The sequence below is a fragment of the Selenomonas ruminantium AC2024 genome (assembly GCF_000687995.1).
Taxonomy (GTDB): domain Bacteria; phylum Bacillota; class Negativicutes; order Selenomonadales; family Selenomonadaceae; genus Selenomonas_A; species Selenomonas_A ruminantium_B.
Map to the genome: position 1 here is coordinate 1,038,085 of NZ_JIAC01000001.1, position 57,671 is coordinate 1,095,755.

A 57,671-nucleotide genomic window follows, 5' to 3' on the forward strand; every position below is an offset into this window, starting at 1 on the left:
CGGTGGAGTGGCTGCTGAGCCTCCATAAGCAGGACTTTATCGGTACAGAGTCTCGCCTGCGTACGGTGTTCAACCTACTGCACGAAATCTCCCAGGAAACGGATACTAATGCCGAGCACCGGCTGGCGTATCTCACGAGTCAGCAGGAAAAAATTGCCGCTGAAATCAAAGCCATCGAGGAAACCGGCGAGGTGAAGCCGCAGCTGGATGATGTGCAGGTCAAGGAGCGCTTCTTGCAGGCCGAGGCCACGGCGACGGCTATCCTCGCGGATTTCCGCGAAGTGGAGGAAAACTTCCGGGAATTGACGCGTCAGGTGCAGGCTGATGTGGTGAAGTGGACCCGCGGCAAGGGCGAACTCTTGGAAAAGATTTTCAGCGAAAGCGACATCATCCGCAAGTCGGAGCAGGGCCGCAGTTTTATGGCCTTTTGGCGTTTTTTGATGCTGTCCCAGCAGCAGGACGATTTGCGTGAGACGCTGCAGCAGGTGGAAAGTGCCGAAGTAGTCCAGGGAATTGTTCAGGAGCACAGTCTGCGGGATATTCACCGGGAATGGGTGCAGGCCGCAGCCGCCGTGCAAAAGACATTGGGGCAGCTTTCTGCCCAGCTTCGCCGCTATGTGGATGAGGATTATCTGCGGGAGGAGCGCAGCATCTATCAGCTCATTCAGAGCATCGAAAGCAAGGCTGTAGACAGGCGGGGAGCGGGGACTTCCGGCCTGGTCATGGAAATGGATACCCTGCCCAAAGTCCAACTGCCCATGGAGCGGCGCCTTTATGCTCCGCCGAAAAAGACACGGCTCGAAAGTCCGGAACTTACCGAGGGGGATGGCAGCAGTGGCAGCATTGCCGCCATCTTCGAGCAGGTCGTGGTGGACAAGGAAAAACTAAAGGCCCATGTGGCGGATTTACTGGCCGAGCGGGATGAAGTGACGCTCGCTGAGGTTTTGGCGGTTCATCCGCTGGAACTGGGGCTGTCGGAACTCTTGGGCTATCTGGTGCTGGCCAGCCGGGATGCGGCAGGCTTTACCGAGGACAGGCTGGAACGTCTGGTCTTTGAGCGGGACGGCCGCAAATTACTGGCGGTCTGCGAGCAGATTACCTTTCGGAAAGGAGCAGGGGCGTTTTGAGTACAGTAGAAGAAATGACGGAACGCAATGAAGAGAATTTTTCCCGGGCTGCGATAACCCTTTTGAAGGGGATTGTGAGCCGCGGCAGGGACGAAGTCCTGTGGCAGTTTATCGTAAATGACAGGAGTGCGCTCAGTGATTATTTCCGGCGCATTGGCCTGATTCTAATAATAGATGAAGTGGATGAGTATGCTTACCTTAAGCAGGAGGATGCGGCAGGGCTGCCCCGGTTGGTACAGCGCTATCAGTTGAGTTACCCCGTGTCCATGCTGTTGGTGCAGCTTAGAAAGGCGTTAGGCGAGCAGGATACTGCCAGCGGTGATACCCGTCTGGTCATATCCTTTGCTGATATCATGCGGCGCATGGAACCCTTCCTGCCTGTGCCCGGTAACGAAATGAAATTCCGCCAGTCTTTGGAACATACCATTGGACAGGTGATGCAGCTGGGCTTTTTGCAGAAGCTCAAGGGCTCGGAGGATGAGTATGAGGTACGCCCTGTGCTGCGCAGTTTCGTGGATGCCCAGTGGCTCAGCGATTTCAATGAGAAGCTTGCGGAATACGAAGCCCATGGACAGATGCTTCATCAGGGCGCAGCCGAAGATAAGAGCGATGAAAATGAGGGAGAGGAGGGGCTGTTAGATGAATTTGTTCGCAACGAATGAGGAAAATGAAAATATCCCCTTGGGCTTCCGTCTGGAACGTCTGGAGGTTTATAACTGGGGCACTTTTGATAGCCGGATTTGGTCGTTGGAGTTAAGCGGGGAAATGTCGCTTTTGACCGGTGATGTGGGCTCGGGCAAGTCCACCCTGGTGGATGCCCTGCTGACCCTGCTCGTGCCCCCGCGGAAAGTCACCTACAACAAGGCAGCCGATGCCAGCGCCAAGGAGCGCAGTCTGACGTCCTATGTGCGGGGCTACTATGGTCAAAAGCGCACGGATAACGGCGGTGGCCGTCCCGAAGCCCTGCGCGATAAGAATAAATACAGCGTGATTTTGGGCGTCTTTGCGGATAAAAACTTTGGCCGCACGGTGACTTTGGCGCAGGTGTTCTGGTTCCCAGAGGAAACGGCCAGCTATCCCAAGCGCTTCTATGTGCTCGCGCAGAAGACCCTTTCCATCAAGGACAGGTTCTCCCAGATTGGCGGGGATATGCGAGCTTTCCGCAAGGCCTTGGAAAAAGATGCCTTCATCAAGACCTTTGACGATTATCCGCAGTATGGTCACGAGTTTCGTAAGATTTTCGGCATCCGTCAGGTACAGGCCATGGATTTGTTCCAACAGACCGTGTCCATGAAGAAGGTGGACAGCCTCACGAGCTTCGTACGCCAGAATATGCTCGAAGTGCCGGAGACGGAGCAGGAAGTGGAACTGATGCTGCGGCAGTACCATGATTTGGAAGCTGCCCATCAGGCTGTGCAGAAGGCCAAGAAACAGCAGAAGATGCTCCAGCCCATCGAAGTGCTTGGGGAAAGCTATGCCCGGGACAACCGTCAGCAGGACGAGTTTCAGGCCATGCAGAAGGTGCTCGAAAGCTGGTATGCCCAGCAGGACTACAAGGCCAGAGAAGAACAGTTAGCAGCCATGGAGCCGCAGCTTAGGCGCCTGGAAGAGAAAATTACGCAGCAGGGCAAGAGCATGCAGGAAAAGCAGGGAGAGCTAACGGTACTGCAGGGCAATATCGCCCGCAACGGCGGTGCGCAGCTCGACGAAGTGCGCCATCAGCTCGACAAGGTTACGGAGCGCAAGGCGCAGTGCGAAGCCAGCCGGGAAAAATTCCAGCAGGAACTTTCCGCATTAGAAATGACTTTGCCCGCGGACGAGGAAGACTTCGCCCTGCTGCAGGAAAAACTGGCCAGCCGCAAGGCAGAGTGCGAGGCACAGCAGGAAGAATTGACGGCGGAAGCCAGCACCATGAAGGCCAACCGTCAGGAAGCGGAGCAGGAGGAGCGCCGCATTCAGGCAGAAATCGATTCGCTGGCCAGACGCAAGTCCAATATTCCCCAGAAATTCATCGCTGTGCGCGAGGAAATCTGCAAGGCCCTGAATCTTGCCGAAAGTGAAATGCCCTTTGCCGGGGAACTTATCGCCGTGAAAGAGGAGGAGGCTGAGTGGGAAGGTGCCATTGAGCGCTTGCTGCGCAGTTTCGGCATATCCCTGCTGGTGCCAGAGGTTCACTATGGGGAAGTGGCTGACTGGATGGAACGCCATGACCTCAAGATGCGCATGGTTTACTTCCGTGTGCCGGCCTACCCTGAACAGGTCAATGCCAATGTGCACGAGGACGCCGTGTGTCAGAAACTCCATATCAAGGAGGACAGTCCACTGGCTCCCTGGCTCGAAGCGGAACTTCTGACCCGCTTCAACCATATCTGCTGTGAGAACATCAAGGAATTCCGGCAGGCAAAATTTGCCCTGACCAAAGCTGGTCAGGTCAAGACTGGCGGTAAGCGCCACGAAAAGGACGACCGCCACGATATCCACGACCAGCGCTATTATGTATTGGGCTTTTCCAATCTCAAAAAGATTCAGGCCCTGCAGATGGAAATGGAAGACCGGCGCGAGGAGCAGAAGTTCTTCTTGCAGAAGGAAAATCAGGCGAAACGGGCCGTGAAAAAACTCCGGGAGCAGAGCGAGGCCATCGTCCGGGCCGGAGTGGTAACCTCCTTTGCGGAAATCCATATAGAGCCGCTGCTGGAGCGTATGGCACAGCTCAAGGCACAGGTGGAAAAACTGCGGGCGGAAAATGATGTACTCAAACAGCTGCAGGCCGAAGAACAGCGCCTCAAGCAGGAAATCGGCGCAGATTATGCGGCGCTGGATGACTATAAGAATCAGCGCAGCCAGCTGGCTGAACGCATTCGCCTGCACAAGGCGGAAATGGTCATGGATGAGGAACTCTTTGCCGGGGCAGAAAGTGACGACCGGGAGAAGGGCTATCCCCTGTTGCAGCATTACGCCGCCCTGGCCTTGGAGAAATTGGGCAGTCCGCAGTTTGATATGCAGAAGCGCAGCCTGCAGCAGAAGGAGTATAACCAGTGGCTGAACACCCGCACCCATCAGTTGGGGGAAAAACTGCAAAAGACCAGCGAAGAACTGGTCAAGGCCATGACGGAGTTCCGGCAGGAATATCCGGAGTCGGCCAGTGAACTGCTGGCTGCTCCGGAGGGCTATCAGGATTATACGGCACTGCTGCACCGTCTGCAGGAAGATGATTTGCCGAAGTTTGAAAGCCGGTTCAGCCATCTGCTGCGGGAAAACACCATCAATCAGATTGCCCTGTTCCAGACTCATCTGGAGGAGGCCTGCCATGAGATTCACGACAGGATTGCGCTGATTAATGACTCACTGGCGGAAATCGACTACAATGAGGGCCGCTACATTCAGATTGAGTGCAACCCTGCCGTCAGCGATACCATTCAGCAGTTCCGCCGTGATTTGCGGGCCTGCACCGATGATGCCCTGACAGGGAATATGGACAACAGCTACAGCGAGGAAAAATTCCAGCAGGTGGCCAGAATTTTGGAACGCCTGCAGGGCCGTCCTGGCATGACAGATGTGGATGCCCGCTGGCGCAGTGAGATTATCGATGTGCGCAACTGGTTTGTCTTTGCGGCTTCGGAATTGTGGCGCAATCCTGCTCCGGATATGGACAAGGAGTACGAGCACTACACCGACTCCGGCGGTAAGTCCGGCGGTCAGAAGGAAAAGCTGGCCTATACGATACTGGCCGCCAGCATTGTCTACAACTTCGGACTGCGGGGCAGACGCGCCGGTGAGCAGTCCTTCCGCTTTGTTGTCATTGACGAAGCCTTCCTCAAGAGCTCGGATGAAAGTGCCCGCTTCGGCTTGGAACTGTTCAAGAAACTCGATTTGCAGCTGCTCGTGGTGACGCCGCTCCTAAAAATCGCCACGATTGAGCCCTTCGTCAGCCATGTAGGGTTCGTGTATCAGAGAGATGAGGAGCATAAGTCCTACTTGCGGAATCTTACGATTGAGGAACTGCAGGCAGAGAGAAATGCATACAATGCCAAATGATTACGCTGCTCTGGTTCGAGGCAAAAGGCGCAACAGGCGGGGATTGGCTGGCATGCGCTGAGGCGCGGAACTAAAAATATTTTTTATCTTCAATAAAGGGGCTGGAAAAGTCAAAACTCGCTGTCGCTCAGACAGTTGACTTTTCCAGCCCCTTTTTGATAAAAAATATTTTCTTAACGTTCCGCGCCAAACGCTCCTGTCAGCCAGCCCCCGCCTGTCGCTTGCTTTGTACTGCTGGTTGATTCATTCGGATTGACATGTCAATTTAGGGGAGGGGCCATCTTTATCTATAAACTCATATGATGAATACAAAAAATATACATGAGTATATTAGCGTGAGTTATACGATATGTATCACAAATAAAGTATAATAATGAAAAAACACCTATATAAACTAGAATGATATGGTTATATATCTTAATTAGTGTGAAAATAATCATCAATTTACCGATTATGAATAAACTTTTCTAGTGCAAAAGTCCCAAATTCATGTTATGATTCTAAAGTGATTTTCACAGAATCATAAAGATGTAAACAGAACCGAGCGGCCGAGGGATACGGCCAACGTAGAAAGGCGTGTGAGGAAATGAGATTAAAAGACATTCGTATTGGAGTTAAAATCTTGGTGTTGGTGGTAATAGGTATTATCGGCATGGCGATTCTGAGTTTTTCAGGCTATAGTGCCATGAGCAAGGCCGGGGATGACCTGGATAATATGTACCACCGCAAATTAAAGGCAACCCGCCTGCTGGGAAATGAAATCAACTATACCCGCAAAGTTCAGCTGGGGGTTACCAAGCATATCATTGATCCTAAGGATGAGCAGATTGTTACCTATGTGAAAGAATCTTTGGAAAGCTATGAAAAGACCTGGCCACAGTACCGGGAACTGGCTATGCGGGCTGATAATGTTGCCCCGCATATTCCTGAAGTGGAGAAACAATGGGTTGAATATCGTCAAGGAATTATGGAAGTAAAGCGGCTTACGGATGCAGGTAAAAAACAGGAAGCTTGGGAACATTACAAAAAGATGGAAAATGGCATTACCAAGGATTTGGTGGCCAGTCTGCATAATCTGGAGAAACTGGCCAATGACAATGCGGATGCGATGAATGAGGAAGTCACAGCGACCAATGCACATGAGATGTTCATGATGATTGTGACGACGGTATTGTGTTTCCTGGCTTTGATGGCGGTGGCCTTCTTCATCATCCGCGACATTATGACCACTTTGGACAAGATGGTGGCAGAGTGTAATGAGATGAAGACAGGGGACTTCCGTCTTAATGATCATTACGAACCGCGTGGAGACGAGTTGGGACAGATGGAAGCTGCTATGCAGGAAATGCGCAAGGAACTCAACGATTTGATGCGCAAGGTCAGCGAATCTGCCGAACAGATGGCGGCTTCGTCTGAAGAACTTTCTGCCAGTGCCGGGCAGGCTGCTCAGGCTGCAACACAGGTGGCGCAGTCGTCTACGGATGTGGTGGAGTCGGTGGAACACCAGCAGAAAGCTGTTATGGAAAGCAATGTGTCCGTACAAAATGCGGAAAGCTCCGTGGAGGAAATTCGTCAGCAATCCGCCAAGGTGGAGGAAAATTCCGCAGCTGTTGCTCAGCGGGCAGATGAAGGCAATCAATCCATTGATGTGTCTGTGCGTCAGATCAAGGATGTAGAGGTAACAGTAACTTCCTCTGCCATGATGGTAGAACGTTTGGGTGAACGCTCCAAGGAAATTGGGGAAATCGTGGACACCATGACAGGAATTGCCGAACAGACCAATCTGTTGGCGTTGAATGCTTCTATCGAAGCGGCCCGCGCCGGTGATCATGGTCGTGGCTTCAAAGTGGTGGCAGAAGAAGTGGGCAAGCTGGCGCATGAATCCAAAGAATCTGCAGAAAAGATTGCGAGCCTTATCAAGGAAATTCAGAGTGATACAGAAGATGCGGTTATCGCCATGCGTTCTGGCAAGGCTGCTGTTATTGAAGGCGCACAAAGTGTTGGGGGACTGCGCACCATGTTTGAGGAAATCAATCAGTTGGTAGTGGGAGTGTCCGAGGAAATCAGCCAAGTTACGGAAGCTATTCATTCGGTTGCTGATGCCACCAACGAAATAGTTGGTGAGATGAATGATATCAACACCTACAGCGGCAAAGTGGCCAGTGAAATGCAGTCGGTATCTGCCGCCACGGAAGAACAGTCTGCTTCGGCAGAGGAAATCGCTGCAGCCAGTGAAGCACTGGCAACGTTGGCGCAGAGTCAGCAGGAAGCGTTGTCTCACTTCCGTTTTTAGGAAATATGCTGATAATGATTTTAGTTTCAACCATAAGAAAAAAATATAGATGGTATTTATTAAAGGAAAATGTCGCTTATAGGTAACTAAAATATAAATATATCCTAAGAATGACCGCTAATCACAAATAGATTAGCGGTCATTCTTTAATTTGTATAAAAATAATAATCAATTCGTTAATTATGAATAAACTTTCCTAGTGCGAAAGTCCTAAACATGTGATAAAGTTAGCACATATTTTTGGCAAAAATATAGCGAGAATGGAAAAAAGACGTAAGTAAAATCGAGAGGCCGCAGGGATACGGCCGACGTAGAAAGGCATGTGTGGAAATGAGACTAAAGGACGTTCGTATTGGAGCCAAGATATTGGTGCTGGTTGTTATCGGCATCATGGGCATGGCAATTTTGAGTTTTTCTGGTTATCGGGCTATGAGTCAGGCAAGTGACGATATTGACAACATGTATTCCCGTAAACTGAAAGCAACCCGTATGTTGGGCGATGAAATCAATTACATGCGTATGATTCAGGTGCGCATTGTAAAGCATATTCTCGACCCGAAGGATGCACAGATTAATGCTTCTATCGACGAAGCGATGAAAAGCTATGAAACGAAATGGCCGGAATATAAGGCTTTGGGCATGAGAGCAGATAAAGCAGCTGCCGAAATTCCCAATACGGAAAAGAAGTGGGCGGAATATAAAAATGGGATTCAGGAAGCCCGCAAGCTGGCAGATGCCGGCAAAACCCAGGAAGCTTGGGTGTATTACAAAGGCGTGGAAGCCGGTGTAACACAGGAACTCTTAAAGAGTCTTGTAGCTTTGCAGAAGGTAGCAGATGACAATGCGGATGCACTCAATGAGGAAATCGTTGAACGCAATGCCAGCACCATGACTGCGATGATTGTTACGACTCTGTTGTGCTTTGCGGTGCTGATGGGCATTGCCTTCTTCATCGTTCGCGATATTATGACCAATCTGGACAGAATGGTTATGGAATGCAACCGCATGAAGGATGGGGACTTCCGTCTCAATAGCAATTATGAACCCCGTGGGGACGAACTGGGTCAGATGGATGCCGCTATGCAGGATATGCGTAAGACCCTGAACAAGCTGATGCGTCATGTCAGCGAATCTGCTGAACAGCTGGCAGCTTCCTCCGAGGAACTCACGGCCAGCGCTGGTCAGGCTGCTCAGGCTGCTACGCAGGTAGCGCAGTCTGCCACGGAGGTTGTGGAATCTGTTGAGCATCAGCAGAAATCTGTCATGGACAGCAATGAAGCCGTTCAGAGCGCCGAGGCTTCTGTAGAAGAAATCCGTCAGAAGTCCGACCAGGTAGAGGCAAATTCCAACGCCGCTGCTACGCGCGCTGAAAAGGGCAATCAGGCCATTGATGATTCCGTCCGTCAGATTAAGGATGTTGAGGAAACCGTTACGGCTTCTGCCAAGATGGTTGACCGTCTGGGTGAACGCTCCAAGGAAATCGGTGAAATCGTAGATACCATGACGGGCATCGCCGAACAGACCAATCTGCTGGCCCTTAACGCTTCTATCGAAGCGGCCCGCGCTGGTGAACATGGCCGTGGCTTTACGGTGGTAGCCGGTGAAGTCGGCAAGCTCGCGCAGGAATCCAAGGAATCTGCTGAAAAAATTGCCAAAATCATCAAGGAGATTCAGGGCGATACGGAAGAAGCTGTGCTTTCTATGCGTACCGGCCGTGAAGCAGTGGTGGAAGGCGCACAGAGCGTGGAATCCCTGCGTACCATGTTTGAGGAAATCAATCAGCTGGTAGTCGGTGTATCCGGCGAAATCAGCCATGTGACGGAGTCTATCAACGCCATGGCAGATGCCACCAATGACATCGCCAGCGAGATGAACGATATCAACAGCTACAGCGGCAAGGTGGCCAGCGAAATGCAGGCTGTATCCGCTGCCACGGAAGAACAGTCCGCCTCTGCTGAGGAAATTGCCGCAGCCAGTGAAGCACTGGCCAAACTGGCACAGGACCAGCAGGCTGCTCTGTCCAGCTTCCGCTTCTAATTTCATAATATAGGCAAGGATATTTGCCGGTTAAAAGGGTTGGCCAAATGTTGGCACAACCCTTTTTCCGTGATATGATAGTAATATCTAATTTAAGTTGCTTTCAGGAGGTTTGCCAGTTGTTGAAATCAGGAAAAGTCCGTCTGTTGACGGGAATGCTGGCCCTGGCTGCCGGCATGTTGCTGAACATGGGCGGTGCCAGCGCGGAAACCCAGACCGACAATGTGCGGATAAATTTTGGCCATACGGTGGTCAATACGGAGAAGACGGCCCCGCCAAGTGAGGGTCAGACAGCTATGCAGATAAAAAATGTGCAATTAGTATGGAAGGAAATTCCCAGTGCGGTACGCTATCAGGTGGTTATCCTGAAATCGGCGGAAGATACCCGGGAAAATATTGCCCTTACCTATAATCAGGTGTATACCAACGGTCTCACGGTGGATTTATCATCCTTTGGCGCCGAGGCCGCAGGCTTTTACTGGAAAGTCTGCCCGCTGGATTACAACGGCAGGCCAGTGGGGAATATGCACTTTTCCAAGCCCAAACCCATCACGGCGGGTGGCAAGCTGAATGTGAATGCGCCTAAGCCGACTACTCAGTTTGAGCACATGGACTATATGCCCCTTTACCCGGTATTTTCCTGGATTCCTTATGGCAAGGCTAAGCAGCATGAGGTGCAGGTCTATCGGGTGACAGAGGCTGGAGAAAAACTTATCCGTACCCTGAACGGGGGCGAATATGATGTTTACGAGGATGGCGGCTACACCCTGCCGGGGAAATATTACTGGCGGGTGCGCTCCTTAAACAGCGACGGCAGTCCGTTAAGCGGCTGGTCGGAAAAAAGCTATTTCACGGTAGAAGGGGAAAAGCCTCCCTTTGCGGCACTTGGGGACAGCATTACCCACGGGGGCGGCGCCATGTCGGTATCCCCGGGCTATCTGCTCTATGACTGGGAATCCTACAGTCAGGTTCCAGTGAAGAACCTGGGCTTTAGCGGCAATACCACCGAGGCCATGCTGGAACGCTTCGAGCGGGATGTACTGCCGGCTTCGCCCAGAGTTTTGGTCGTAATGGGTGGCGTCAATGACTATCGCCTGGGCACCTTTGGCTCACAGACTGTAGCCAATCTGCAGGCCATCAAGGAAAAATGCGATGCCTATGGCATTATCGTGGTATTTTTGACGCCCACGCCTATCAATCCGACTATGATGGTGAGCCGGGCACATATTGACCAGCCGCCTTATGACTGGAAAAAACATCAGCAGTATGTCAATGACTGGGTAATGCGCCAGCAGTATCATGTGGATGTGGCCACGGCTCTGACGGACAGCATGGGCAATCTGCGGTCAACTTATACCACCGACGGGCTGCACCCTGACTACTATGGCAAAAAATATATTGGAGAACAGGTGGGACGCTACTTGGCAATGAATTTTGGCTGGCTGACCAGTAAACTGACCAAAAAAGCTATTCCTACCTATAATAATTGACAACAAGGCGCTTGGGCGCCTTTTGTCGTATTTGGCATAATTTTTAATTGAATTTTAATGACTTTGTCAACAATTTTGCTTAAATTATGTAGTATAATATACGATATAAAAGTAGAAGCTTAATTCTGGGGAGGGTGGATATGATGAGAAGGATGTTGATGGGGGCCCTGCTTTGGGCTGTGTGCTGTCTGGTGGGGCTTCCGGCTATTGGTGCGGCTGCCCCGCAGATTATAACGGCCAGCGGCGTGTACATCATGGGGGAAAATGATTCGCCGAAAATTGCCAAGGATGCAGCCCGACAGGAGGCTATGCGCTCCGCTACGGAAAAAGCAGGGGTATATGTGGAAAGCTACTCCCGCAGTCAAAATATGGAGCTTAGTGCGGATGATGTGAAGATTATATCCGGTGCCGTGCTGAAGGTCATGCAGGAAAAGGCAGAACCGACACTTACGGCAGGTGTATGGAAATACACCGTCACCCTTACCTGTGAAGTGGATACGGATAAGATTGACTTGAAAAATCTGCTGGAAAACCGCAACAAGCTGGAAAAGTTGCAGCAGGAGCGGGATGCACTCAAAAAGCAGAATGAGGAACTCTTAGAGAAATACAAGCAAGCCAAGGGTCAGGAAAAGAAGAAAATCGGCACGGAACTGGAAAACCAGTATTCGCTGCAGGATGTCTTTGACCGCTGTGCCCGTTACATTCAGCAGGGCGAACAGCGCCGGGCTATCGCAGAACTTGATAAGGTCATCGCCGACAGCAAGGTGACGGACAGTCCGCTAGCCTATGCTTATTACCTGCGGGGCCGCGCTTACTATGAGCGCAATCTGGACAATCAGGCGCTGAATGATTTTTCCGCTGCAGAATCCACTCCTCACAATGATAAGATATATCCAGTCTGGCGGACTTACTACTATCAGGGACTTATCTATTCCGACCGGGAACAGTGGGAAATGGCTTATGGGAAACTGGCCCGGGCTTGGGATGCTTCGGGACATCAGGACCGTGATATCGAGGCGGCTATGCTGCGCGCTAAGCGCCATGCTTATCCACCTGCCGCTGAGGAACCGCGGAAAAAGCAGACACCGCAGCGGAACAGCCGCGAATTTGACTGGGAAAAGGTGGTTTCGGATGTGTTAATCAGCATTCTCAAGGACCAGGCGGCAAAACAGAGCATATATAGCTAAAATTTTCATGTCGGATGCTTGATTTTTTCTGCAAAATAGGGCAAAATGAATTGCAGAGTTTTTTTCTAGTCAAGCAAGGACGATCGAATACATGCAAATTTCCCAAATGATGCAGACTTCCGTGCTGGTGGTTGACGGTATTGACAGCGACCGCATGAGACTTCAGCAGATGCTTGAACCCCGTGTGCAGTTTGACGGGGTTAAGACCGGTGGCGAAGCTTTAACGTACATTAAAAGGAATAACGTTGATTTGCTGCTGTTGTCGGTCAAGCTCCCCGATATGGACGGTTTTGAGCTTCTGCGTACGTTGCGTGCGGATTCTCGGTTTGAAGACCTGCCCGTCATTATGCTGAGCAGTGACCAGACACAGAAGGCAGAGGCTGCGGTGGTTATGGCAGGCGGTACTGATATTATCCGCAAGCCGTTTATCCCCATCATCGTAGTCAAAAAGGTGGAACAGGTACTGGAGATGGAGTACCTGCACCGCAAATTAAAAGAAGAGGTTCATCGTCAGACCAAGCTGGCAGAAGACCGGCTGGCGGCCAGTGAACGGCTCTTTGAAGAGACGGTTATGGCACTGGCAAAGACCATCGATGCCAAGGACGCCTATACCCGCGGTCATTCCCAGCGTGTGGCCCGCTATGCTCGTCATATTGCTCATAAATTGGGTTGGCTCGAGGAAGAGCAGCGCAAGATATACTTTATGGGGCTGCTCCATGATATTGGCAAAATCGGTGTGCCGGAAGCCATCATCAACAAGACCACACGTCTTACGGATTATGAATATGGACAGATTAAGCAGCATACGGTTATCGGCTCCGAGATTCTGGATTTGGTAGCCGAGTTCCCGGAGCTTTCCGTGGGCGCCCGTTCCCATCATGAGCGTTATGATGGCAAGGGTTATCCGGACGGTTTTGCCGGTAGTCAGATTCCGGTTTATGCCCGGGTGATTGCTGTGGCGGATGCTTATGATGCCATGACATCCCGGCGCAGTTACCGCGATGTGCTGCCTCAGAATGTGGTGCGCAGTGAAATTGCCAAGGGCCGTGGTACTCAGTTTGACCCGCAGTTTGCGGATGTCATGCTGCAGATTATCGACAGCGATACGGACTATCAGCTGTGTGAGCATTGATTGCTGTATATAAAATCCTCGCAGGAACTTATACCTGTGGGGATTTTTATATTTTTAGAAGGAATCTGGGCGGAAGTGTGGAATAATAACTAAGAGTCAAATTTAGAAGGGGTGTTTCTTTTATGAATCGATTGGCAAAGTTTTTGGCATGTGCATTGTTGGCATCTTCCGTAGTAGCTGGTTCTGCAGCTTCTGCCAGTGCTATGAATATTACCGGTGTAAGCCAGGCAATGACCATTGCCAATAAAACGGTTACGGCCAGTGATGAGAATGGGCAAAAGATTAAGTTCGTGTCGGATGGCAAGGTTCTGCGCCTGATGAGTGCAGATGGCACGAAGGATTTCCTGTCCTTCAGCAGCTTCGATGGCATTTACAGCGGTGTGGACTACAGCGTAAGAGCCGTGGAAACTGCAGATCCGGCTATGCGTATTTTTGAAATCGCTGCTACCCGTGAGGGTAAGAACTGCGGCTACTGGCTCGTGGGAAATCATATTGGCGGTGCCTGGACCACGTATGTGTCCTGGAACAGCTTTGCCAATCTGGGATTCCGTACCGATAGATGGCATGAACTGAAGGCGACCATTGAGAACCAGCAGCTCATTATTACGAGCTATACTGCCCGTGGAAATATGGACTGGCGGGCACAGGTTTTCTGGAATGCACAGGACGGCTGGTTCGGTCTGAAAAGATTTTGAAAAAAAGATATTGACATAAGTGGCCACTTTCGCTTATAATATAGTCTGTCAGTCACGGAAAGTGGCAGATGTTGCTGATTTAGCTCAGTTGGTAGAGCAGCTCATTCGTAATGAGCAGGTCGTAGGTTCGAATCCTATAATCAGCTCCATAAATATTGCTGATTTAGCTCAGTTGGTAGAGCAGCTCATTCGTAATGAGCAGGTCGTAGGTTCAAGTCCTATAATCAGCTCCATTGAGGATTACGGCTCCGCATTTGCGGAGCCTTTTTGTTGTGCAAATTGCAGTTTGTCAATGCGTTATTAAATACAACCTGTTACAACTCAGTGGGGCGGAGGTGGGAATACTTTTGCGCCGCTCGCTAAAATGACCCGCCAGCATAAATAGCGCTTTCTAGTTACCAGCGCCGGGCAGGCCGGCGGCGCGTATGTTCAACTCAATATCCAGTAACTAATGTTTGCGGGCCATCCCTCACTGCGTTCGGGCAGTCGCTCGTTTGCGCAAAAGCATCCCCACCTCCGCCCTAAGTGATGTTCGTATAAGATGGCATTTTCACGGTGACAAGCAGCAAGCACATCAATGTTCTTGTAACGGGAGCAACGAGTTCTTGCCGATTGCATAATCCGCAGTTTGGGGCGGGCGGGGAGTGATTTTTCTGTCAGGAGCGACTGCCTGAACGCAGTGAAGGCCGGCCCCTGTAGGAAGCAACTAAGCAAATACGCTGAAAGCAGCGCCGTTGGCCTGCCCGGCGCGGGTAACTGGACATTGCTATTTTCCGAGGGGGTCGTTTAGCGGAAAACAGAAAAATCACTTCTCGTTCGTCCCAGATAACGTATGAACGGGATAACTTTAGCACGAGTTAACTGGTAATCTGGAATAAAAAGGAGCTGCGGCAAATGCTTTTGCATTTGTTGCAGCTCCGTATTTTCTAGTGGCGGAGTGGAGAGGATTCGAACCTCCGCACCGGTTACCCAGCCTAACGATTTAGCAAACCGTCCTCTTCAGCCTCTTGAGTACCACTCCATTATTTATATGGCGGAGAGGGTGGGATTCGAACCCACGCACCCTTTCGAGCCTACCGGTTTTCAAGACCGGACTCTTCAACCACTTGAGTACCTCTCCATTAGTCAACAGAATTATTATAGCAGGTGGCCCCTAAACTTGTCAAATGACGGTGATTGCGCTATACTATCATACGTTGCTACTTTGTTTCGTTACATATTAAAGATAGAATTTGCAAGTTCAGGAGTTGAGGGCGTTGAAAATTGCCTTTTTTGATTCCGGCATGGGAGGCCTTTCGGTACTGCATCATGCTATGAAGGTTCTGCCCCATGAGGAGTTTATATTCTATGCCGATGAGGATAATGTTCCTTACGGCACCAAGAGCACGGAGGATGTGCAAAGATTTGTGGGCGAGGCCTTTGACTTCTTATTGAAACAGGATGTAAAGGCCATTGTGGTGGCCTGCAATACGGCAACCTCGGTGGCGGTGGCGGAGATGCGCCGCCGTTATGATTTGCCCATTATCGGCATGGAGCCGGCGGCCAAGAAGGCGCTGGATATGGACGGCACGAAACGCGTGCTGGTGACGGCTACGCCCATTACCGTAAAGGGGCGCAAGATGGAACTTTTGATTGAAAAAGTGGATAAGGACCATCTGGTGGATAGACTGGCTTTGCCGGAGCTGGTGACATTTGCAGAACGCCAGGAGTTCAACTCGCCGGCGGTGACGGATTACCTGCGGGGGGAGCTTGCGCAATTTGACTTGTCAAAATACTCCTCGCTGGTATTGGGCTGCACGCACTTCAACTATTTTAAGGACACCTTACGGGAACTTTTGCCGGACAATGTGCAGTTTGTGGACGGCAATGAGGGCACGGTGCGGGAACTTATCCGCCGCCTCAAGGAGCGCAATCAGCTGGAGCACAATCCCCAGACGGTCACGTACTTTTACTCCGGCCGTCAGGTCACGGATGTCGTGGAATTGGAACGGCTGGAAAACTGCCTTTCCCGGCTGGAGAAGATGTATCGGATTTAAGGCATTCATAACTTGACTTTACGGTGTTTTTGTTCTAGTCTATACATTGTGCGTAAAGTGTTAAGGAGGAATTCTTGTGCCAGTAAATATCGAACATCATGTAAACTTCTACGACACGGACGCCATGGCGGTGGTTCATCACGCCAACTACATCCGTTGGTTTGAAATCGGCCGGGTGGCGTACCTGCGCGAGATTGGCATTACGTTGACGGAAATGATGGATGACGGCTATGTGTTCCCCATTACGGACATCAGCGCCAAATACGTTTCTCCGGGTAAGTTTGATGATAACCTCATCATTGAAACCACGGCTACGGCTCTTACCAAGGTCAAGATGTGTTTCAAATACCGCATCTTGCGGAAGGAGACCGGGGAAGTGCTGGTGACGGGCAAATCCCAGAACGTCTACACCAGCAAGGAGACGGGCCATATCACCCGTCTGCCGGAAAAGTATCTTACGCGTCTGCAGGCTGCTATGGAAAAAGAAAAGGCAGTGGCAGAGGCGCAAAATAAAGAATAAGCAGGGAATTCTAGGGAGGAATTATCGTGAGTTTTTTGACCATAGTGTTACTCGTCATCCTGATTGTTATCTGCGTGACGAAACTCGTTTTGGCCTATCTGGGCTGGGAGGACATCCGCGTGGATACGAGCAGCCCGGTAGAACTTTTGAGCAAGGACGAAAACAGTCTTGTTCTGTCCAAGAAGCTGCACTTCTATAATGAAGGCAAGCAGTGCGCAACCATCATGGATGCTATCTGCCGCAGCCAGTTGCCCTACGAGCAGTATGACGGCATTGAAGTGCGTGCCAAGGCGGAGCGCGAGGGCGAAGTTCGTGAGGACGATTACTTCGAGGCCGTTATCATCCAGAAGAAGGGCGACAAGGCTGGCGAAGACAGCCTGAACGTCTTTGCCAAAATCAAGCTGACCCCGCGCAAGGGCATGAGCCTTGATGAAGCACTGTCTCATATGGTTGACCTGCCTGTGGACTTCATCTGGCAGGAAACGGGCCGCGCTGTTCAGCATTACAACAAGCTGCGCATCGAAATCACGGCGGAAGAAATTGCAAAACTGGCTGGCGTACAGCTGGTGAAGGACTAAGGAGGCACTGAAATGGCTGACGAAATGAAACTTATCCCGGTGCCTACGCGCATCCTGACGGAAAAAGATGATATTGTGGATGCCATCGAGCATTACACGAAAGATAAAATCGGTGAAAATGACCTGCTCTGCTGCGCTGAATCTGTAGTAGCCATCACCCAGGGCCGCTTCGTGCGTCCTGAGGACCTCAAAATCTCCGGTCTGGCTAAATTCTGCTGCCGCTTCATTCCGGACTACGGTTCTCTTGCTTCGCCGCATGGCATGCAGTCCCTGATGGATGTAGAAGGCAAATGGCGGGTAGCCTTTGCTCTGTTCGCTGGCTTTGTGGCCAAAATCTTTGGCAAGAGCGGTATGTTCTACGTTTGGGGCGGCAAGGAAACGGCCATGATTGACGATGTTACGGGCACCATGCCTCCGTTTGATAAGTGCATCGTTTACGGGCCGGGCGAACCGTATGAAGTCGTAAAGCGCATCAAGGAACGCCTGGGCTGCTTTGGTGCTATGATTGCTGACGTTAATGACCTCAAGCGCAGCCGCGTGGTGGGCATTACCGAAGGTACGGACGGCGAGATTGCCCGCAATCTGCTCATTGATAATCCGTTCGGCAACGCTTCCCAGAAGACGCCAATCTGCATTATTAAGAATTACAAGCAGTATCAGGAAAGCAAATAAAGTGATTGTAAGGAGAGCTGTGCTAGTTCACGGCTCTTTTTTAGGAGTGATGATATGGAGCGTTTTAGGCACCGTGCCGCAGACGAACTGCGCCCCTGTAAAATTCACCGCAAATTTCAAAAGTATCCCGCAGGTTCCGTGCTTATCGAGATGGGCAACACCAAGGTAATCTGTGCGGCAACCGTGGAGGAGAGAGTGCCCTTCTTTCTGAAAGGCACTGGCGAAGGCTGGATTACGGCGGAGTATTCCCTGCTGCCCAGCGCCACAGGAACCCGCACGCAGAGGGAAGCGGTGAAGGGCAAACAGTCCGGCCGCACCCAGGAAATCGAGCGGCTTATCGGCCGTTCTCTGCGCTCTGTGGTGGATACCAAGGCTTTGGGCGAGCGTACCATCATGATTGACTGTGATGTGATTCAGGCCGATGGCGGTACGCGCACGGCTTCCATCACTGGTGCTTTTGTGGCTTTGGTGGAGGCCTGTGCGACCTTCTATCAGAAGGGGGGAATCTTTCCCGTCAAGGACTTTCTCGCAGCTATCAGTGTGGGCATAAGCGCCGACAATGAGCCTCTGCTGGACTTGTGCTATGAGGAAGATTCCACGGCTATGGTGGATATGAATGTCGTGATGACGGGCTTTGGCAAGTTCGTGGAGGTACAGGGGACAGGAGAGGGCCGTCCCTTTGACCATCAGGAACTTAATAGCCTGCTTTCTCTGGGGGAGAAAGGCTGCCGTGAGCTGATTTCCTACGAGAAAGATATATTGGGGAGCCAACTGGTCTGGCTGGTTGGCCGAGAAGGATAATTTTAGGGGAGTTTTACATGAAGAAGATTGTCATTGCCACGAAAAATGCAGGCAAAGTTCGGGAAATGAAGGATGCTTTTGCACATCTGCCTGTGGAAGTGGTGGCTTTGTCGGAATTTGGGCAGCTGCCCAATGCCATTGAAGACGGGGAAACCTTTGCAGAAAATGCGGCCATCAAGGCGAAGTTTTATATGGAAAAAACAGGCTGTGCCTGCCTCGCGGATGATTCCGGGCTGGAAGTAGCTGTATTGGGCGGCCGTCCTGGCGTGTATTCCTCCCGCTATGCCGGTTATAATGCCGAGGATTGGGCCAACAATCAGAAGATGCTGGAAGAACTCTGCATTGCCGATGTGGAAGAATCTCCGGCGAACTATCGCTGCAGTCTTTGCTTTGCGGATACGGATGGTACGCTTCTGACGGCAGATGGCCGCTGCGATGGCGTCGTAAGGAAAATTCCCCATGGCAAGAATGGGTTTGGCTATGACCCGTATTTCTACACCAATGAATATGCTGGCCGTACCATGGCAGAACTGACCATGGAGGAAAAGAACCGCATCAGCCATCGGGGACGGGCTCTGCGCAAGCTGACGCAGAAATTAGAGGAGCATCTGGCATGAAGATAGGCATTGTCAGCGACAGCCACGGCGGCTACCAGTATCTTGATACGATGCTGGCCTGTAAAGAAGCCAGGAATGTGAAACTGTGGCTCTTTGCCGGGGATATTGCCATGGACGCGGACTATCTGGCTATGGTGACGGATAAGGAAGTCATCCGTGTAGCAGGCAATAACGACTGGCCCGGAGGCCGTCTGCCTGACTATGAAACCGTCGATATTGCAGGCCATACCATCCTTTTGACACATGGCCATTTGTTCGGCGTGAATTTTGGCCTGAACAATTTGCAGCAGGCAGCCTTGGATGTCGGCGCGGATATTGCAGTCTACGGTCATACGCATGTGGCAGTAGAGGAGATGAAAGGTGATGTGCTGATATTAAATCCTGGCAGCATATCACGTCCACGGGATGCAAGCAATGGTTCTTTCATGGTGATGGATTTGCAGCCCGATAAATCTCCTTGTGTAAAACTGATAAGAATATAAATTTTATTAATCGTATAATCGTTATCAAATAGAAAAATTTTATATTTTTTTATAAAAAAGTCCTGCTTTTAGCAGGATTTTTTTTGCGAATATCTAATATTAATATTGATGTGATAATAGTCACGCTAAGAGGTAACAAAGAATACAAAAAGTGAACGCGATTCACTATTTATGCGGTTAGATGGCATTTTCAGAATGCTTGAAAACTAATAGAAAATGTGTTATTATGTGCCTGCTGATGTGTGATAAAGTGTATTTATGGGAGGGATTACTTTGCGAGAAATTGACGCAAAACAAATCACGGAAACCGTGGCACAGATGTGCAAAGAAGCGGCCTATTACCTTCCGGATGACGTGTATAACGCCATGAAGAAGGCAAGAGAAACGGAGACTTCTCCGGTTGGCCAGAATGTTCTCGACCAGATTATCCGCAATGCGGAAATCGCCAAGGCAGAAGACCGTCCTTACTGCCAGGATACGGGCATGACCATCGTATTCCTGGAAGTTGGTCAGGATCTGCACATTACGGGCGGCCTGCTGGAAGATGCCGTAAATGCCGGTATTTCCAAAGGCTACACCGAAGGTTATCTGCGTAAATCCGTGGTCGGCGAACCGCTCTTCAACCGTGTAAACACCAAGGACAACACGCCGGGTGTTATCTACACGAAGATTGTAGCCGGTGACAAGCTCAAAATCACCGTAGCTCCGAAGGGCTTTGGTTCCGAGAACAAGTCCGGCGTTAAGATGCTGGTGCCCGCTGATGGCGTGGAAGGCGTTAAGAAAGCCGTTATGGACATCATCCTCCATGCCAGCATGAATCCGTGCCCGCCGATGGTTGTCGGCGTTGGTATCGGTGGTACCATGGACAGAGCAGCCCTCCTTTCCAAACTGGCTCTGACGCGTTCTGTTGACGAACGCAACCCGATGCCGGAATACGCCAAACTGGAAGGCGAACTCCTTGAACTCATCAATCAGACGGGTATTGGCCCCCAGCTGGGCGGCAACACCTCGGCACTGGCTGTAAACGTAGAGTGGGGCCCCACGCATATTGCAGGCCTGCCGGTAGCTGTAACGATTTGCTGCCACGCTATGCGTCATAAACAGCGTGTACTTTGATGGAAGACGGGAGGAAATATAAATGGCTGAACAGATTCGGATTCAGACTCCGTTTACGGAAGAAATGAGCCGCAAGCTTAAAGCAGGCGATGCGGTACTGATCTCGGGCGAAATCATCGCTGCCCGTGACGCTGCCCACAAGGCAATGACGGAAGCGCTTGCCCGTGGCGAAAAACTGCCGGTTGACTGGCAGAATCAGATGGTTTATTATCTTGGCCCGACGCCGGCAAAACCGGGTGACCCCATCGGTTCCTGCGGCCCGACGACCTCCGGCCGTATGGATGCCTACACCCCGACAATGCTCGAACAGGGCATCAAGGGCATGATTGGCAAAGGCTCCCGTTCCAAGGAAGTCGTTGAGTCCATGAAGAAAAACGGCGTGACTTACTTTGCTGCCGTGGGTGGTGCTGCTGCCCTGATTGCTAAGTCCGTCAAGAAGTATGAAGTTCTCGCTTATCCTGAGCTTGGCCCTGAAGCTGTGGCCCGCCTCACCGTTGAGGACTTCCCCGCTATCGTCGTAATCGACTGTGAAGGCAACAACCTTTACGAGACGAATCAGGCTAAGTATCGTACGCTGAAAGGCTACTGATAAAGGTAAAAGAGTGGAACAAGGCGGGCACGAGATTTTGCCCACTATTCCAGGAATTATTTTAGGAGGTATAGAATGTTTCACACAACTTTTTACGTGCGTCGTCTGCATTCACTAGTGGGCCTCTTGGCGCTGGGCATGGTGCTCTTTGAGCATATCTTCACCAACTCCATGGCTCTTGGCGGCGCTCCTGCACTTAACGGAGCCCTGGCAATGATGGAGCTCATTCCGCATCCGATTTTCCTCGGACTGGAAATTGGTGCAATCGCAGCACCGCTGCTCTTCCATGCCATCTATGGCATCTACATCTGCCTGCAGGCTAAGAACAATCCGGAACGCTATGGCTATGTCCGCAACTGGCAGTTCGCTCTCCAGCGCTGGACGGCTTGGTTCCTGGTAGTGTTCCTCGTATGGCACATCTTCTACCTGCGTATCTTCACCAAAGGTATCGCTGGCGTGCCCATTTCCTATGAACTTCTGCAGAACTACTTCGTAGCAAATCCTGTTTATGCCGTTCTCTACATCCTCGGTATGTTTGCTGCCATCTTCCATTTCTGCAATGGTATCACCACCTTCTGCATGACCTGGGGTATTGCGAAAGGTCCCCGCGTCCAGAATGTGATTAGTGCACTGAGCATGGGCCTCTGCGCTGTGCTGTGCCTTGTGACCCTGGCATTTATGGGCAGCTACTTTGTGATGTAATTGCCTTTGTGTATGGCAAAGTAAAGGAGAATTTCAATGGCTAATAAACCTGAAAAAAAGATTATTGTCGTAGGCGGCGGCCTCTCCGGCCTCATGGCTACGCTGAAAATCTGCGAAGACGGCGGTAAGGTTGACCTCTTCTCTTATTGCCCGGTAAAACGCTCCCACTCTCTGTGCGCACAGGGCGGTATGAACGCCTGCATGGATACCAAGGGCGAGCATGACTCCATCTATGAGCACTTCGATGATACGGTATACGGCGGTGACTTCCTGGCTGACCAGCTGGCTGTTAAAGGCATGGTTGAAGCAGCTCCGAAGCTCGTGCACATGTTTGACCGCATGGGCGTGCCTTTCACCCGTACGCCGGAAGGTGTTCTTGACCTCCGTAACTTCGGTGGCCAGAAGAACAAACGTACCGTATTTGCCGGTTCTACGACGGGCCAGCAGCTCCTCTATGCTCTCGACGAGCAGGTTCGCCGTTGGGAAGTTAAGGGCGGCGTAAAGAAATATGAATTCTGGGAATTCATCAAGATCATCAAGAACAAAGACGGTGTTTGCCGTGGTATCGTTGCTCAGAACATGAACTCCAACGAAATCCAGGCTTTCCCCGCTGATGTGGTAATCCTTGCTACTGGTGGCCCTGGCCAGGTATATGGCCGCTGCACGGCTTCCACCATCTGCAATGGTTCCGCCGTATCTGCTGTTTACCAGCAGGGCGCAGAAATCGGCAACCCCGAATTCCTGCAGATTCATCCGACGGCTATTCCGGGTTCTGATAAGAACCGTCTGATGTCCGAAGCCTGCCGTGGTGAAGGCGGCCGCGTTTGGGTATATCGCAAGAACCCCCAGACGGGCGAAAAAGAACGCTGGTACTTCCTCGAAGATATGTATCCGGCATACGGCAACCTCGTACCGCGTGACGTTGCTTCCCGTGCAATCTACAAGGTCGTTGTTCACATGGGCCTCGGCATGACCAACCCGAACCGCGTATACCTCGACCTCTCCCATATCCCGGCTGATTACCTCGAACGCAAGCTCGGCGGTATCCTCGAAATGTACGATGATTTCGTAGGTCAGGATCCGCGTAAGGTGCCGATGGAAATCTTCCCGTCCATCCATTACTCCATGGGTGGTATCTGGGTAGACAGAGAACACCACACCAACATCCCGGGCCTCATGGCTTCCGGCGAATGCGACTACCAGTACCATGGTGCAAACCGTCTGGGTGCAAACTCCCTGCTGTCTGCTACCTATTCCGGCACGATTTCCGGTCCGGAAGCTCTGCGCCTCGCTCGCAGCGGCAAGCTCGGTGACGCTCTCACCGCAGAAGAACTCGAAGCAGCCCGTCAGGAATGCGTTGCTGAATTCGATAAGATTCGCAACATGAACGGTGCTGAAAATGCACATCAGATGCACCATGAACTCGGTGACATCATGTACAAGTACGTGTCCATCGAACGCGATAACAACGGCCTCAAACAGTGCATGAAAGAACTCCATGCCCTGCTCAAACGTTGGGACAACATCGGTGTTACGGACCATGGCAACTGGGCAAACCAGGAAGCTATGTTCGTTCGTCAGCTCCGCAACATGATCATCTATGCTATGGCCATCACCAAGTCCGCTCTGCAGCGTGACGAAAGCCGTGGCGCTCATGCCAAGATTGTGCTCAAATCCGACTACGATTCCTGGGATGCAGCTAAGAAGCAGGCCTTCGATGAAAAGAATGGCAAATACCATTTCGATGCTGAGACTGGCCGTGCCATGACTGACGATGGCAATGATGATTTGCTGTTCTTTGGCCGTGATGATGAGAAATTCATGCGTACCACGGTGGTATCTTTTGACGCTGCCAACAGTGAACCGGAAGTTTCCTATCGTGAATTTGAACACTCTCTCATTAAGCCGCGTCTGCGTAACTACGCTGTAGCTAAGAAAGAGTAAGAGGGAGGACAATAACAATGGCAGAACAGAAAAAAGTCAGATTCGTAATCGAGCGTCAGGATGGCCCGGATTCGGCCCCCTATACGCAAGAATTCGATGTAGATTACCGTCCGGGCCTCAACGTTGTTGCCGCCCTGATGGAAATTCAGAAGAACCCGGTCACCGTTGACGGCAAGAAAGTTGCTCCTGTTGTTTGGGAATGCAACTGCCTGGAAAAAGTTTGCGGTGCCTGCATGATGGTTATCAACGGCAAAGCTCGTCAGGCTTGCTGCTCCCTGATTGACAATCTGGAACAGCCCATCCGCCTGCAGCCGGCTCGTACGTTCCCGGTTATCCGTGACCTCTTAATCGACCGCTCTGTTATGTTTGAAAGCCTCAAACGCATTCAGGGCTGGGTTGAAGTTGACGGCACCTGGGAAGTTAAGGATGCTCCGATTCAGAACCCGTACACCGCACAGACGGCTTACGAGATTTCTCACTGCATGACCTGCGGCTGCTGCATGGAAGCATGCCCGAACGTAGGTCCGCAGTCCGACTTCATCGGCCCGTCCCCGACGGTTCAGGCATATCTCTTCAACCTGCATCCGCTGGGAAAATTCGACGCTCCGAAGCGCCTGAATGCCCTGATGGAAAAAGGCGGCATCACCAGCTGCGGCAACAGCCAGAACTGCGTACAGGCCTGCCCGAAGAACATCAAGCTCACGACTTATCTCGCACAGCTTAACCGCGATGTGAATAAGCAGGCTCTGAAGAATATCTTCAACCACTAATTGCATAAGCAATAGCAATAATGCCCCCGCCGTTGGCGGGGGCATTTTGTCACTCTTGAGAGTGTGTATAGCGGAGCTTGTATAAATAATTTTTCGTCCTGCTGTCAACTAGCAATAGTTCAGCAGGAATTTTTTTTAGGTGGGCATAGATAGTGTTTTCGCTTTTGTCCAGATATTTTTGTAAGTCCTTCATACTAAGACCATGGGGAGAGAAGATTGTGCCTTGCAGGAGCAGGTCGCAGAGGTGATTGGTGGTTTTATTGGGGAGGTCGAGTTTTGTCAGCTTAGGCAGGCAGCTTTCATAGTTGGCAAGTTTTTCCTGTAAAGCATAACTGGTGTTTTGCAGGGCTTCTACGGAAAATTCCAGCATGCCGGTGATAAAGGGGGTCAGGTCGCCGCGATTGCAGTCGGCATCGGTGATGGTAAAGAGCTTATAATATTTGCTGCGTTGGTTCTTAATTAGCACAGATAGGCCCAAAGCAACAGCTGGATGGAGTCTCTGTGTCAGATAATAGGCGGTAATAAAGCGGGACAGGCGGCCGTTACCATCATAGAAGGGATGGATATAGCCGAAGAGGTAATGGAAAATCGCCACGCGGATGAAGATAGGGAGGGTGTCATCATTGAGGATGGCAAGAGCGTTATCCATATATGCGATGATTTTGGCTTCGGGGTAGAGTCCGCGATGGACGGTTTTCTGGGAGGCGGACACGATATCTACACTGTCACGGCGGAAAATTTTGCCATCGGGCAAATTATGTGGTTCTTCGCGCTTTATCTCGTCATAGATAAAATCGTCAAATAAGCGACGGATATCCTGGCTGCTATTGAGGTTAAGTTTTGCACCGTCTATAATTTTTTCGTATTGGCTGACAAGGTTCCCTAGCCGTAGGGAGGAACGTTCCTGTACAGGACGGTTAAGGGCATCTATAATTTCCTTGCGGGTACTGCGTACCCCTTCGATATCATTACTGGACTTAATTTCGTCAATCAGGCAGGTGTGAAGGTAGAGGGGCATTGCCATAGGCGGCAGTCTGCCTGCAGTTTGTGTGAATTGATGAAATCCATTCATGATTTTGTCCTGCAGCAATGCAATCTCTTCCGTGTAGCAAAAAAAAGCAGGATGCTCCTGTTGGCGGCCATATTGGCTGATACTGACAGGCAAATGACGTGCTGCTGCGCTGTGGAAGCGTTGGCTGTATTCCTTTTCCCAGTCAGCTGGGCTTTTATAGTAGATATGATAAAGAGATTCGTAAAGCATAGTAATAACCTCATGATAAAAATTGCGGTGATTTACATACAAGACCTCAAAAATGATAGATTTTGAGGTCTTGTATGTATTATAGCTCAAAAAAGGGAATTTATCCATAGAAAAGAGTTGGCGGATATTGTTAAACTACAAAGGAGAATTTGTAGTTTCGAGTATTGTTATTTTCTTGTTTTCACTTGCTTATAACCCCTGTTTAGGTATATCATATAGATAAGTGGGTATGTTGCCCAAATAATGATAATCGGCAATGTAGGATGATAATTATGAGAAAGAATAATCGTATTCCCCTAAGCCCTTGTTTGCGCCGTTTCCGCTTCTATTTTGATTTGCTGGGTAAGACGGCCAAAGACTATCTGTTTTTTACGGATTTACAGGAAAATTTGGTAATGGTGTCGCCGAATCTGGCCAATGAGTTTGACCTGCCCGGCGAAATCATGTATGACTTTGACCAGTATTGGATGCCACTAGTTCATCCCGAGGAGCGGGGGAGCTATCAGGCCTCAATCGCCAAGGTCATGGCTTCTAAGGTGCCTTGTGAACATAATATGGAGTACCGGGTTAAGACCCGCAAAGGCGAGTATGTCTGGATAAGCTGCCGTGGCCGGGTCGGACTTGACCGTGACGGTAATCCCTATATGTTTGTGGGAACCATGTCCCGCATGGCTCAGCGTAATCAAGCGGATGAGGTGACTGGTCTCCTGAACAAGTATCAGTTTGAGCATGCGGTCAAGATGGCGCTGGCGCAGTACCGGACAACTGGTGAAGGCGGGGCCATTATGGTGATGGGCCTGGATAATTTCAAGATTGTCAACGAAACGTATAATCGCATGACCGGGGATTTGGTTCTGAAGCGGGTGTCGGATATCATTGGCAATGTTATCCCTTCAGAACTCACGCTGTTCAAGCTGGATGGGGATGAGTTCGCCCTGATTTATCCCGGTGCCAAGGAGCAGGAAGTGGCGGAAATCTTTGCCAGCGTGCAGAGTGCCCTGTCACGCCCTCAGGACATTGAAGGTCACCAGTATTTTTGCACGGCTTCCTGTGGCACTGTATTCTATCCCGAGGCTGGGAAGGATTATCTGGTGCTGCATAAGCATGCAGAAGCGGCTATGGATATTGCCAAGCGGGAAGGCAAAAACCGCAATACGATTTTCAGCAAAGAGCAGTACAACCGCTGGGTGCGCTCGATTTCCATGCGGGACAGCATTTGGGAGAGCGTGGAAAATGGCTGCGTAGGGTTCAGTCTGTTCTTCCAGCCTCAGGTCAGCGCCGGTGACCAGAAACTTATCGGTGCGGAAGCTCTGCTGCGCTGGAAAAATCCCAAGGGCCGCATGGTGGCACCGATGGAATTTATTCCCATTTTGGAGGAAACCAAGCTCATCATACCCGTGGGCAAATGGGTGGCAGAGCAGGCCATCAAGACCTGTAAGAAGTGGCGGCGTTATGTGCCGAATTTCCGGGTCAGCGTCAATATGAGCTACGAGCAAATAAAGGATTTATCCTTTAAGAAATTCGTAGAGGAGTGTCTGGAGCGTTATGACATGCCGTCGGATTCCATTGTGCTGGAACTTACGGAGAGTAAGATTGTAGCGGACTGGACGTTTATCAACAAGCAGTTTGATTCCTTCCGTCAGATGGGGATTGCCGTGGCTATGGATGACTTTGGCACGGGCTATTCTTCGTTGGCCTCTTTGAAGAATCTTTCCTGCGATATCGTCAAGATTGACCGGGAATTCGTGAAGAAGATTCTGGAAAATGAGTTTGACCGCCGTCTGGTGCAGTATGTGGTAGACCTTTGCCACAGCATTGGCATTTACTGCTGCATTGAAGGGGTGGAAGAAGAAGCTGAATATGAGCTTTTGACCAAGGAATGCAAGGCAGATGCCATTCAGGGATATTTGTTCGGCCATCCGGAAAGCGTGGCCGACTTTGAAGAGAAATTTCTTAAGTTGGAGAAAGAGGCATAATGCGAAACAAGGAACAAGAAGATATCACATTATTGGGCAAGAAGAAAGTCAAGTATCACTATGACTATTGTCCGGAGATTCTGGAGACTTTCCAGAACCGTCATCCGGAAAATGATTACTGGGTGAAGTTTAACTGCCCGGAATTTACAGCGCTGTGCCCCATTACGGGACAGCCGGATTACGCGACAATCTACATCAGTTATGTGCCCAAAGAGAAGATGGTGGAGAGTAAATCCCTGAAACTGTATTTAGTGAGTTTCCGCAATCATGGGGATTTCCATGAGGATGTTGTCAATGTCATCATGAAGGACCTCGTGAAGTTAATGGAGCCCAAGTATATCGAAGTTTGGGGCAAATTCCTGCCGCGTGGGGGTATTTCCATTGACCCCTATGCCAATTATGGACAGCCCGGTACCAAGTTCGAGGAACTGGCCTGGCGCCGTTTTGCCGAGCACGATATGGTGGCCATGGATAAGGTGGACAACCGCTAACCACTAGATTCTGGGAGGAGATTCCTTGCGAAGACGTCAAAAACGCATTGCCCTGATAAACGATATAACCGGTTTTGGCCGCTGTTCCGTGGCGGTGGAGCTGCCCCTGATTTCCGCGATGAAGATTCAGGCCTGCCCGCTGCCCACAGCCATCCTGTCGGTGCACACAGGCTTTGAGCACCACTATTTGGACGACTATACAGCGAGGATGAAGCCCTATATGGACAGCTGGGAGAAAAACCAGCTGTCCTTTGATGGTATTTGCACAGGCTTTTTGGGCTCGGTGAAGCAGATTGCCATTGTGGAGGAGTTTATCCGCCGCTTCAAGCAGCCCTATACCCGGGTGATGGTTGACCCCGTGATGGGGGATAATGGCAAGCTCTACAGCTCCTACAATATGGAGATGTGTGCGGAGATGCGCCGCCTGCTGGCCTATGCGGATTTGGTGACGCCAAACCTTACGGAAGCCTGCATCCTGCTGGATATTTCTTATCCTAAGAATGGTCATGTGACCAACGAGGAATTGGAGTATATGGCCAGTGAACTGGCTTCGCAGGGGCCGTCTCAGGTGATTATTACAGGACTGCATGGTGAGGATTCCCTGCGGAACTTTATCTACGAAGCTGGCCGGGGCAAGGTGCTCACGGTGGAAAAAGTCGGGGGGGACCGCTCCGGTACTGGAGATGCCTTTGCTGCCATCGTGGCCGGCAGTCTTATCAACGGGGAATCCTTAGAGGAAGCCGCTGTCAAGGCTGCGGAGTTTATCAAGAAATGTTTGGGCTATGCGGTGAAACTGGATTTGCCCTGGAATTATGGTTTGCCATTTGAAGAATATCTTAGGGAGCTGAAGTAAATTGTTAGTCTATGCAACCCACAAGGGGGGCAGGTACTTGCCTCTGGAGGAAAGCCTGAAAGAACAGCCGGAAGGCAAGCGGAATCTCTATGTCAACATTACCAATGAATGCAACTGCGCCTGCACTTTCTGCCTGCGCAATATGAAAAAGATGGCGGAAGAATCCAGCCTGTGGCTGAAAAAGCGGCCCACAGTCGATGAGCTAAAAGCAGCCTTGGATGATGTCCCCTGGGAATATATCCGGGAAGTGGTGTTCTGTGGTTTCGGTGAGCCGACCATGCAGCTGGCAACACTTACGGAACTTCTGCACTATGTGAAGGAGCAGCATCCGGAGCTGCCTACCCGCCTCAATACCAATGGGCTCGGGGAACTGGAATATAGCAGGGAAATCGCCGCAGATTTTCAGGGTGTTCTCGATACCATTTCCATCAGTCTCAATGCTTCCAATGCGGAACGCTATTACGAGCTGACCAGAGCCAAGTATGGCCTGAAGTCCTATGAGGCCATGCTGGACTTTGCAGAGCACTGCAAGAAGTATGTGCCGAACGTGGTGCTGACCATCGTGGACAAGGTGGAAGGTCCGGAAGAAATCGCCAAATGCCAGGCCATCTGTGATGCGCGGGGGCTGACCCTGCGGGTGCGTCCTTACGAGGACAGCTGATTTTAGACAAAAATAAAAGCTTGTGGACAGATTTTTATCATCCACAAGCTTTTTTATTGCGTGATTTAGTCATCACCCATATTGCTGATGGTCAGCAGGAGGTCAATGCAGCGCACATAGAGCCAGACCAGCGTAATCAGCAGGGAGAACGCACAGTACCATTCGTAGTCCTTGGGCAGGCCCTGGGCTACTGCTTCCTGAATCTGCTGGTAATCAATGAACAGGCAGGCGGTGGCAATGGCGATAATCAAAAGGCTGATGCCAACGCCAATCAGACCGCCTTCCATGAAGCCAAAATCCACAGCAAAGAAATGGGCCAGGACAAAGCGCAGCAGATAGCTGAGCAACAGGCCGATTAAAGCAATGGTAACGCCCTTGATGAACTTGCCATCTACTGTAATCCATCCCTGGCTGAATACCAAAGCAGCGGCGATGGCGATGGTGAAGGTAAGCATTACTGCCTGGATGATTACACCGGGCAAGAAGGCTTCTGCAACCATGGACAGCATAGCAATGGAAGCACCTTCAAAGATAGCGAACAGCGGGGAGATAAAACCTGCCGTCCCCGGCTTGAAGCTCACGATAAAGGTCATAATCAGGCAGCCCACACAGGCGACTACCGTTGTAACCATGGTGGCATAGCCGCTGATCATGGTGGCAAAAGCCGAAGCTGCTACGAGCAGCACCATGAGGATTTCCTTCATGGCAATACCGGAATAGCTGGCTGCTTCGGTCATGAAAGCCCCACGGCTAAGGTCTTGTACTTTACCGAGCATAGGATTTTCCATAAGTAACATCTCCAATCTTATAATAGATTATTACGCTTTTATTTTATCATATAATGCCGAAAGATAACAGGTAAAACAAGTGCAAATAAGGCAAGCCGGCACGCATCGCGTACCGGCTTTATTTATGGATATTCATAGATATTAACGTATCCTTCTCATATTCATTTGTCGGCAAAGATTTCCTCTCGAGCAGAAACCTTGCGCAGTGTTCCATAATATATGGATGTTCAGCTGAAACATTTTTGAATACACAGATTCACTTGTTGCGCGCGCGTCATCTCTCATTCGATAACAATAGGGTTACTACAGTTTCGATGCTCATAGATGAACGTAAAGACTTACCCGGGGTAGCAGTATGTGCTTCCTCAATCCTAGCGTTGTGCTCCAAACTTCCAACTGCTTTTGAGTACGTCTGGCGGCATAGCCATCATCACGTCTCTTTTTCGACTGTTGGATATTCTTGTACTTCACCAATGCACTTGCTAGCTAGGTTTCAAAAGAGCTCCTGCCAAGTGATTTCTTCAATAAACACTCACATCCTTTCGTAAAACAAGTATGTAAGGTTTTGAAGAGAGCCTGTTTCGGCTAGATACCCACCTGCTAAAATTTCAAACGACAGAATTACTTTTCTAGTGGTTTGCGTATCCATCTCCTCTTTACGATTCCATAATAACATACTTATCTGATAATTGCAATACTTATGAATAATAAAATTAACGTTTTGAGAGAAATTATCGTAAACCATGGAGGAAAATATATAGTATAATAGTAAAGATAACATTTGTAACGGAGAAGGAGCAGAGGCAATGAAACATTTGGTTGTTGTGCGTGGCGGTGGCGAATTGGCCAGCGGGACGATTCATGCTTTATACCGGGCGGGGTTCCGGGTGCTGGTACTGGAGAAAAAAGAACCATCGGCCACCAGACGGCGTGTGGCTTTTTCGGAGGCCATGTACCGCGGTCAGGCCAAAGTGGAGCGCATAACCTGTTATAAGGCCAAGAATCTCATCGAGGCCAAGGACCGCTTGAAGAAGGGTGAGCTCGTGATGCTCGAAGATCCGACTGCCCGCAGCGTGAAGGAATTGAAGCCACAGGTGCTGGTGGATGCCATCCTTTCCCATAGCACCAATGGCACGACCAAGGATATGGCAGAGCATACCATTGCCTTAGGCCCCGGCTTCTGCGCCGGCCGTGATGTCGATGTGGTGGTGGAAACCATGCGCGGCCACAATCTAGGCCGTTTGATTTACGAGGGATTTTCTGCCCGCAGTCAGGATATTCAGAGCAGCACGGTGGGAGAAAGCGCCAACATGGAGCATTTGATTTTCGCCCCCGAAGCCGGCACGGTGGATGTGCTGAGCACCATTTCCCTGATGGTCAAAAAAGGAGAACCTTTGGCGGTGCTCCATACGGAAGATGGCCGTGACATTGAGATAAAGGCCACGATTGACGGCGTTCTGCGCGGTGCCCTGCATCGGGGCAGCAAGGTGAAGAAGGAGCAGAAGATTGCCGATATCCATCCGACCATGGGGCAGGAAGAATGCTTCACGATTTCCGACAAGGCCCGCTGTGTGGCCGGTTCCGTATTGGAGGCCGTGATGGTTTGGGAAAACAAGCGGCCGAAACGGAGGTTCTTTGGCCGTGGTTAATTTATGGGAGATGCTGCTGGATTTTTTATTTCCGCCTCATTGTCCGCTGTGCCATGCTTATGTGGAGAAAAAGGGCGGCTGGTGCCCTGCGTGCCTCACCCAGGCTTTGCAGCCTCATCGCTTGCCTCTTTCCGTGCCTATGCGTGCTTTTTTAGCCGACGCATGGGCACTTGGTTTATATAAGGACAGTTTGCGGGATTTAATCCGTCATCTGAAATACCAAAAGCAGCGCAGCAATCTGCCTTATATCGCAAGCTTTCTGCAGGCGGCAGCGGGAGAAGCGCAGGTGAAAGAACTGCTGAGCGGAATGGATATGGCCATAGCGGTGCCCCTGTATCCGGCCAAGGAAAAACAGCGGGGCTTTAATCAGGCGGAGCTGATATTCGGTGAATTTTTGACAAGTCAGCACATCCCCATGAGGCGCCTGCTGAAACGCACACGAGCCACCCGCCCCATGTATGAGCTCAGCGAGCAAGAGCGGACAGAGAACCTCAAAAACGCCTTTGCCGTAACAGAGGCAAAGGCGCTGGAAGGTAAAAATATTTTGCTCGTGGACGATATTCTGACCACCGGTGCTACCATGGCGGAATGTGCCAGAGTGTTAAAGGCGGCCGGAGCCAAATCCGTTTGCGCCCTGGTATTGGCCAGTGACCACCGTTAGAAATATTATGAGATTTTTATAACGGTATGCAAAAGCCCGGAATAACTGTTTTCGTAGCGTTTGACAAGCTTGTCTAAGCGGAGAAAATAGTTATTCCGGGCTTTGATTATATAGCGATGTTATACGAATCGGTGGTGGAAATTTAACCGACTAAGCTCTGGCCGAAGTAAACGATAAGGCCCATCACAATGATGAAGGGAACGTAAACCTTGGCAGCAAATGCCAGCAGCTTGCCATCAGCACCAGCGGTTTTGATGGCGGCAACGGCAATGGCGATGCTCTGGATGGAAATCATCTTGCCGGCGCAGGCGCCCGTAGCGTTAGCAGCAGCAATCCATGCCTGTGCGGCAGGCGTAGCGCCGATAGCCTGGGCAGCTTCGGTCTGGAGTTTACCGAACAGCACGCAGCTCGACGTTGCCGAACCGGTGATAAAGGTACCAATGGAACCGATAAAGGCGGCAATGCAGGGGTAAGCTGTACCCGTAGCAGCCACAGCAGCCTCAGCGATTTCGTGGGTCATGCCGGCATAGCCCATGACTTTAGCCGTAGCGATAACGGAGATAATCGTCAGAATGGTGAAGCGCAGGCCATATACCGTGTTTTTGAGAACGCCCAGCATTTCGCCGAAACCAGCGCCCTGTTTGGAACCGCCAATGAAGGCAGCCAGGAAAATCAGCACGCCCGGAGTAGCAACCCAAGTAAAGGTATAGGGAGCGCCGCCCTCGCCATCATAAATCAGTACGGAGGACTTGATGAGATTGAGCGGGTCATGAATAGCCGGAATCAGCTTGGAGGTAGCCAGCAGGAAGACGAAAATCAGAATGAACGGGAGCCAGGCCGTGATGGCTTTGCCAACCGTCAGCTTTTCTTCGTCATCTTCATGGGCAGGCATAGCATAAGCCGGGTCGTTGACCGGGAACATCTTGGCGCAGGCAATAATCGCACCCATAGCACCGATGGAACCAGCGACAACGGCAAGTTCCGGGCCCATAGTAAGAGCTACGGCCAGTTCCGGAATCAAAAAGCCCAGTGCTGCACCCAGGCAGATGATGGTCATGCCTTTGAGGGCTTTCAGGGAGCCGCCGGCAACGAGCGTCATGATGAAGGGGCAGAGAATGGTCAGCGGAGCCAGCTGCAGGCAGGTGTAAGTAGCCAGCGTCGTGGCATCTGTGCCCGTGACATTGCCCAGCGTTACCAGAGGAATACCAATGGAACCATAAGCCGTGGGGACGGAGTTAGCAACCAGGCAGACGCTGGCAGCTAAGATTGGGTTCACACCGATACCAACCAGCATGCTGGCGGGGATGGCGATAGCCGTACCAAAACCGGCCATGCCTTCCATGAAGCCGCCGAAGCCCCAGCCAATCAGAAGAATCAGCACGCGGCGGTCGTTGCTGACGGAAGTCAGCATCTTTTTGATGCCTTCCATGCCCTTGGTGTGTTCTGACAGGTTGTAAGTGAAGATAGCGGCAATGATGACCAGCAAAATCGGCCAGCAGGCAAGAGCTACACCTTCCAGGAAAGCCTGGAACGCATGAATAGTGGTCATGTCATAGAGACCAATACCCACTACAGCAGAGATGAGCAGAGCCAAGAGGCAGGCTTTGTGCGGCTGCATGTGCAGTACGCACAGCGCTATAGCCAGCCAAAGGATTGGTGAAAGCGCTAATAAAAACAAAAAATCAAGTCCTTTCCAATTAATTAGAGCATGAAAATAATATGAATAAGATAATTCATTATATAAGCAGGTACTAAAAAAAGTCAATGGGGAATCACAGAAAAATGCAATACTTATATATAAGAAAAGCCCATGAAGACTTATTTCTGGGGATTTACACGGGTGACGCATAAATCTTATAGAAACAAGTTTTCATGGGCTTGCGGATTTTTTTATGATATTCTTCTACTTTTTCATATGATGAATTTCTTGGATGCTATCAGCTTTCTAAAGCAACTTCAAGTTCTTCCAGCGTTTTCTTCTTGCTTTCCTTACCTAAGAGGATAACGACAGCAGAGATGATGACAAATACCGACGCGAACATCAGGAAAATGGTGTTCATGCCAAAGGCGTTGCCGAGCATTACCCCCACGAGCATCGGGGCGAGCATGCCACCGATACGGCCGAAGCCGGCAGCCCAGCCACTGCCCAGTGCGCGGATGGCGGTCGGGTACTGTTCCGGCGTGTAGGTGTAGATAACACCCCAGGCACCCAGGTTGAAGAAGCTCATGGCCGAACCCCAGGCGAGCAATGCGGTGGAAGTTTCGGCGTTGCCGAAGAAGAAGGAGCAGACACCGGAGAGCAACAGGAACAGAGACAGGGTGTACTTGCGGCCAATCACATCCACGAGCCAGGCGGCGGCATAATAACCGGGCAGTTGCGCCAATGTCATGATGAGCACGTATTCAAAGGTCTTGACCACGGCAAAGCCCTGCGCATAAACGATGGAGGGCAGCCACATGAAGATGCCGTAATAGCTGAAGACGATGCCGAACCAGGCCAGCCAGAGCATGGCCGTGCGGGTGCGGAAGGGAGCGCTCCAGAGAGCGGAGAACTTGGGTTTGGTTTCCGTGCCTTGACTGGAAAGTTTTGACATGTCAACTTCTCCGGTGAAGGGCTTGCTTTCCACGCCTAATTTTCTTTCGAGCATCAGGATGACATCCTGCGCTTCCTTAATGCGGTTTTTCGTCAGCAGGTAGCGGATGGATTCCGGCATGTGCAGGCGAATCAGGAATACATAGAGAGCGGGCAGGGTACCGATGACGAAAGCAATCTGCCAGCCAAAGGCAGGAATCAGAAGATAGGAGATGCAGGCGGCCACCAGCCAGCCCACGCCCCAGAAACTTTCCAAGAGGACGATGAAACGGCCGCGCAGATGTGCCGGAGCGTACTCACTCATGAGGGTGGCGGCAACCGGCAGTTCGCCGCCGAGGCCGAAGCCTACCAGAAAGCGGAATACGAGCAGAGATTCATAGCTCCAGGACAGGGCACACATCCCCGTGGACAAACTGTAGAGGAGCACCGTCAGGGAAAATACCCGCTTGCGGCCAATGCGGTCAGCCAAAGTGCCGGCCAGCACAGCACCCAAGGCCATGCCGATAAGGCCGATGGAACCAATCCAGCCCACCTGCGCAGGCGTAAGCGCCCATTCCTTGGCCAGTACCGGCAGTACGAAGGCGATAAGGCCTGTATCCATGGAGTCAAAAAGCCAGCCCAGACCTGTCAGCAATAAGAGCTTGTAGTGGAAATTCCCCACAGGCAGGGATTCCAGCCGCTGTAAAATCATAATCATACCTCTTTCCTAAAAATAACACGACAACTGTCATGACAATGAAAAATAACAAGTTGCATTATACACTGTCTTGACAGCTGTTGCAAGGGTGTTTTGCGATATGTTTACGAATTTACGTGTTTTTTTTCAAAAAATGTAAACTTTTTTTCCGAAAGTTGTTGCAGTAATTTTTTAGGCTTGTTAAAATGTAAGGTACGAAACTTATTGACCGGAAGAAATTGCGGAAGGATATTCTGCTTGAAAAGGTAGATAAAATAACGGTTCTTAGGGAGGATAAATTATGATTAGAGAGCATCGGAGCCGTGCCAAGCTCGAAGCTTATTATGAAAAATTTGCCCAGGAGGGTGTACTGGACCCTAACGTCCATCCTTGGGTGGCGGATTCCTGGCAGCAGAGCAAGAAGTTCGGCGTGGGTCTGGAGAAGATGGCCATTAAGCATCTGCTTACCAAAGAGGAATTTCACGAGCTGCAGTTAAAGCATGCGGATGCCATTGAGTATTTAAGCGACCTTTCCGATGGCATCAAGGAATTTTTTCAGGAATACAACCTGAGTCTGTTGCTCATTGACGCAGACTGCACGGTACTCAAGAGCTATTCCCTGCCCTTTTATCAGATGACCCCGGGCGAAATCGAAGGGGCAAATGTGGGTATTGACCAGGTGGGCACCTCGTCCATCAGCGTGGCTTTGGAACATAAGGCACCGTTCTGGATGTTCGGCCCTGAGATGTGGGTTAAGGAATGCCAGCTCGGGGATGCCTGCTCGGCACCGGTTATGGTCAGCGGTGAACTGAACTATATCATTACCTTGGTGTCCATGGAGCAGGTGGCCATGCCGCAGGATGCTGTAATTTCCTTGCTCTTTACCATGCGCAAGGCTTTGGAGCGCCATTTGAACGAAGCCATCCGCATTAAGGCGGATGAAGCTATCTTAGATGCTACGCCCTTTGCGGTCTATCATGTACTGCCCGGCGGGGAAGTGGCCTATGCCAACCGGCTGGGACATACCCGTCTGGAAGGTATTGGCGCCAAACGCGACCCCGGCGCCCGCCGCAGCGCGTCCAATCTCAATGATGTGATTATGAACTATCAGCATACGCCTATCTATAAGGGCTTCCGCGGGATACCTTCTTATAACAAAGAAGTGACCTGGATTACCCCGGCCAAGACCTACGAGGACATCACCACGGTGGTTCCGTTGGAACGTGATGAAGACCAGGCCGTGCAGAGTGTGGTCGTAGTTTCCATGCCCATTGAAGATTTGCGTACGTTGGTTGCACATGCGGCAGGGTATACGGCGAAATACAGCCTGGGGTCCATGGTCGGAGAAGGTACGACTTTTGCCAGCGTGCGCAACAAGGCGGCCCGCGTGGCGAAGAACAAACACCATGTACTGATTCAGGGCGAAGCTGGTACGGGCAAGCAGCGTATGGCCCATGGCATCCATCAGGCCAGCAATCGTGCGGTAGGCCCGCTGATTACTCTGCGCTGCGGCGATACCACCCCCGAACTTCTGGAACAGGAACTCTTCGGCGTGGTGCTGAACAGTGAGGTCAGCCATCAAGGCCGTCTGGAACTGGCTTCCGGTGGTACCCTGTTCTTAGATGAAATTGAAAAGATGCCGAAAAATATCGCCAAGGCTCTGGCAGATGCCCTGAACAAGGGCAAGGCCTGCCGTGTGGGCGAACAGGTGGAGCGCAGCATTGATGTGCGCATCATCGCCGCTTGCGACAGCGACTTGAAGCGCCTCACGGAACGCGGCCTCTTTGACCGTGACCTTTACGAAGCGCTGTCCAAGAGCATCGTGCGGGTACCGGCGCTGCGCAGCCGCCGTGAGGATATTCCCAAGCTGGCTTCCCATATCATCAGCGAGCTTGCGGAGCAGCATCAGATGCAGCCCAAGAAAATCCTGCCGGAAACGGAGCGTGTGCTGCGGGAATATGACTGGCCGGGCAATATCAAGCAGTTGCAGAGTGTGTTGGAGTATGCCTTCTTCAACACCAGTGACACGGAAATCAACCCCAATGACATCAGTCTTATGGGAGATGTGAAGCCGGACAACAAGTGGAAGGAAGACAAGGAAGTCTTTGTGAAGGCATGGCAGGCTGCCGGCGGCAATGTGAGCCGTCTGGCTAACCTCCTGAATGTGAGCCGTGTAACCCTGTACCGGTATTTGAAGAAGTATGGATTGGAAAAGAAGTAAGGAGAAAGATTGTGCGTTTACGGAGAAAGCCTTGGGTAGATGAAGCTATCCATGAATTCGATGACTTTGTGTTCAGCAAGGACCAGGAAATTGGCGAGGAGAAAAAGGGCCAGTGGGGAGAAATCTTCGGCCGCCAGGCACCTCTGCATGTGGAACTGGGCACTGGCAAGGGCGATTTTATCACCCAGCTGGCAGAACGCAATCCCGACATTAACTATATCGGCATTGAAGCCCAGCAGGATGTGCTCTACTCTGCGGCCAAGAAGGTGGCAGAAAAGGGCCTGACCAATGTGCGGTTGCTGGTTTTTGATATTAACAACATTGAAAATATCTTCGCGGAAGGCGAAGTGGACCGTTTCTATGTGAACTTCTGCGACCCCTGGCCGAAGAAGCGCCATGCCAAGCGCCGCCTGACCCATGTGGGCTTTTTGGAAAAATACCGCAAGCTGCTGAAAAAGCCCGGCGAACTTCACTTTAAGACGGACAACCGTCCGCTGTTCGATTTCTCTCTGGAGCAGTTCGAGGAAGCGGGCCTCAAGGTGCAGGATGTTTCCTTTGACCTCCATGCGGAGAATCGTCCGGACAATATCATGACGGAGTATGAACGCAAGTTCAGCGGCTTTGGCGAGAAAATCAACCGTTGTGAGGTAATATTCGCATAAGGCACAAGGAGGCTTTTTCGTGCGGATTCGGAAAAAGATTTGGAATAACGATGCGGAGCCCATTATTGCCATTATGGTGGTGCTGATGGTGCTGGGAACCATCAATGTCTTTAGTTCCAGTTTTGTGCTGGGCACTACGGATTACGAAAATCCCTATCACTTTTTGCGCCGCCATGTATTGGTTATGCTGGCCGGGTTGGTACTGTTCTTTGTCTTCCGCAAGATTAACTACCGGCGCTGGCGGCCCTTGCAGGGGCCGTTGATGCTGGCGGTCATTGGTGCGACATTCCTGTCGTTGGTCGGGGTACTGGTTATCGGTACGGAGGTTAACGGCGCCAAAAGGTGGCTCTTCGGTGCCCAGCCGGCGGAATTGGCTAAGCTGGTGTCGTTAATGCTTGCAGCCTCAACTTTGTCGGCGAGGATAAAGCGGGGCAAGGCCAACTCATTGTTCAACGTATGCAATCTGAAATACGGCATCATCGTGGTGATGGCTGTGCTTATCGAGCTGGAGCCGGATATGGGAACCGCGGCCATTGTGCTGGGCGTGCCCGTCATCATGGCGGTGGTGGCCGGCATGTCCTTTAAGTATGTGTTGGGGCTGGGAGGATTTCTCGCCCTGCTCATTCTCATTTTGGTCAATGTTCAGCCCTATCGTATGGCCCGACTTAAGGTTTGGTTTGACCCTTGGGCGGATGCGCAGGGGATGGGCTATCAGACGGTGCAGTCTTTGTCCACCATCGGCTCCGGCGGCTTCTGGGGCATGGGCCTGGGCGAAGGCGTCAGCAAGTACGAGTACCTGCCGGAAGCCCATACGGACTTTGCCTTTGCCATCTTCAGTCAGGAGCACGGCTATATGGGAGCCTTTCTTGTATTCCTGCTCTTGGCTTTGTTGGTGCTCTTCTGCGTGCGCATTGCCAACCGGGCTCCGGATGAGTTCGGCCAGATGCTGGCTACGGGCATTATGGTGCTCATAGCCGGACAGGCCATTGCCAACATTATGATGGTTGGCGGACTGCTGCCTGTAGTCGGTGTACCTTTGCCCTTTATCAGTTACGGCGGCTCGTCGCTGATGGTCTCCATGGTGGCCATGGGGATGCTCTTAAATATCTGCGACCATGGGGGCAAAACATCGGAAGATAGAGATGCGCCTGGGGTGAAAGAAGATAAGGGGCCGAGGCTGCGGCTGGTCAAATAAGTTTAAGTTTACATCGATAAAAAAGACGCCCGGTGGCTGATAATACTTTCCCTCTGCTTATGCAGGCTTGCCTAACGCGACGGGAAAGCATCATCAGCCACCGGGCTTGTTTTGTACATTACATTTATATGCTAAGACGCCCGTGGGGCTGGTAATATTTTCCTTCGCCATAGACAAGCTTGCCTAAAGCTACGGAAAACATCACCAGCCCCACGGGCTTATTGCGTACATCACATTTATGTGCTAAGGCGCGCAGGAGCTGGGAATATTTTTTCTTCGCTGAGACAAGCTTGTCAAACGCTACGAAAAATTATTCCCAGCTCCTGCGCTTGGTGTGCTTGATTTTGCTGGTTATATGCTGCTTTCAATTTGTGCCAAAACTAAGGAGGGCGGGGGAGGTGGTTGCTTTCGGCAGCGTTAGACAAGCCTGTATAAGCAGCCGAAAGTAATTACCTCTCCCGCCCTCCGGCGGATTGTATCGAACTAAAATCGAACTCTAAGCGAGTAAAATCTTATTTCTTTTCTTTGCGTTCCTTGGCGCGCTTCTTAGCAGCCTCTGCTTTGGCCTTGACTTTATCGTCAATCTTCTTGGCCTGCTGGAACTTGGCGTAATCCACGCCCATGCTGGCCAGTTTGTGCTTGATGGTCATCATGGGGTGGGACAGGAACATGCGCTTCTGGCTGCCGTTCATGATAGCCATGAATTCCTGAGACTGTTTGGCACCCAGGCATTCAGCAGCTCTATCGCAGCGGTCGCAGATGGGCTTGGTGATGCCGTAGGGGCAGCGGCTCATCTTGGTCAGCACGGTGGCCAGGAGTGCCGTGCACTTGGGGCAGAGTTTATCGCCCTTGGTATCGTGGTGGCTGTGGCAGTAAACGCCGAAGGTCTTTTTGATGTTGGCCTTTTCCTTCGGAATATTGTTTTTGATTTCTACCGGCTTGCGCTTGGGCAGAAAACGCGAAAAAATGCTCATTCTCGTATCACCTTTCGATTATGGATATATAATACACCCTTCTATTTTAATGGCATTTTAAGATAAAAGCAAGGGTACAGGACGAATGAACTCTTGACCTGTGGTTGTTTTTTAGTATAATTTAAGATGTAGGATTGTATATTACACAGAATTGAGGGTGGAGAAAATAGGATTCATAAAAACACATGGAAAATTGATTACCAATATATTAGTGGTACTTTTAGTGGTGGCAGCAGTATATACCAAGCTGCAGGAAAACGGTATGGATTCCCTGTTCAAACTGACAGATTTGTACATTCTGGCAGGGGGCATTTTAGGCTTATTGCTGCTTCGTTTTATCGGTCAGCGTCGGAAATAACAGCCGCTAGAGGTACGGCGGTGTCAAGGAGGCCAACATGGCAGACCAGCAGAGTGGGAGCCTCCCCCCGGATATGGGGGGGCTGCAGGCACAGTCCCTGAAGAAAATTTTAAGCAACACAATCAGTACCATTGAGGACAACAAGTCACAGATTTTTGAAATCTATGAGACTGCCCGCTCGGAAGTGGAAAGCAGCCGCAAGCTGTTGGAGGATTTGCGGGAGCAGACCCGGCAGACCATTGAGCGGGTGGACGGACTCTCCAAACAGGAACAGCAGGAAAAGCAGAAGCTGGTCAAGGTCAGCAGCAATTTCCAGGATTATTCCGAGGAAAAGGTGCGCGAATGCTATGAGTCTGTAAAGAATGTGCAGGTGTCTCTGGGCGTAGAGCGGGAGAAGGAAGCAAATCTTCGCGCTCAACGTGATAAATTGGAGCTGCGCCTGCGGAATCTGCAGACCATGCTGGCCCAGGCTGAGCATCTGGCATTGGCTGTGGGTTCGGTACTGTCCTATCTAAGCACTCAGGTAAACGGCGTTATTTGGAAAATTGAGGCGGTACAGAAGGAAAAATTTGTGGGCGCACGCATCATCAAGGCCCAGGAGGAGGAGCGTTACCGCATCTCCCGGGAAATGCATGATGGCCCGGCACAGGATTTGGCCAATATCATTTTCCAGACCTCCATTGCCGAAAAATTGGTGGATTATGACCCGGATGAGGCCAAGCGTACCTTGCAGGAAATGCGTCAGCAGATGCGGGATTGCTTGGGCAGTGTGCGGGAAGTCATCTTTGATATGCGTCCCATGGCTTTGGATGATTTGGGGCTGGTGGCGGCACTCAATCAGCTGATTGGCCGTCTGGCTTCACGAGGAACTTTGGCCATTGATTTTTCCATGGATGGCAAGGTTTACGAACTTCCTAAGCATGTAGAAATTGCCATCTTCCGCATTGTGCAGGAGGCATTGAATAATATCTACCACCATGCAGATGTCAAACAGGCCAAAGTGCGGCTGCTCTATTCACCGGCGGCAATTTCGGCGCTGATTGAAGACAACGGCAAGGGCTTTGACCCGGATGCCAAGGAAGAAGCACAGAATGCGGATGAGGACACGGAGGACGTGGTAGAGACCAACCACCATTTCGGCCTTATGGGCATGCGGGAGCGGGCCAAAATCATCGGGGCAGAACTTAACATTACCTCGGCGATAGGAGAAGGCACGCGGGTGCATCTGCGGGTGCCCTTGCATGAACCTGTGCAGGAAGCCAAGGATGTAAAGGTGGTCAAGACGCCAGCAAAGAAAAAAGGCAAAGGCAGATGACAGATACGAAGAACGAATTTCGAGCGCCGGTGGCGGAGGCTATGAAGGCCTACGCGGGAGACGGCGCTCTCGCATTTCATACACCGGGGCATAAGCAGGGGCTGGGCGCACATCCGCTCCTGCAGGAACTCATTACCCCGCAGGGGCTGCGTGAAGAAGTTTCTCTGATGGAGGAACTCGATGACCTTCACGAGCCCACCATGTGCATAAAAGAAGCCCAGGAACTTGCGGCAGCGCTCTATGGAGCCGATGCCGCTTATTTCATGATTAACGGTACCAGCGGGGCCATTCATGCCATGATTATGGGCACACTGAAGCCCGGCGACAAGGTACTGGTGCCCCGCAATGCGCACCGCTCCATGATTGGGGGGCTGATTCTGGCAGGGGTGAGCCCTGTCTTTATCCAGCCCCGTATTGACAAAAAGCTGGGCATTCCCATGGGCCTGCAGCTGGCAGATATCGTGGCGGCGGCAGACGAACATCCCGAGGCCAAGGCCTTGCTACTGGTCTATCCCACTTATTATGGGGTGACCATTGACTTGTCAAAAGTGGCCGATTTCGTCCATAGCCGCAGGATGCTTCTGCTGGTGGACGAGGCCCATGGTCCCCATCTGAAGTTCAGCGACAAGCTGCCTCTGCAGGCCTTGGATGCCGGAGCGGATATGGCGGCCCAGAGCACCCATAAAATTTTAGGCTCCATGACGCAGACTTCCATCCTGCTGGCCAGAAAAGACCGCATTGATTTGGAACGGGTGCGCTGTGCGGCAAGCCTGCTGCAGTCCACAAGCCCCAATCAGCTGCTGCTGGCCTCGCTGGACATTGCGCGGCTGCAGATGGCAGAGCAGGGCGAGGAACTGGTGAACCGGGCCGTAAAGCTCGCGGAAAAACTGCGGCAGGCGGTCAATGCGATTCCGGGGCTCTGGAGCTTCGGGGCAGATTATTTGCCTGCTGGCGAATCGCTCGACCTGACCAAGGTCACCGTGAGCGTCCGCGGCTTGGGCATTACCGGCGTGCAGGCAGAGTCCATCCTGCGCCATACGTATAAGATACAGTGCGAGCTTTCCGATGCCTACAACCTGCTCTTTATCATTTCCTATGCGGATACGGAAGCGCAGGTGAAGATTCTGGTGGAAGCCCTGCAGGGATTGGCAGCGCAGTTCGCAGATGCTGATGAATTGACCCTGCCGGTGGAAATCCCACCGGTGCCTGCTGTGGGCATCCGTCCCCGCGAGGCCTTTTTCGGCGGGCGGGAGACGGTGGACTTTGAAGAGGCGGCGGGGTTAATTGCCGCCGAGCAGATTATGTTCTATCCGCCGGGGATTCCTATTCTGGCACCGGGGGATGAGATTGAGCCCGAGGCCCTTTACTATATTCGCACCATGCAGCGGCTGGGGTTGAAAGTTGTGGGCCCCGCAGACAGTACACTGCAAACCATTCAAGTTGTGAGGGATAACCGATGAAAGGTAAACTGATTATTATAGAAGCAGGGGACGGCAGCGGCAAGGCCACCCAGACCAAGGCGCTCTACGACCATTTGCAGGCAGATGGGCATAGGGTGCACCGCATTGAGTTCCCCGATTATAAAGATGATTCTTCGGCGCTCGTGCGCATGTACTTAGGTGGAGCATTTGGGGAAAAGGCGGCAGATGTAAATGCTTATGCCGCATCCACCTTCTTTGCGGTAGACCGGTTCGCTTCCTACCAGCGCAAATGGCGGGATTACTACGAAGCCGGGGACATCATTCTGGCTGACCGCTATACCACGAGCAACATGGTGCATCAGGCGGTCAAACTCACGGATAAGACCGAGCGGGAAAATTTTTTGGACTGGCTTTGGGATTTTGAGTTCACCAAGATGGGCCTGCCTGTGCCGGATAAGGTAATCTTCCTCGATATGGCTCCGGAAGTGGCGGATAAACTCATTGCCGCCCGGGCAGAGGAAACGGCGACTAAGAAGGATATTCACGAGCGGGATACGGATTATCTGCACCGCTGTCACAATGCTTATCTGGAACTGGCAGATAAGTATAAATGGGATAAGGTTATCTGCAACGAAGGAAATAATCCACGGAAAATCGAAGATATCCACAGAGATGTGTATAAACTTGTGGATAAGTTACTAAAAGAGTAAGGAGTTTTCAATGATAAAGGAAGTTTTGGTGGTGGAAGGCAAGATGGACGTGGTGGCCATCGACAAGGCTGTGGAAGCTGACTGCATCATCACCGAAGGATTCAATCTGAAAAAACAGGCCCTCAAGAATATTGAGCAGGCCTATAAGAAACGCGGCATCATCATTTTGACGGACCCGGATTCGGCTGGCGAGCGGATTCGCTCGTATCTGACCAAGCGGTTCCCAAATGCCAAGCACGCCTTTGTGCCTGTGGAGGATGCCACGGATAATGACGATATCGGCATTGAACAGGCCAAGCCCGATGCCATTCGCAAGGCGTTGGAAAAAGTTCGCACCATGGACTGGGAGCCTACCAACAATTTCAGCGGTGCGGATTTGATTGTCAATGACCTGTCCGGCGCCAATGCTGCCGCCAGCCGCCGGGCAAAACTCGGAGCCAAGTTAGGTTTGGGCTTTGCCAATGCCAAGACCTTTTTGAAGCGGCTCAATCATTACGGCGTGACCCGGGAAGAATTTGACAAAGCCGTAGCGGAACTGAATGCAGAAGAAGCGGAGGAAAATAAATGAGTGATAAAGCCATACAGCCGAAGATTGCCAGCCGGGAGGTAACCACCCATATCCTCAAGGCTTTCGGACTGCGCATGAGCAAGAAGCTGGGCCAGAACTTTTTGATTGATGGCAGCATCGTGCAGGGTATTGTGGATGCGGCGCAGATTGAAGAAGGCGACCGGGTGCTGGAAATCGGCCCCGGCATTGGCACGCTGACTCAGGGGCTGGCTGAAGCTGGTGCTGATGTCACGGCAGTGGAACTCGATAAGAAGCTGCCGGCGGTTCTTGCCGAAACCCTCAAGGGTTATGACAATGTACGCATTGTGCCCGGGGATATCCTAAAGGTCAACATTCCGGAAATCATGGGCGATAAGCCTTTCAAGGTAGCGGCTAACCTGCCTTACTATATCACGACGCCGATTCTGATGGCGTTGTTGGAGCGCCATCTGCCCATCACCCATATGGTGACCATGGTGCAGAAGGAAGTGGCCTTGCGCATGGTGGCCAAACCCGGCGGCAAGGACTACGGCGCCTTGTCGGTAGCCGTGCAGTATTACACCGACCCGGAAATCGTGCTGGACGTGCCGCCCCGTTCCTTCATCCCTGCTCCGGAAGTGGACAGCGTGGTCATCGCCTGCAAGGTGCGGGAAACGCCTGCGGTACAGGTGCAGGATGAAAAGATGTTCTTCCGCGTGGTGAAGGCCGCCTTCGGCCAGCGCCGCAAGACTCTGGCCAACGCGCTCAAAGGTGGCGGACTGCCCAAAGAACAGGTGCGCGATGCCATGGAACGCGCGGGCATTGACCCGACGCGGCGGGGAGAAACGCTTTCCCTGAATGAATTTGCACAGCTTGCAGATGCGTTTAGTGCGTTAGCTTAACATCTATATGCTAAGACGCCCGTTGGGGCTGGTAATATTTTCCTTCGCCATAGACAGGCTTGTCAAAAGCTGCGGAAAACATCACCAGCCCCAACGGGCTGTTTTCGGCGTTAATTTGGCATAATGGCCTTAGTATACGAGATAAACGAATAAACTTGCAAAAAATGCCTAACTGCTCTTGCTACTATGCAAAAAATGTTATACAATTAAGTTCGTGTATTGTATTAGGAAAAAATAAGCTAATTATAGCAGAAAGCAGGTAGGTTATGGCTGAATCGATTTGGTCCATCCTGCCGCCAGTTATCACCATTTTACTGGCTTTGTGGACAAAGGAAGTCTACATGTCCCTGATTATCGGTATCTTCTCGGGTGCCATGCTCTTTACGGGGGGCAACTTCTTGGAATCCACGCTGACCATGTTTAAGGTTATGGCGGACAAGGTGGGCGGCAATGTCAACATCTTGGTATTTTTGGTAATCTTAGGTATTTTAGTGGCGGCAATTACCCGCAGCGGTGCTACCAGCGCCTATGGTGACTGGGCAGCCCGCACGATTAAGGGCAAGCGTCAGGCATCTCTCATTACGGCGCTTTTGGGGCTGGTCATTTTTATTGATGATTACTTCAACTGCCTGACTGTAGGTACGGTTATGCGCCCGGTGACGGATAAATTCAAGATTTCCCGCGCAAAGCTGGCCTACATCATCGATGCTATGGCAGCACCTATCTGCATTATTGCGCCGGTGTCGAGCTGGGCGGCGGCTGTTGGTTCTTCTCTGCCGGAAGGCTCGGAGATTGATGGGTTCTCCCTCTTTATCCAGACGATTCCCTTCAATCTCTATGCCTGGCTGACGCTTATCTTCCTGTTCTTCATCATTTGGACGGGCAAGGACTTCGGCGCGATGGCGCATGACGTTAAGCGCAGCAATGAAAATTTTGAGATTCCCAAGGAATATCAGGGAAATGGCGAAGTACACAAAGACCAGCAGGGTAATGGCAAGATTATCGACCTGATTCTGCCGCTCCTGGTGCTGATTGTTGCCTGCGTTTATGGCATGCTCTACACCGGCGGAATTCACGAGGGCAAGAGCATCGCTGATGCTTTTGCAGATTGCGATTCTTCCAAGTCTTTGGTGTTGGGCTCCTTTATCGCTTTCGTCTTTACGGGCCTGCTCTACCTGCCTCGCAAGGTCATTTCCTTCAATGCCTTCTGTGACAGTTTCGGCTGGGGCTTCAAGGCCATGACGCCGGCCATCTTTATTCTCTGCCTTGCCTGGACGCTTTCGGGTATTTGCAGTGACAAGTATCTGAACTTGGGCGGCTTTGTCGGTGGCATCGTCAGCGCGAATGCGACACTTATCATGCTGCTGCCGCCGATTTTCTTCCTTGTGGCCATTGGTCTGGCCTTTGCGACCGGCACGAGCTGGGGAACTTTCGGTATTCTGATTCCCATTGCGGTTGCTGTTGTAGGTAGTGACCCGCAGATGCTGACCATCTGTGTGGCGGCTATCCTCTCCGGTGCTGTGGGCGGCGACCATGCTTCACCGATTTCCGATACCACGATATTGGCGTCGGCCGGTGCCCAGTGTGACCATTTAGACCATGTGAGCACTCAGCTGCCTTACGTGATGACGGTAGCCGCCTGCTCGCTTATCGGCTATGTGGTGGACGGTTTTACCGGCAATGGCTGGATGGGCTTAGGTGCGGCGCTGGCATGCCTGCTCGCAGCTATGACGGTTATTTCCAGTAAAGTAAAATCATTAGATAAATAATGTGCCAGATAGCAGTGAAGCTTGTCGTTCACTGCTATTTTTTGTGGGCAGAAAAATGGAGTCATTGACAGAGTTTCTTGACAAATTTAATAATTTGTATTAATATTGGCATTAGATTTGAATATATTTGGGAACAGGTGTCCTACGGACTTAATAGGGAATCCGGTATAAGCCGGAGCGGTCCCGCCACTGTAAGGTGGAGTCCTGCATCATTTTGTCACTGGGGTAGATAAGCGTACCTTGGGAAGGCGATGCAGGATGATGAAACCGAGCCAGGAGAACTGCCTGTTCTGACATCACCGTGACTCTGATTTCAGAGTTGTGCCTGCGAGCGATGGGTAGGGGATTGAATCTAGCGTGGGGTATTCAGATACCGGCGGTTTTTTACTGTGGGTCTGTTTGGCACGATTATTAGACGGCAATCTTTTTGCATTCGCGAAAAGGTTGCCGTTTTTTGTGTGTTTACCCCGAAAAAGAGGAGGCTGTGCTATGAGTAACGAAACCGGTGGCGAGCTGGACCTGCAGGCCATTTTGAAAAAGGCCGAACAGCAGACAGACTTTCCCGATGTTCCCTTGGACGAGTTTACCCCGCCCACTTATGAGGAGTGGAAGGAAGCCTGTATCGCCCTCTTGAAGGGAGCCCCCTTCGAGAAGAAAATGTACACCAAAACTTATGAGGGCATCACCTTCGACCCTATGTATTTCCGTAGGGATACCGAAGACATCCTGCCCAAAGATTCTTTCCCCGGCATGGATGATTTCCTGCGCGGGGCCCAGCCCAGCGGTTATTTGGGTAAGCCTTGGGGCATAGCGCAGGTCTGTGATGAAACCATGCCTGCTGAGAACAATGAACTCCTGCGCCATGAACAGGAGAAAGGTTCCACCATCTATCATATCAAGCTGGACAGTGCGAGCTTGAAGGCACAGGATGTGCGCACGGCAGCAGCCCCCGGGGATGAGGGCGTGTCAGTGACCACGCTGGATGATATGCACACCCTGCTGAATGGCTTGAAGCTGGATAAATATCCTCTGTATCTCTATGCCGGTGAGTCGGCACTTCCCATGTTGTCGCTGTTTGCCGGGGCCCTCAAAGCCTCCGGCCAGGATTTGGCGAAAGTGCGGGGCATCGTTGGCGCTGACCCCTTGGGGGAATTGACGGCTGTTGGCAAAAACAGCAAGGCCGTTTCGAGTCTCTATGATGAAATGGCCAAATGTGCGCAGTGGGCCGTGAAGAATGCACCGGGTCTGAAGACTGTCTTTGTGCGCAGTGATGTGTACAGCCGGGGCGGGGCAAATGATGTGCAGGAGTCGGCCTATACGCTGGCCACGGCGGTAGCCTATCTCAGAGCGATGTTGGAACGAGGCCTGACCATTGAGGAGGCTGCGGGTCAGATTATGTTCGGCTTCTCCATGGGCGCCAACTTCTTCCTGCAGATTGCCAAACTGCGTGCTCTGCGGCCGCTTTGGGCACAGATTGTGGAAGCCTTCGGCGGTAGCAAGGAAGCGCAGCGCATGCATATCCATGCAAGACCGGCACTGTTCTTCAAGACTGTCTATGACCCGTATGTCAATATGCTCCGCAATACCACGGAGATTTTCTCCGGTGTCGTGGGCGGTGTAGATTCCTTTGAAAGTTCGCCTTTTGATGAACCCATCCGCAAGGGGGATGAATTCTCCCGCCGTATTGCGCGGAACGTGCAGATTATTCTGCAGGAGGAATTCGGCCTGTTGCAGCCCATTGACCCCGCAGGCGGTTCCTGGGCAGTAGAAACGCTCACGAAGCAGATGAAGGAAAAAATTTGGGCAGAGTTCCAGGTTATCGAGGGCAAGGGCGGCATGCTCGCCGCTTTGCAGGAAGGTTATCCGCAGAGCGAGATTGCAGCCATCCTCGCCTCCCGCTTCAAGGCTTCGGAAACCCGCAAGGACCGCATTGTAGGCAACAATATGTATCCGAATATGACGGAAACTTTGCTCGACCCGCGGCCTGAAGATATGGCAGAGAACAAGAAACAGCGCACGGCGCAGGTAGAGGAATACCTGGCGGATATGGATGAAGCCTTTAAGGCGGAAAAACTTGCCGCGCTGAAAACTGCTATGAGTGTTGAAACGGCTATAGAAGCGGCACAAGCCGGGGCAACCACGGCAGAAATTGCTGCTGCCTTTGCCGCAGCGGCCAGTGAGGAAGTAACGGCTATTGCACCGCATCGCTGGAGTGAACGCTTTGAAGCCCTGCGCAAGACGACGGAGGATTACAAGGCTGAGCACAATGACAATGTCAAAATCTTCCTGGCCAATATGGGGCCCATTCCGCAGCATAAGGCCAGAGCAGATTTCACCACGGGATTCCTGCAGGTTGGCGCATTTGAAGTGCTGACCAATAACGGCTTCCCCACGGTGGATGAAGCCGCGCAGGCCGCCAAGGAATCCGGAGCGGATGCGGTGGTTATCTGCTCCACGGATGCAACCTATCCCGAAATCGTGCCGGAGCTGGCACCGAAACTTCATGAGGCACTGCCCAATGCTACGGTATTCCTGGCCGGGGCAGCACCGAAAGAATTGCTGGATACTTACAATGAAGCAGGCATTGATGAATATATTTCCGTCAAGGCCAACTGCTATAAAATCCTGCAGCTCCTGCAGCAGAAGAAAGGGATGATTGCATAATGGGAACTTACCAGAATCCTGATTTTACCAATATGAGTCTGCGGGAACCAACGGGAGCCGATGTGAAGGAGTGGGAAAAACTCTTTTCCGCACAGGCTGGAGCAGACTTTGATGCCTATACCCGCCGTACGATGGAACATATTCCCGTAAAGCCGCTGTACAACCATGACGAATACGACCATATGAATCATCTGGACTTTGCCAGCGGGATTCCACCGTGCCTGCGTGGCCCGTATTCGACCATGTATGTGTTCCGTCCCTGGACGGTACGCCAGTATGCAGGTTTCTCCACGGCGGAAGAATCCAATGCGTTCTATCGCCGCAATCTGGCCGCTGGTCAGAAGGGCCTGTCCATCGCCTTTGACCTGCCGACGCACCGCGGCTATGATGCGGATAATCCCCGCGTGGTCGGTGACGTAGGTAAGGCCGGCGTGTCGGTCTGCTCCATGCTTGATATGAACATTCTGTTCTCGGGGATTCCCCTTGACCAGATGTCCGTATCCATGACCATGAACGGTGCAGTGCTGCCGATTCTCGCCTTCTTTATCCAGTCTGGTGTCGAACAGGGCGTGGATAAGAAAATCATGGCGGGCACGATTCAGAACGATATTCTGAAAGAGTTCATGGTGCGTAACACCTATATCTATCCGCCGGAAATGTCCATGCGTATCATCGGCGATATCTTCGAGTATACGACGAAGTACATGCCGAAGTTCAACAGCATTTCGATTTCCGGTTACCATATGCAGGAAGCCGGGGCACCTGCCGATATCGAATTGGGCTATACGCTGGCCGATGGTCTGGAGTATATCCGCACCGGTATCAATGCCGGCCTGCCGGTGGATGCTTTTGCCAAGCGTCTGTCCTTCTTCTGGGCAATCGGCAAGAACTACTTTATGGAAGTGGCCAAGATGCGGGCGGCTCGTGTGCTCTGGGCGAAAATCGTCAAGTCCTTTGGCGCCAAGGAACCCAAGTCCATGGCCCTCAGAACGCATTGCCAGACTTCGGGATGGTCGCTTACGGCGCAGGACCCGTTCAACAATATTTCTCGTACGGCCATGGAAGCCATGGGCGCGGCACTCGGTCATACCCAGTCCCTGCATACCAACGCGCTGGATGAAGCCATTGCCCTGCCGACCGACTTCTCGGCCCGCATTGCGCGCAATACGCAGCTCTATATTCAGGATGAAACCAAGGTCTGCAAGATTATCGACCCCTGGGGCGGTTCCTACTATGTGGAAGCCCTCACCAACGAAATCATCCGCCGCGCCTGGGCGCATATTCAGGAAGTCGAGGCCTTGGGCGGCATGGCCAAGGCGATTTCTACGGGCCTGCCCAAGATGCGTATCGAGGAAGCAGCAGCCCGCCGTCAGGCACAGATCGACTCGGGCAACGAAACGATTGTGGGCCTGAACAAGTACCGCCTCGAAAAGGAAGACCCGCTGGAAATCCTCGCTATCGACAACACCGCCGTGCGCAATGCGCAGGTGGAACGCCTCGAAAAACTGCGGCGTGAACGCAATGAGGATGATGTGCGCCGGGCGCTCGAAGCGATTACGAAGGCTGCAGACAGCCGCGACAACGGCAACCTCTTGGAATGTGCCGTGGAGGCGGCAAGAGTCCGCGCTTCTCTGGGCGAAATCTCCGACGCTGTGGAAAAGGTTTCTGGCCGCTATCAGGCGGTTATTCATACCATTTCGGGAGTTTACTCCTCCGAGTTTACCGACAAGACCGAGCTGGATAAGGCCCGGGCTATGGCTGATGAGTTCGAGGAACTCACGGGCCGCCGTCCCCGTATCTTCGTGGCGAAGATGGGACAGGATGGCCACGACCGCGGTCAGAAAGTTATTGCTTCGTCCTTCGCCGACATGGGCTGGGACGTTGATGTGGGCCCGCTCTTCCAGACGCCGGAGGAAACGGCGCAGGATGCTGTTGATAACGATGTGCACATGGTGGGTTTCAGTTCACTGGCAGCGGGGCATAACACCCTCCTGCCCCAGCTGGTGGACGAATTGAAGAAATTAGGCCGTGAGGATATCATGGTCTGCATCGGTGGCGTTATCCCTGTGCAGGATTATGACAACCTCTATCAGCATGGGGCCGTGGCTATCTTTGCTCCGGGCACCAATATTCCGGAAGCGGGCATTAAGCTCTTGACGCTGTTGATTGACCGGGCTAAGGAGGAACTGGCCGAAGAATAAAGATAAGCCTTCTCCTATGGGGAAGGCTTACAAGGAGGCAATGATGGAACAAAAGTATACGACATCAAAGCCAAGCTGGGTGCCGGAGGAAAAAAACGATAAATTTGCCTGCTCGGTCATGGGCGGCATCGAAGGCATCAAGGACACGACCGTGGGCAATATCAATCCCGCCCTGCAAAGCGGGACGATGAAGCCCAAGAAGCGGCTCGTCATGTCCGAAGATGACTATGTGGACGGAGTCTTAAAAGGGGATAGAATGACTTTGTCCCGGGCCATTACCTTGATTGAAAGCAACAGTCCCCGCCACTTTGCCAAGGCTCAGCGGGTGCTGCAACGGCTTTTGCCCCATACGGGGCATGCCCTGCGCATTGGCATTACCGGCGTACCGGGGGCAGGCAAAAGCACCATGATTGAGGCCTTCGGCAATATGCTCTGCGATGACGGGCATAAAGTTGCGGTGCTGACCGTTGACCCGACAAGTTCTGTAACGAAAGGCTCCATACTGGGGGATAAGACCCGGATGGGGACCTTGTCCCGGCGGCGGGAGGCCTTTATCCGGCCTTCCCCTGCGGGGGGAACGCTGGGGGGCGTTGCCCGCAAGAGTCGGGAAACCATGTTGATGTGCGAAGCGGCAGGTTATGATGTCATCATCATTGAGACCGTTGGGGTGGGCCAGTCAGAAACCACCGTGCGGTCGATGGTGGACTTCTTCCTGCTCGTGGTGCTCACCGGTGCCGGGGATGAATTACAGGGAATCAAAAAGGGAATCATGGAACTGGCCGATGCCATTGTGGTCAACAAGGCTGATGGGGATAATCTGGTCAAGGCCAAGGTGTCGCGGGGGCAGTATGAGCGGATGCTCGAATACATCCGCCCGGCAACCCCCGGCTGGCCCACCCATGCTTATATGTGTTCGGCGATGGAAAAGACAGGCCTTAAGGAACTCTGGGAAGTCATCAAGGGCTTTCGGGAGAACACGCAAAAGAGCGGTGTCTGGAATAAGCGCCGGGATAGCCAGCTGCTCGACTGGATGCACAGCATGATTGACGAGCATCTGCACAATCTCTTCTTTGAAGACCCGGTGATTACAGGCCGCATGCCTGAGGTCAGGGGCGCGGTGCTGGATGGCACCATTTCGCCGACGCAGGCCGTGGCCGAACTCGTGAAGCTCTTTGATGTGGAGCGGGCGGCCCATCGGCAGGTGGATATCTTCCATCCCGAACAGGAAAAGGGGTGAGTGTCGTATATACGAAGAAAATCTATTTTTCCGGCGGGGACTTCCATGAACTGCAGGAAGTATTTGCTCATGTACCGGGAGTGGTGTCAACCTGCGCAGGCTATATCAATGGGGACAGGGATACAATCTACGCAGATGTTGCTGCAGGCGAAGTCAAAGCCTATATGGGTGTGGAAGTCACCTACAATCCCAAGAAGATGGATATTTCGCAGCTGCTGGATTTGCTCTTTGGCGTGGTCAATCCCTATGTGCCCGATGGTCAGGGGAAGGCCCGTGGGGAGATGTATCGGGCGGGAGTTTTCTACGCCTCAGCCGAAGATGAACCACAGGTGCAGCTGCATCTGAACTTTATCGCAAATCGCGGTAAAGCGCCCGTTGTGGGCAATGCCGGACTGACGGTGAATGATCCCAACAGCAATCCCAAGCTGGCGCGAAAATTATGTGCCATAGCGGCACCCTTGGAAAACTTTCAGCCAGCAGAGGCTGAACATCAGGATTACCTTGCACGTCATCCTGAGGCAGAGACTTATATTGATTTTGACAAATTGCGGGCCTATGTGAAATTCTAGTTTTGGAGAAACAGATGGTGAAAGCAACCATAACTTCACCATCTGTTTTTTTATTTCATCCCTCTAGGGGGCTTATTTTCAGAAAGATAGTATGGTATTCTTAATGAGTATCTTTTTCATACTATACAACATACTAAAGGAGATGATCTTTTTTGAACAAAAAAATGGCAGCTATGATGGTGATGGCAGGAATTATGGGAACCTCTGCATCGGCAATGGCCGCGGCCAATCCCTTTTCTGATGTACCAGCAGATCATTGGGCTTATGATGCCGTAGTGAAACTTGCAGCAGATGGAGTTATCGAAGGTTATGGTGATGGTTCTTTTAAGGGCAATCGCAACATAACCCGTTATGAAATGGCGCAGATGGTGGCCAAAGCCATGGCTAAAAATACTGCCGGTGCTGATAAAGCAATCGTGGACAAATTAGCAGCAGAATTTGCTGAGGAGTTAAATAATCTCGGCGTGCGAGTTTCTAATTTGGAACGGAATGCCGACATGCTGAAATGGACCGGGGAATTGCGTTATATCTTCCAGCGGACGAACAATGAAAGCGCGGCAGATAGCAGCACCAATCGTGCAGAACTGCGTCTGTTCCCGACTGCTGAAGTAAATGACCATTGGCATGTTAAAGCGCGTATTACCGCCCGCAATGACATGAAGAATGATACTACTACGAATGCAACCTTGACCTATATTTATGCAGAAGGCGCATACAAAAACTTCACGGTTGCCGCAGGTAAGATGCCATTGACCAGTACCAATGATGAAGGCTTAGTTGTGGATGACTTCTTCTCAGGGGTACAGCTGACATTTGGCAAAAAACTCAAAACAGTGTTGGAATACGGACGTTGGAATTTAGGGACTTTCCTTCCTGGTGTAAATAATGCTGCAGATTATCAGGGCATACAGTTTAACTATAATTCCGGAAAAGTTTTTGCTGGCTTAGGTTATCGCCATTTGTCTTCGGATAGTTTCAAAGGCATTACAGGCGTAAGTGCCAATGAGGATAACTTTAACATCTGGTCCGCTGGTGTCAACTATCGGTTTGACAAGAATTTCAGTCTGGCAGGAGCTTATGCACAAAACTCCAGCGCAGATAATTATGCAAAGGCTGGCAACATTTGCCTGAACTACAAGGGAATTAATCGCAAAAATCCCGGTACCTGGGGCGCTTATGCAGCTTATCGTTATATCGGGCAGAATGCCAGCCTGGCATCCACTTACAACACGATATCCTTCGGCGGCCACAACCGCAAAGGCTGGGAAATCGGAGCATCTTATGTTCCCTTTAAGAATGTGACGACGGATGTAGCTTATTTCCAAGGCAAAAATTTAAAAACTGGCAAGAACAGTAACACGCTCTTTGCTCGTGCCCGCTTCATGTTCTGATAACATACAGGACTGTGCTTATGCATGGTCCTGTTTTTTGTTGAAAAAATATGCAGTTTATATCCCCCTGGGGAGCTTGTGAGAATATTCGATTTTTTTTAGAATAGACTAAAGGAAATGATGTGATTATGGGTTGATATTTTCAGAGACAGGGAGGTAAGGGAATTATGCCAAAATCCTATCAGGAGAATGAATTATCCAGCATTATCAGGATTGATGAGTCGAAATGCAAGGGCTGTGACACCTGCAAGTCGTTTTGTCCGGCTGATGCTATTGATGGGCCTTATGGAGCGAATCACCGTATCAACAGCGAACGCTGCCTGCAATGCGGGCAGTGTCTGGTGAATTGTCCCTTTGGTGCCATTGAGGACACTGCGGATGTGGTCGATCAGGTGATTGAGAAACTGCAGGACGGCAAGACCACGGTGGTGGCAACGGTAGCACCAGCGGTGCGTGTGGCGTTGGGCGAAGAGTTTGGGATGGAACCGGGGAAATTGATAACCGAGCAGATGTATGGCGCGCTGAAACAGGCGGGCTTCAAAATAATGGACGTCAATTTTGCTGCGGATAACACCATCTTGGAGGAGGGGACGGAACTCATCCACAAAATACAGAAATATGTGCTGCAGAAACCGGTAACTGAGGAATTGGGGCCGCTGCCCCAGTTTTCTTCCTGCTGTCCGGCTTGGGTGCGTTATATGGAGCTATACCATCCGGACTTGCGCCAGCATCTCTCGTCGGCTAAATCGCCGCAAGGGATGGCAGGGCCGGTGGCGAAAATCTACGGTGCCAAAGAAATCTGGAAGGTTGAGCCCGAACAAATTTTCTGTGTGGGTGTCTATCCGTGTACGGCAAAGAAATTGGAAGCTTCACGGCCTGAATTTACCGCGGCGGCTGATTATTGGAAGAAACAGGGGCATACAGCAACTTATCAGGATACAGATGTGGTGCTGACGACCAGAGATTTGGCGAGACTGCTCAAGAAGCTGGATATTGATGTCCGCAATGTACAGCCTGCCGAGGAAAAAGACAATCCCTTGGCAGAATATACCGGAGCCGGAACGATTTTTGGTGCTACGGGCGGTGTAATGGAGGCCGCGCTGCGAACGGCTTACTTTGTACTG

48 protein-coding genes, 4 tRNA genes and 1 riboswitch (2 of these 53 only partly in view) are annotated in these 57,671 nt (G+C 51.5%); of the genes, 45 read left to right on the forward strand and 7 right to left on the reverse strand.

The genetic code is table 11. The features are described from left to right. The 11 genes from P157_RS0104815 to P157_RS0104865 all read left to right on the forward strand — a co-directional run. Positions 1 to 1,127, forward strand: the 3' portion of a protein-coding gene (locus P157_RS0104815) for a DUF3375 domain-containing protein (protein ID WP_051598499.1). 334 nt of this gene lie to the left of the window's left edge; only the last 1,127 of its 1,461 coding nucleotides appear in the window; its start codon lies off the left edge, out of view; its stop codon occupies positions 1,125 to 1,127. Continuing rightward, on the forward strand, positions 1,124 to 1,789 hold the full coding sequence (locus tag P157_RS0104820; RefSeq protein WP_051598500.1) for a DUF4194 domain-containing protein: 666 nt from the start codon (positions 1,124 to 1,126) through the stop codon (positions 1,787 to 1,789). The genes P157_RS0104815 and P157_RS0104820 overlap by 4 nt, the downstream gene beginning before the upstream one ends. Next, positions 1,767 to 5,162, forward strand: coding sequence for an ATP-binding protein (locus P157_RS0104825; RefSeq protein WP_026760006.1), 3,396 nt, complete (start codon positions 1,767 to 1,769; stop codon positions 5,160 to 5,162). The genes P157_RS0104820 and P157_RS0104825 overlap by 23 nt, the downstream gene beginning before the upstream one ends. Positions 5,163 to 5,748: 586 nt before the next feature. Beyond that, complete coding sequence (locus P157_RS13900) at positions 5,749 to 7,455, forward strand: methyl-accepting chemotaxis protein (RefSeq protein ID WP_072000140.1); 1,707 nt, start codon at positions 5,749 to 5,751, stop codon at positions 7,453 to 7,455. A 330-nt stretch (positions 7,456 to 7,785) separates the two neighbouring features. Further along, entirely contained in the window at positions 7,786 to 9,492 is a 1,707-nt protein-coding gene (locus tag P157_RS13905) for a methyl-accepting chemotaxis protein (protein ID WP_072000141.1), read from the forward strand. 119 nt (positions 9,493 to 9,611) lie between these two features. Beyond that, complete coding sequence (locus P157_RS0104840; protein WP_026760007.1) at positions 9,612 to 10,982, forward strand: SGNH/GDSL hydrolase family protein; 1,371 nt, start codon at positions 9,612 to 9,614, stop codon at positions 10,980 to 10,982. Positions 10,983 to 11,122: 140 nt separating this feature from the next. Continuing rightward, the gene (locus P157_RS0104845) at positions 11,123 to 12,169 is read left to right on the forward strand and encodes a hypothetical protein (protein ID WP_037353066.1); all 1,047 of its coding nucleotides are present in this window, start codon (positions 11,123 to 11,125) and stop codon (positions 12,167 to 12,169) included. Positions 12,170 to 12,260: 91 nt separating this feature from the next. Continuing rightward, positions 12,261 to 13,301: an HD-GYP domain-containing protein gene (locus tag P157_RS0104850; RefSeq protein WP_051598503.1), complete on the forward strand. Its 1,041-nt coding sequence runs from the start codon at positions 12,261 to 12,263 to the stop codon at positions 13,299 to 13,301. Between the two features lie 122 nt (positions 13,302 to 13,423). Further along, positions 13,424 to 13,996: a hypothetical protein gene (locus P157_RS0104855; RefSeq protein WP_026760010.1), complete on the forward strand. Its 573-nt coding sequence runs from the start codon at positions 13,424 to 13,426 to the stop codon at positions 13,994 to 13,996. A 73-nt stretch (positions 13,997 to 14,069) separates the two neighbouring features. Beyond that, positions 14,070 to 14,145 (forward strand) — tRNA-Thr (locus P157_RS0104860). 8 nt (positions 14,146 to 14,153) lie between these two features. Next, positions 14,154 to 14,229 (forward strand) — tRNA-Thr (locus P157_RS0104865). Positions 14,230 to 14,926: 697 nt separating this feature from the next. On the opposite strand, the gene P157_RS0104870 is transcribed toward P157_RS0104865, so the two are convergent. Together P157_RS0104870 and P157_RS0104875 are read right to left on the reverse strand one after the other, a co-directional pair. Then, positions 14,927 to 15,017 (reverse strand) — tRNA-Ser (locus P157_RS0104870). 10 nt (positions 15,018 to 15,027) lie between these two features. After that, positions 15,028 to 15,116 (reverse strand) — tRNA-Ser (locus tag P157_RS0104875). Positions 15,117 to 15,252: 136 nt separating this feature from the next. On the opposite strand from P157_RS0104875, the gene murI reads away from it, so the two are divergent. The 12 genes from murI to sdhB all read left to right on the forward strand — a co-directional run bounded on the left by murI (position 15,253) and on the right by sdhB (position 24,823). After that, a complete protein-coding gene (murI, locus tag P157_RS0104880; protein WP_026760011.1) occupies positions 15,253 to 16,032 on the forward strand; it encodes a glutamate racemase in 780 nt (259 codons plus the stop codon). Positions 16,033 to 16,108: 76 nt separating this feature from the next. Further along, on the forward strand, positions 16,109 to 16,552 hold the full coding sequence (locus P157_RS0104885; protein WP_026760012.1) for an acyl-CoA thioesterase: 444 nt from the start codon (positions 16,109 to 16,111) through the stop codon (positions 16,550 to 16,552). 26 nt (positions 16,553 to 16,578) lie between these two features. Then, entirely contained in the window at positions 16,579 to 17,130 is a 552-nt protein-coding gene (locus P157_RS0104890; RefSeq protein WP_026760013.1) for a hypothetical protein, read from the forward strand. Between the two features lie 12 nt (positions 17,131 to 17,142). After that, a complete protein-coding gene (locus P157_RS0104895) occupies positions 17,143 to 17,802 on the forward strand; it encodes a coenzyme F420-0:L-glutamate ligase (protein ID WP_026760014.1) in 660 nt (219 codons plus the stop codon). Positions 17,803 to 17,856: 54 nt separating this feature from the next. Continuing rightward, a complete protein-coding gene (rph, locus tag P157_RS0104900) occupies positions 17,857 to 18,603 on the forward strand; it encodes a ribonuclease PH (protein WP_026760015.1) in 747 nt (248 codons plus the stop codon). Between the two features lie 17 nt (positions 18,604 to 18,620). Then, positions 18,621 to 19,220, forward strand: a complete 600-nt coding sequence (locus P157_RS0104905) for an XTP/dITP diphosphatase (protein WP_026760016.1) — start codon at positions 18,621 to 18,623, stop codon at positions 19,218 to 19,220. Further along, a complete protein-coding gene (locus P157_RS0104910) occupies positions 19,217 to 19,702 on the forward strand; it encodes a metallophosphoesterase family protein (RefSeq protein WP_026760017.1) in 486 nt (161 codons plus the stop codon). The genes P157_RS0104905 and P157_RS0104910 overlap by 4 nt, the downstream gene beginning before the upstream one ends. Before the next feature lie 273 nt (positions 19,703 to 19,975). Continuing rightward, positions 19,976 to 20,818 (forward strand): fumarate hydratase, encoded by an 843-nt coding sequence (locus tag P157_RS0104915; RefSeq protein ID WP_014423663.1) that lies wholly within the window; start codon positions 19,976 to 19,978, stop codon positions 20,816 to 20,818. Positions 20,819 to 20,840: 22 nt separating this feature from the next. Continuing rightward, on the forward strand, positions 20,841 to 21,407 hold the full coding sequence (locus P157_RS0104920) for a Fe-S-containing hydro-lyase (protein ID WP_014423664.1): 567 nt from the start codon (positions 20,841 to 20,843) through the stop codon (positions 21,405 to 21,407). Between the two features lie 75 nt (positions 21,408 to 21,482). Then, on the forward strand, positions 21,483 to 22,109 hold the full coding sequence (locus tag P157_RS0104925; protein ID WP_026760018.1) for a succinate dehydrogenase: 627 nt from the start codon (positions 21,483 to 21,485) through the stop codon (positions 22,107 to 22,109). 36 nt (positions 22,110 to 22,145) lie between these two features. Continuing rightward, a complete protein-coding gene (gene sdhA, locus P157_RS0104930) occupies positions 22,146 to 24,053 on the forward strand; it encodes a succinate dehydrogenase flavoprotein subunit (RefSeq protein WP_026760019.1) in 1,908 nt (635 codons plus the stop codon). A 17-nt stretch (positions 24,054 to 24,070) separates the two neighbouring features. Beyond that, complete coding sequence (sdhB, locus tag P157_RS0104935) at positions 24,071 to 24,823, forward strand: succinate dehydrogenase iron-sulfur subunit (RefSeq protein ID WP_026760020.1); 753 nt, start codon at positions 24,071 to 24,073, stop codon at positions 24,821 to 24,823. Between the two features lie 49 nt (positions 24,824 to 24,872). Here the strand turns inward: sdhB and P157_RS0104940 are convergent, their stop codons facing one another. Further along, positions 24,873 to 26,084, reverse strand: coding sequence for a Fic family protein (locus P157_RS0104940; RefSeq protein WP_026760021.1), 1,212 nt, complete (start codon positions 26,082 to 26,084; stop codon positions 24,873 to 24,875). A gap of 272 nt (positions 26,085 to 26,356) precedes the next feature. On the opposite strand from P157_RS0104940, the gene P157_RS0104945 reads away from it, so the two are divergent. The 4 genes from P157_RS0104945 to P157_RS0104960 are packed head-to-tail and all read left to right on the forward strand — an operon-like array spanning position 26,357 to position 30,065. After that, positions 26,357 to 28,060 (forward strand): GGDEF domain-containing phosphodiesterase, encoded by a 1,704-nt coding sequence (locus P157_RS0104945; protein ID WP_026760022.1) that lies wholly within the window; start codon positions 26,357 to 26,359, stop codon positions 28,058 to 28,060. Further along, positions 28,057 to 28,551: a preQ(1) synthase gene (gene queF, locus P157_RS0104950; RefSeq protein ID WP_026760023.1), complete on the forward strand. Its 495-nt coding sequence runs from the start codon at positions 28,057 to 28,059 to the stop codon at positions 28,549 to 28,551. The genes P157_RS0104945 and queF overlap by 4 nt, the downstream gene beginning before the upstream one ends. Before the next feature lie 25 nt (positions 28,552 to 28,576). Further along, positions 28,577 to 29,404 (forward strand): pyridoxamine kinase, encoded by an 828-nt coding sequence (locus P157_RS0104955; RefSeq protein ID WP_037368126.1) that lies wholly within the window; start codon positions 28,577 to 28,579, stop codon positions 29,402 to 29,404. Position 29,405: 1 nt separating this feature from the next. Beyond that, entirely contained in the window at positions 29,406 to 30,065 is a 660-nt protein-coding gene (locus tag P157_RS0104960; RefSeq protein ID WP_026760025.1) for a TatD family nuclease-associated radical SAM protein, read from the forward strand. 65 nt (positions 30,066 to 30,130) lie between these two features. Here the strand turns inward: P157_RS0104960 and P157_RS0104965 are convergent, their stop codons facing one another. Beyond that, entirely contained in the window at positions 30,131 to 30,853 is a 723-nt protein-coding gene (locus P157_RS0104965; protein ID WP_026760026.1) for a Bax inhibitor-1/YccA family membrane protein, read from the reverse strand. 806 nt (positions 30,854 to 31,659) lie between these two features. Here P157_RS0104965 and yqeB point away from each other — a divergent pair. Together yqeB and P157_RS0104975 are read left to right on the forward strand one after the other, a co-directional pair. After that, the gene (yqeB, locus tag P157_RS0104970; protein WP_026760027.1) at positions 31,660 to 32,502 is read left to right on the forward strand and encodes a selenium-dependent molybdenum cofactor biosynthesis protein YqeB; all 843 of its coding nucleotides are present in this window, start codon (positions 31,660 to 31,662) and stop codon (positions 32,500 to 32,502) included. Continuing rightward, complete coding sequence (locus tag P157_RS0104975; RefSeq protein ID WP_230578442.1) at positions 32,495 to 33,163, forward strand: ComF family protein; 669 nt, start codon at positions 32,495 to 32,497, stop codon at positions 33,161 to 33,163. Before yqeB ends, P157_RS0104975 begins: the two co-directional genes overlap by 8 nt. A 142-nt stretch (positions 33,164 to 33,305) precedes the next feature. Here the strand turns inward: P157_RS0104975 and P157_RS0104980 are convergent, their stop codons facing one another. Both P157_RS0104980 and P157_RS0104985 read right to left on the reverse strand, forming a co-directional pair. Then, positions 33,306 to 34,841, reverse strand: coding sequence for an L-lactate permease (locus tag P157_RS0104980; RefSeq protein WP_026760029.1), 1,536 nt, complete (start codon positions 34,839 to 34,841; stop codon positions 33,306 to 33,308). Positions 34,842 to 35,100: 259 nt separating this feature from the next. Beyond that, on the reverse strand, positions 35,101 to 36,447 hold the full coding sequence (locus tag P157_RS0104985; RefSeq protein WP_026760030.1) for an MFS transporter: 1,347 nt from the start codon (positions 36,445 to 36,447) through the stop codon (positions 35,101 to 35,103). 286 nt (positions 36,448 to 36,733) lie between these two features. On the opposite strand from P157_RS0104985, the gene P157_RS0104990 reads away from it, so the two are divergent. Genes P157_RS0104990 through P157_RS0105000 form a run of 3 tightly spaced genes read left to right on the forward strand, consistent with a single transcriptional unit; the run spans position 36,734 to position 40,510 of the window. Next, on the forward strand, positions 36,734 to 38,653 hold the full coding sequence (locus P157_RS0104990; RefSeq protein ID WP_026760031.1) for a sigma-54-dependent Fis family transcriptional regulator: 1,920 nt from the start codon (positions 36,734 to 36,736) through the stop codon (positions 38,651 to 38,653). An 11-nt stretch (positions 38,654 to 38,664) separates the two neighbouring features. Then, positions 38,665 to 39,315, forward strand: coding sequence for a tRNA (guanosine(46)-N7)-methyltransferase TrmB (gene trmB / locus P157_RS0104995; RefSeq protein ID WP_026760032.1), 651 nt, complete (start codon positions 38,665 to 38,667; stop codon positions 39,313 to 39,315). Between the two features lie 19 nt (positions 39,316 to 39,334). After that, positions 39,335 to 40,510, forward strand: coding sequence for an FtsW/RodA/SpoVE family cell cycle protein (locus P157_RS0105000; RefSeq protein WP_026760033.1), 1,176 nt, complete (start codon positions 39,335 to 39,337; stop codon positions 40,508 to 40,510). A gap of 512 nt (positions 40,511 to 41,022) precedes the next feature. Here the strand turns inward: P157_RS0105000 and P157_RS0105005 are convergent. Next, a complete protein-coding gene (locus P157_RS0105005) occupies positions 41,023 to 41,484 on the reverse strand; it encodes a nitrous oxide-stimulated promoter family protein (RefSeq protein WP_026760034.1) in 462 nt (153 codons plus the stop codon). Between the two features lie 226 nt (positions 41,485 to 41,710). Here P157_RS0105005 and P157_RS15805 point away from each other — a divergent pair, with 226 nt between their 5' ends. The 13 genes from P157_RS15805 to P157_RS0105070 all read left to right on the forward strand — a co-directional run. After that, on the forward strand, positions 41,711 to 41,842 hold the full coding sequence (locus P157_RS15805; protein WP_268988113.1) for a hypothetical protein: 132 nt from the start codon (positions 41,711 to 41,713) through the stop codon (positions 41,840 to 41,842). Positions 41,843 to 41,879: 37 nt separating this feature from the next. Continuing rightward, the gene (locus P157_RS13910; RefSeq protein WP_037368127.1) at positions 41,880 to 43,157 is read left to right on the forward strand and encodes a sensor histidine kinase; all 1,278 of its coding nucleotides are present in this window, start codon (positions 41,880 to 41,882) and stop codon (positions 43,155 to 43,157) included. After that, positions 43,154 to 44,617: an aminotransferase class I/II-fold pyridoxal phosphate-dependent enzyme gene (locus P157_RS0105020; RefSeq protein WP_026760035.1), complete on the forward strand. Its 1,464-nt coding sequence runs from the start codon at positions 43,154 to 43,156 to the stop codon at positions 44,615 to 44,617. The genes P157_RS13910 and P157_RS0105020 overlap by 4 nt, the downstream gene beginning before the upstream one ends. After that, positions 44,614 to 45,288 (forward strand): dTMP kinase, encoded by a 675-nt coding sequence (locus tag P157_RS0105025; RefSeq protein WP_026760036.1) that lies wholly within the window; start codon positions 44,614 to 44,616, stop codon positions 45,286 to 45,288. Before P157_RS0105020 ends, P157_RS0105025 begins: the two co-directional genes overlap by 4 nt. A gap of 10 nt (positions 45,289 to 45,298) precedes the next feature. Next, entirely contained in the window at positions 45,299 to 45,856 is a 558-nt protein-coding gene (gene rnmV / locus P157_RS0105030) for a ribonuclease M5 (protein ID WP_026760037.1), read from the forward strand. Then, positions 45,853 to 46,716: a 16S rRNA (adenine(1518)-N(6)/adenine(1519)-N(6))-dimethyltransferase RsmA gene (gene rsmA, locus P157_RS0105035; RefSeq protein ID WP_026760038.1), complete on the forward strand. Its 864-nt coding sequence runs from the start codon at positions 45,853 to 45,855 to the stop codon at positions 46,714 to 46,716. Before rnmV ends, rsmA begins: the two co-directional genes overlap by 4 nt. Before the next feature lie 266 nt (positions 46,717 to 46,982). Continuing rightward, positions 46,983 to 48,485: a Na+/H+ antiporter NhaC family protein gene (locus P157_RS0105040; protein ID WP_026760039.1), complete on the forward strand. Its 1,503-nt coding sequence runs from the start codon at positions 46,983 to 46,985 to the stop codon at positions 48,483 to 48,485. Positions 48,486 to 48,603: 118 nt separating this feature from the next. Next, positions 48,604 to 48,789, forward strand: a riboswitch (cobalamin riboswitch). A gap of 185 nt (positions 48,790 to 48,974) precedes the next feature. Continuing rightward, positions 48,975 to 51,149, forward strand: coding sequence for a methylmalonyl-CoA mutase family protein (locus tag P157_RS0105045; RefSeq protein WP_026760040.1), 2,175 nt, complete (start codon positions 48,975 to 48,977; stop codon positions 51,147 to 51,149). Then, the gene (gene scpA / locus P157_RS0105050; RefSeq protein WP_026760041.1) at positions 51,149 to 53,350 is read left to right on the forward strand and encodes a methylmalonyl-CoA mutase; all 2,202 of its coding nucleotides are present in this window, start codon (positions 51,149 to 51,151) and stop codon (positions 53,348 to 53,350) included. The genes P157_RS0105045 and scpA overlap by 1 nt, the downstream gene beginning before the upstream one ends. A gap of 43 nt (positions 53,351 to 53,393) precedes the next feature. Further along, positions 53,394 to 54,587 carry a methylmalonyl Co-A mutase-associated GTPase MeaB gene (gene meaB, locus P157_RS0105055; RefSeq protein WP_026760042.1) on the forward strand — a complete coding sequence of 398 codons (1,194 nt, stop codon included), beginning with the start codon at positions 53,394 to 53,396 and terminating at the stop codon, positions 54,585 to 54,587. After that, the gene (locus tag P157_RS0105060) at positions 54,584 to 55,156 is read left to right on the forward strand and encodes a peptide-methionine (S)-S-oxide reductase (RefSeq protein ID WP_037368130.1); all 573 of its coding nucleotides are present in this window, start codon (positions 54,584 to 54,586) and stop codon (positions 55,154 to 55,156) included. The genes meaB and P157_RS0105060 overlap by 4 nt, the downstream gene beginning before the upstream one ends. A gap of 152 nt (positions 55,157 to 55,308) precedes the next feature. After that, positions 55,309 to 56,547 carry a porin gene (locus P157_RS0105065; RefSeq protein WP_026760044.1) on the forward strand — a complete coding sequence of 413 codons (1,239 nt, stop codon included), beginning with the start codon at positions 55,309 to 55,311 and terminating at the stop codon, positions 56,545 to 56,547. Between the two features lie 167 nt (positions 56,548 to 56,714). Beyond that, on the forward strand, positions 56,715 to 57,671 hold the 5' portion of the coding sequence (locus tag P157_RS0105070) for a [FeFe] hydrogenase, group A (RefSeq protein WP_026760045.1). Its footprint extends 303 nt past the window's final position; the window shows 957 of its 1,260 coding nt (coding positions 1–957); its start codon is at positions 56,715 to 56,717; its stop codon lies off the right edge, out of view.

What these genes read in the sequence shown, in the direction of transcription:
- P157_RS0104825 (WP_026760006.1), top strand. Translation starts at nt 1,767, where the DNA reads ATGAATTTGTTCGCAACGAATGAGGAAAATGAAAATATCCCCTTGGGC.
- P157_RS0105025 (WP_026760036.1), top strand. Translation starts at nt 44,614, where the DNA reads ATGAAAGGTAAACTGATTATTATAGAAGCAGGGGACGGCAGCGGCAAG.
- P157_RS13900 (WP_072000140.1), top strand. Translation starts at nt 5,749, where the DNA reads ATGAGATTAAAAGACATTCGTATTGGAGTTAAAATCTTGGTGTTGGTG.
- P157_RS0104945 (WP_026760022.1), top strand. Translation starts at nt 26,357, where the DNA reads ATGAGAAAGAATAATCGTATTCCCCTAAGCCCTTGTTTGCGCCGTTTC.
- meaB (WP_026760042.1), top strand. Translation starts at nt 53,394, where the DNA reads ATGGAACAAAAGTATACGACATCAAAGCCAAGCTGGGTGCCGGAGGAA.
- P157_RS0104845 (WP_037353066.1), top strand. Translation starts at nt 11,123, where the DNA reads ATGATGAGAAGGATGTTGATGGGGGCCCTGCTTTGGGCTGTGTGCTGT.
- sdhB (WP_026760020.1), top strand. Translation starts at nt 24,071, where the DNA reads ATGGCAGAACAGAAAAAAGTCAGATTCGTAATCGAGCGTCAGGATGGC.
- rsmA (WP_026760038.1), top strand. Translation starts at nt 45,853, where the DNA reads ATGAGTGATAAAGCCATACAGCCGAAGATTGCCAGCCGGGAGGTAACC.
- P157_RS0104905 (WP_026760016.1), top strand. Translation starts at nt 18,621, where the DNA reads ATGAAGAAGATTGTCATTGCCACGAAAAATGCAGGCAAAGTTCGGGAA.
- rnmV (WP_026760037.1), top strand. Translation starts at nt 45,299, where the DNA reads ATGATAAAGGAAGTTTTGGTGGTGGAAGGCAAGATGGACGTGGTGGCC.
- P157_RS0104940 (WP_026760021.1), bottom strand. Translation starts at nt 26,084, where the DNA reads ATGCTTTACGAATCTCTTTATCATATCTACTATAAAAGCCCAGCTGAC.
- scpA (WP_026760041.1), top strand. Translation starts at nt 51,149, where the DNA reads ATGGGAACTTACCAGAATCCTGATTTTACCAATATGAGTCTGCGGGAA.
- P157_RS0105005 (WP_026760034.1), bottom strand. Translation starts at nt 41,484, where the DNA reads ATGAGCATTTTTTCGCGTTTTCTGCCCAAGCGCAAGCCGGTAGAAATC.
- P157_RS0104920 (WP_014423664.1), top strand. Translation starts at nt 20,841, where the DNA reads ATGGCTGAACAGATTCGGATTCAGACTCCGTTTACGGAAGAAATGAGC.
- P157_RS0104965 (WP_026760026.1), bottom strand. Translation starts at nt 30,853, where the DNA reads ATGGAAAATCCTATGCTCGGTAAAGTACAAGACCTTAGCCGTGGGGCT.
- P157_RS0105045 (WP_026760040.1), top strand. Translation starts at nt 48,975, where the DNA reads ATGAGTAACGAAACCGGTGGCGAGCTGGACCTGCAGGCCATTTTGAAA.
- P157_RS13910 (WP_037368127.1), top strand. Translation starts at nt 41,880, where the DNA reads ATGGCAGACCAGCAGAGTGGGAGCCTCCCCCCGGATATGGGGGGGCTG.
- sdhA (WP_026760019.1), top strand. Translation starts at nt 22,146, where the DNA reads ATGGCTAATAAACCTGAAAAAAAGATTATTGTCGTAGGCGGCGGCCTC.
- P157_RS0104985 (WP_026760030.1), bottom strand. Translation starts at nt 36,447, where the DNA reads ATGATTTTACAGCGGCTGGAATCCCTGCCTGTGGGGAATTTCCACTAC.
- P157_RS0104925 (WP_026760018.1), top strand. Translation starts at nt 21,483, where the DNA reads ATGTTTCACACAACTTTTTACGTGCGTCGTCTGCATTCACTAGTGGGC.
- rph (WP_026760015.1), top strand. Translation starts at nt 17,857, where the DNA reads ATGGAGCGTTTTAGGCACCGTGCCGCAGACGAACTGCGCCCCTGTAAA.
- P157_RS13905 (WP_072000141.1), top strand. Translation starts at nt 7,786, where the DNA reads ATGAGACTAAAGGACGTTCGTATTGGAGCCAAGATATTGGTGCTGGTT.
- P157_RS0105040 (WP_026760039.1), top strand. Translation starts at nt 46,983, where the DNA reads ATGGCTGAATCGATTTGGTCCATCCTGCCGCCAGTTATCACCATTTTA.
- P157_RS0104990 (WP_026760031.1), top strand. Translation starts at nt 36,734, where the DNA reads ATGATTAGAGAGCATCGGAGCCGTGCCAAGCTCGAAGCTTATTATGAA.
- P157_RS0104855 (WP_026760010.1), top strand. Translation starts at nt 13,424, where the DNA reads ATGAATCGATTGGCAAAGTTTTTGGCATGTGCATTGTTGGCATCTTCC.
- P157_RS0104850 (WP_051598503.1), top strand. Translation starts at nt 12,261, where the DNA reads ATGCAAATTTCCCAAATGATGCAGACTTCCGTGCTGGTGGTTGACGGT.
- P157_RS0105020 (WP_026760035.1), top strand. Translation starts at nt 43,154, where the DNA reads ATGACAGATACGAAGAACGAATTTCGAGCGCCGGTGGCGGAGGCTATG.
- yqeB (WP_026760027.1), top strand. Translation starts at nt 31,660, where the DNA reads ATGAAACATTTGGTTGTTGTGCGTGGCGGTGGCGAATTGGCCAGCGGG.
- P157_RS0104895 (WP_026760014.1), top strand. Translation starts at nt 17,143, where the DNA reads ATGGCTGACGAAATGAAACTTATCCCGGTGCCTACGCGCATCCTGACG.
- P157_RS0104910 (WP_026760017.1), top strand. Translation starts at nt 19,217, where the DNA reads ATGAAGATAGGCATTGTCAGCGACAGCCACGGCGGCTACCAGTATCTT.